Genomic DNA, 46,837 nt, shown 5'->3' on the forward strand with positions numbered 1-46,837 from the left:
TGCAGGACCGCCACACCAGGCGCGATTAGCTCAGCGGGAGAGCACTACCTTGACACGGTAGGGGTCACTGGTTCAATCCCAGTATCGCGCACAGTAACGGCCGGGGCCGCGATCCGTGAGGGTCGCGGCCCCGGCCGTTTGTCGTACCGTCCGTGCTGGTGCGGACGGGCATGCGCGGGTTCGTCCGCCCTGGTCCGCGCCCGTCCGGGTCCGTGCGGGTCCGTAAGAGTCCGTGTGGGTCCGTGTGGGTCCGTGCGGGCTTCCGGGAACGGGAAGAGCCGCGTACGGACGCCCTCACCGACGTCCGCACGCGGCATCTCCGCCTGCCGGGGCGCTCTGCGCGCCGCTCTCTCGCCCGTCCGCGTGTCATCACGGCCGCGGCCTCCCCGGCGGCACCGTTCCCCGTCCCCAGGGGATCGGTGCCCGTCTGTGTCCGGCCTCGGGGGCCGGTGTCCTCCTTCTCCCGCTCAGCGGGTGATCAGATCGGCGACGGCCCGGGCCTGGCTCGCCATCTGGTCCCACCCGCCGAAGAGCAGCACCAGGAGCACGGCGCACGGCAGGGCCATGGCCAGCGCCACGGCGGGGTGCCGGGTGGGCTGCTCGGCGGACCGGGACTGGACGAAGGCCGGCCGACGGCGGCGGGGGGTTCCCGTGAGCTGCGGTGGCATGGTCCCTGCTCCTGATCCGGTCGAGTTGGCGCGGTGGACGGCTTACCTCGGGGGACGAGCTCCCCGTCCACCGCTGAGCACAACGCTATTGGCCGGGGAGTCCTCCGGTCGTCATGCCGTCGTACTGTTCCTCGGACGTCCCGGAGGATGACGATCGGACTTGAGGCCTACTACCGCAGGGGGACGGAAGTCTCATCCGACCCCCGAGGGAACCCTGAGGGGCAACCCCGAGGGGGCCCTCGGCGGCCCCGTGACCTGGAGGTCAGCGCAAGATCGGACAATCGCACGGTGGCTACGGGTGTTGCGTATCAGCACACCGCAGCGGGCAGTCCGTAAGCTGTGCCAGACAGGAACTGACGATGGCCCAACCGACGGGGCCTCACCCACCGGCTGACGGGGAACGAGACATGGCGATGATGCGGCTGAGGCGTGAGGACCCCCGCATCGTCGGGCCGTACCGCCTGCACCGACGACTGGGCGCCGGCGGCATGGGCGTGGTCTACCTCGGGTCCGACCGCCGCGGGCAGCGCGTCGCCCTCAAGCTGATCCGCGCCGAGCTCGCCGAGGACCAGGAGTTCCGCACCCGCTTCGCGCGCGAGATCGCCGCCGCCTCGCGGATCCGGGGCGGCTGCACGGCCCGCGTCGTCGGCTCGGACATCGAGACCGAACGGCCCTGGCTGGCCACCGCGTACGTCCCCGGGCCCTCGCTCTACAAGCGGGTCGGCGACGAGGGGCCGCTGAACTGGCCCGAGGCGGCCCGGATCGGCGCCGCGCTGGCCGACGGGCTGGTCAAGGTGCACGAGGCGGGGGTGGTCCACCGGGACCTCAAGCCGTCCAACATCCTGCTCTCGCCGCGGGGCCCGCGGATCATCGACTTCGGCATCGCGTGGTCGCGCGGCGCCAGCACGCTCACCCACGTCGGCACCGCGGTCGGCTCCCCCGGCTTCCTCGCGCCCGAGCAGGTGCGCGGGGCCGCCGTCACCCCGGCCACCGACGTCTTCGCCTTCGGGGCCACCCTCGCGTACGCGCTCACGGGGGACACCCCGTTCGGGTCCGGGGCGTCCTCCGAAGTGATGCTGTACCGGGTCGTCCACGAGGAGCCCGACCTCTCCGCCGTCCCCCCGCAGCTCGCGCCGCTGATCCGGGCCTGCCTCGCCAAGGAGCCGGCCGAACGGCCCGGGGCCGCCGCACTGCACGAGCGGCTCAGCGAGCTGGCGGCGCGCGGGGCGGCGGGGGCCCCCGGCGGGGGGCGCGGGGCGCGGCCGGGACGGAACGCCGGTGCGGCGGCTGCGGCCCCGGGTCCGGCCCAGGGGTCGGGGCCGGGTGCGGCTTCCGCTGCGGCTGCGGCTGCGGCGCCGCAGGGGAACGGTCGTCAGGGCGGCGTGCCGGGCCCGGGGCGCCCGGCCGAGCCGCACCCCGCGGGACGGGCCCGGGCGGCGGCGGGCCGGGCCGGTGCGCAGGGCGCCGGGTCCGCCGGGCGCCGCCCCCAGGGGGCGGCCGCGCCGCTGCCCCGGCCCGAGTCGGCGCAGGCGACCCGGCCGCTGCGGGAACGTCCCGACCGTCCGCAGACCCCGCCGCCGGGGCGCCCGGGGGGCCGCGACCCCCGAGACGCCCGAGACGCCCGAGACCCGCGCGACCGGGCGCGTCCCCGGGACCGTCAGCACACCCCCGCTCCTGGCGGGCGGCCCGGCACCGCGCGGCAGCGGCTGCTCCGGCAGCGGCTGGTGGTCTTCGTCACCGTGACCATCGGGGTGGCGCTGGCCATCGCGGCGGCGCAGGGGTGCGAGAACCGGGACAACCGGAGCGTGCGGCCGCCGACGGCGGTGGTGACCAACACGGCCTCCGGCGGCGAGCGCTCCGTACCGGGCACCTCGGCGGACGTCGTACCGCCGACCTCGACCGTGCCGCTCCCGGCGGCGGCCCGCCAGAGCGCCGACGGCGGGCTGACGCCCCCGCAGGCACCGGTGCCGGCCGTGGACTGGCCCAACCGCAGCTACCCCGACGGGGCCGGGCCGGCCGTCAACCTGCAGAACGGGCACTCGGTCGGAGCCGGACCGCAGGTCGCGCTGAGCGCGGTGCTGCCGGCCCGCTACAAGGGCGTGCCGGCCGCGGTGGTCGTGCTGCGGCGGACGGAGGGGTCGGCGCCGGTGGACCTCGTCCAGCTCTACACCTTCGCCGGGGACGCCCCGGTCGTCGCCACCTCCCGTACCTCGGTGGCGGACCCGCAGGCGACGGCCACCTGGCGGCTGGAGGGCAGCACCGTCGTCCGCGAGGAGCGCGCGGCCGCCACCGGCGCGGTCACCTCGACGCGCTACACCGTCCGCTCCGACGGCACCCTCGACGAGTCCTGGCCCGGCGCCACCACCCCGCCCCCCGCCGCGGCCCCGGCCCTCCCCACCTCCCCCATCGGCTGAACCACGCGGGCCGTCCCCTCCCCCGGCGGGGCGGCCTCAGCAGGGGATGCCTGGAAGCCCCGCACCGCGGATGCCCGACGGGTCCGCGGGCAACACAGCGCACCGCAGCACCGCAGAGCTGCCACCCACCTCGGCAACGCCGGTGCGCGCGAGAAGTCGGGCCCGCCGACTTCCCACGCAGAGCGCGATCAGGGCGTAGGGGGGCCAGGCGCCCGACGGGGAGGCCTCGGCACCACGCGGGGGGCGCAGAAAGTCGGGCCTACCGACTTCTCGCGTCGCGGGATGGGCCGGGGGCAGCTGTCCGGACTGCTTCGCAGCGCGGACACTGGAAGCGGCATCGGGCCACGCCGGGCCGCCGCAGAGCCGATGAACTGCCGCCTCGGCAGTGCCAGTGCGCGTGAGAAGTCGGAACCATCGACTTCTCACGCAGAGCGCGCTCACGCCACAGGCTCAGGCCCCCAGCGCGGCCTTCAGCGCAGGAAGTCGGACCTACCGACTTCTGGCGTCGCGGCAGGGCAGGGGCGGAGGCCTGCGAGGCGGGGAGAGCCCGAGCACTCGGTGAAACCGACGTGCGCACGAAGTCGAGCAGGCCGACTTCTCATGCAGGGCACGCCCGAGCCGGACCAGCGGCTCAGCACGGCTGGCGCACGTGGAAAGTTGGGCCCGCCGACTTCCCACGCACAGCGCGACCGGGCCGCGCGGCGGCGAGGCGCCCAGCAGGGAGACCCCAGCACCACCCGAGGACGCAGAGAAGTCGGACCTACCGACTTCTCTCGTCGCGGGATGGGCCAGGGGCGGCTGTCCGCAGGGCCGTGTCGAAGGGCCGCATTGCCGATGAGCTGCCACCTCGGCAATGCCAGTGCGCGCGAGAAGTCGGACCCATCGACCTCTCAGGCAAAGCGCGCTCGCGCCACACAGTGCTCAGGCCCCGGCGGGGCAGACTCGGCACAGTCCTGCGTGCGCAGGAAGTCGGGCCCACCGACTTCTCGCGTCGCGCCAGGGCAGGGGCGGAGGCCTGCGAGGCGGGGAGAACCCCGGGCACTCGGTGAAACCGGCGTGCATGGGAAGTCGAGCGGGCCGACTTCCCATGCAGGGCACGCCTGGGTCCGGGCGGCGACCGGCGGCTCAGCACGGCTGGCGCACGTGGAGAATCGGGCAGGCCGGCCGACTTCCGACAGATAGCGCGACCGGACCGCATGGCGGCCAGGGCCCCATGGTGAGGCCTCGGCGCCATCTATGGGCACAGGGAGTCGGGCCCACCGACTTCTCGCGTCGCGCCAGGGCAGGGGCGGAGGCCTGCGAGGCGGGGAGAACCCCGGGCACTCGGTGAAACCGACGTGCGCGAGAAGTCGAGCGGGCCGACTTCCCATGCAGGGCACGCCCGGGTCCGGGCGGCGACCAGCGGCTCAGCACGGCTGGCGCACGTGGGAAGTCGGGTAGGCCGACTTCCGACGCAGAGCGCGTCCGGCCGCGCGGCGGCGAGGCCTGGCACCACCTGAGGACGCAGACTTCTCGCGTCGAGGGATGGGGTCGGGGCGGATGCCTGTGGGGCGGGGAGGACGCGGGCGCTTGGTGGAAGCGGCGTGCGGGGGAAGTCGGGCCCGCCGACTTCTGGCGTTGCGGGGAGGGTCCGGGCGCTTGGTGGAAGCGGTGGGGCGGGGATCAGGGGGTGGTGACGGCGTAGAAGGCTACGGCGGCGGCGGCGCCGACGTTGAGGGAGTCGATGCCGTGGGCCATCGGGATGCGGACGGGGTGGTGGGCGGCGGCGATGGCGCGGGCGGTCAGGCCGTCGCCCTCGGCACCGAGCATCAGGGCGGCCTTGGGGAGGCTGTGCGGGGCGAGGGTGTGGAGGTCCGCGGCGGTGTCGGCGGGGGTCAGGGCGAGCAGGGTGAAGCCCGCCGCCCGGACGGTGTCGAGGGCGGCCGGCCAGGGGTCCAGCCGGGCGTACGGGACGGCGAAGACCGCGCCCATGGAGACCTTGACGGCGCGCCGGTAGAGCGGGTCCGCGCAGTCGGGCGAGAGCAGGACGGCGTCCATGCCGAGGGCGGCGGCGCTGCGGAAGATGGCGCCGAGGTTGGTGTGGTCGACCAGCCCCTCCAGCACGGCGACCCGGCGGGCCCCGGCGAGCACCTCGGCGGCGTCCGGGAGCGGCTTGCGCTCCATCGAGGCGAGGGCCCCGCGGTGCACGTGGTAGCCGGTGACGGCTTCGGCGAGCGCGGGCTCGACCACGTGGACGGGCGCGTCGGCCTCGGCGATGACGTCGCCCATCACCTCCAGCCACTTGGCGGTGAGCAGCATCGACCGCATCCGGTAGCCCGCGGCGAGGGCGCGGCGGATGACCTTCTCCCCCTCCGCGATGAAGAGGCCCTCTGCGGGTTCGCGGCGGCGGCGCAGCTCCACGTCGGTGAGGCCGGTGTAGTCGGCGAGGCGCGGGTCGGACGGATCGGTGACGGTGCTGGGTTCGGACACCCTGCGATCTTGCCAAGCAGGGGCGGGGATGGCCAAACGGCGGAGGGGGCGGGGTGGTCGCGCGCTGGCCGTAGTGCAAATATGACCGTATGGCCCGAAATCCGGGCCGATCCTGGGCTCCGTCGGCCTCTGGCGCCACTGGCTCCGCCGGCTCCCCCGGTGGGCGCCCACACGGTCGGCCGCAGCTGCCGCGCGTGACGCCCCGGTGGTCGGTGTGGCACCGGTCGGTGGCGGGGCAGGTGTTCGCGCTCCAGGTCGTGGTCGTGCTGCTCCTGGTGGTGGCGGCCGCGGTGGCGCTGGTGGTGCAGTCGCACAACGACGCCGACCACGAGGCGCGCAACCGCTCGGTGGCGGTGGCGCAGACCTTCGCCAGCGCGCCGGGCATCGTCGAGGCGCTGCGCTCCCCCGACCCGACGGCCGTCCTCCAGCCGAGGGCGCAGTCCGCGCGGGCCTCCGCGGGGGTGGACTTCATCGTCGTGCTGAACGACCAGGGCATCCGCTACACCCACCCGAACCCGGCGCGGATCGGCCGGAAGTTCGTCGGCACCTACGAGCCCGCCCTGCACGGGCAGGTGGTGACCGAACACCTCTCGGGCACGCTCGGCCCGCTGGTGCAGGCGGTGGTCCCGGTGTACGCGCCGGACGGCTCGGTGGTCGGGCTGGTCTCGGCGGGCGTCACGTTGAAGAACGTCAGCAGCGCCAGCGAGCGCCAGCTGCCGGTGGTGCTGGGCGCGGCGGCGGCCGCGGTGGGGCTGGCCACCCTCGGGACGGCGCTGATCAGCCGCCGGCTGCGGCGCCAGACGCACGGACTGGGCCCGGTCGAGATGACCAGGATGTACGAGCACCACGCGGCGGTGCTGCACGCGGTGCGCGAGGGCGTGCTGATCCTCGGCGGCGACGGCCGGCTGCTGCTCTGCAACGACGAGGCACGCCGGCTGCTGGACCTGCCGCCGGACGCGGAGGGCCGCCCGGTGGACGGGCTGGGCCTGGAGCGGGCGCCGCTGGACCTGCTGACCGCCGGGCGCCCGGTGACCGACGAGGTGGTGCTGTCCGGGGAGCGGCTGCTGGCGGTGAACGTCCGGCTGATCGACCAGCCGGGCGGGCAGCCCGGGCGCGTCGCCACGCTGCGCGACTCCACCGAGCTGGCGGCGCTGTCCGGCCGGGCCGAGCGGGCGCAGCGGCGGCTGCGGCTGCTGTACGACGCCGGGGTGACGGTGGGCAGCACGCTGGACGTGACGCGGACGGCGGAGGAGCTGGCCCAGGTCGCGGTGCCGCGGTTCGCGGACTTCGTCACGGTGGACCTGGCCGACCAGGTACTGGCCGGTGAGGAGCCGCCGCCGAGCACCTCGCTGGGGCGGATGCGCCGGGTCGCGGTGACGGGCGTGCGGGAGGACGCCCCGTTCTACCCGGTCGGTACGGAGCTGGACGTGGTGCCCGCGACCCCGCTGGCCGGGACGCTGCACAGCGGGGAGCCGGCCATCGAGCCGGACCTGGCGCGGGCCGAGGGCTGGCGGGCGCAGGACCCGGAGCGGTCGGCGCAGGTGCTGGCGTACGGGGTGCACTCGCTGGCGCGGGTGCCGCTGCGGGCGCGCGGGGCGCTGCTGGGCGTCGCCCGGTTCTGGCGGGCGCAGCGGGCGGAGCCGTTCGAGGCGGAGGACCTGGCGCTGGCCGAGGAGCTGGTGGCGCACGCGGCGGTGTGCATCGACAACGCCCGCCGCTACACCCGGGAGCACACCATGGCGGTGACGCTCCAGCACAGCCTGCTGCCGCGCAGGCTGCCGGAGCAGACGGCGCTGGACGTGGCGCACCGCTACCTGCCGGCCCGGGCGGGGGTGGGCGGGGACTGGTTCGACGTGATCCCGCTGCCGGGCGCCCGGGTGGCGCTGGTGGTCGGGGACGTGGTGGGGCACGGGCTGCACGCGGCGGCGACGATGGGCCGGCTGCGCACGGCGATCCACAACTTCTCGACCCTGGACCTGCCGCCGGACGAGCTGCTGGGGCACCTGGACGAGCTGGTGAACCGGATCGACCAGGACGAGGCGGCCGGCGGCGAGCGCGCCGAGCTGGCCGGGGCGACCTGCCTGTACGCGGTCTACGACCCGGTGTCGCGGCGCTGCACGCTGGCCACCGCCGGGCACCCGCCGCCGGCCGTGGTGGACCCGCAGGGCCGGGTGGTGTTCCCGGAGCTGCCGACCGGGCCGCCGTTGGGGCTGGCGGTGCTGCCGTTCGAGACCGCCGAGCTGGAGCTGGCCGAGGGCAGCCGGCTGGTGCTGTACACGGACGGGCTGGTGGAGGACCGGCAGCGGGACATCGACGAGGGGCTGGAGCTGCTCCGGGCGGCGCTGTCGGGCCCGCCGCGCACGCCCGAGCAGACCTGCGCGGACGTGCTCGGGGCGCTGCTGCCGGAGCACCCGCAGGACGACATCGCGCTGCTGGTGGCGCGGACCAGGGTGCTGGCGCCGGACCGGGTGGCGCAGTGGGACGTGCCCGCCGATCCGGCGGCGGTGCGCGAGGTCCGGGCCGCGGTGGCGGAGCGGCTGACGGCCTGGGGCCTGGCGGAGGCCGCGTTCGTCACCGAGCTGATCCTGAGCGAGCTGGTGACCAACGCGATCCGGTACGGCTCCGCGCCGATCCGGGTGCGGCTGCTGCGGGACCGCTCGCTGATCTGCGAGGTGTCGGACGGCAGCAGCACCTCGCCGCACCTGCGGTACGCGGCGACCGAGGACGAGGGCGGGCGCGGGCTGTTCCTGGTCGCGCAGTTCGCGGAGCGCTGGGGGACGCGCTACACGGCGACCGGGAAGGTCATCTGGACGGAGCAGCCGCTGGAGTAGGAAGTCGGCCGGGCCGACTTCCCGCTCCGGCGGCCCTCCCGGACGACGGGCTAGGCCGGGAAGGCCGCGGCCAGCACGTGGACGACGTCGCCGACGACGATGACCGCCGGGGGCTTGACCCCCTCGGCCTCGACCACCGCGGCGACGGTCCCGAGGGTGGCGTCCACCCGGCGCTGGGCGGCGGTGGTGCCCTCCTGGACGACCGCGACCGGGGTGTCCGCCGGCCGGCCGTACTCGACCAGCCGGGCGGCGATCGCACCGATCTTGTCCACGGCCATCAGCAGCACCAGGGTGCCGCTCATCCTCGCGGCGGCCTCCCAGTTGGTGAGCGAGCGCTCGTCGTCCGGGCCGACGTGGCCGGAGATCACGGTGAACTCGTGGGTCATGCCGCGGTGGGTGACCGGGACGCCGGCCGCCGCGGGGACGCTGATCGAGCTGGAGATGCCGGGCACCACGGTGACCGGCAGGCCGGCCTCCGCGCAGGCCAGCAGCTCCTCTCCGCCGCGGCCGAAGACGTACGGGTCGCCGCCCTTGAGCCGGACCACGAACTTGCCGGCCTTGGCGTGCTCGACCAGGGTGCGGTTGATCGCCTCCTGGGCCATGAACCGGCCGTACGGGATCTTGGAGGCGTCGATCACCTCGACGTGCTCGGGCAGTTCGGCGAGCAGCTCGCGCGGGGCGAGGCGGTCGGTGACGACCACGTCGGCGTCGGCGAGCAGCCGCCGGCCGCGCACGGTGATCAGGTCCGGGTCGCCGGGGCCGCCGCCGACCAGGGCCACGCCGGCCCCGTGCGCACGGTACTGGCGGGCGGCCAGCGAGCCGTCCCGCAGGCCGTCCACGATGGCGTCGCGCAGGGCGGCGGAGTGGCGGGGGTCGCCGGTGAGGACGGCGACGGTGGCGCCCGCGTCGCGGCCACTGGCCGGGGTCCAGGCGGTGGCCGCGGCGGCGTCGTCGCTGCGGGAGCAGAACACCCGCTCGCGCTCGGCCTCGGCGCTGACCGCCGCGTTGACGGCCGGGTCGTCGGTGGCGACCAGGGCGTACCAGGTGTCGGCCAGGTCGCCCTCCCGGTACGGGCGGGCGTGCCAGGTGAGCTCGCCGGCGTCGGCCATGGCCTGGACGGCCGGGGTGGTCGCCGGGGATATCAGGTGCAGGTCGGCACCGGAGGCGATCAGGGCGGGCAGCCGCCGCTGGGCGACCTGGCCGCCGCCGACCACCACGACGCGGCGGCCGGCCAGCAGCAGGCCCACCGGGTAGGGGGTACGGCCCTCGGTGCTCGGGTGCGGGGTGGGCGCGGTCATCGGCGGTGCTCCTGATCGGGGTGGTGAGGGTGGGGGGACGGTACGCACGGCACCGCTCCGCGGTCCGGCGCGCCCTCGGGCCGGACTGCGGAGCGGTGACGGGGTGCGTCAGGCCTTCTCGGTGACCCCGGCGGAGTCGAAGGTGGCTACATCGTGCATCGCCCGGGCCGCGCTCTGCACCAGCGGCAGGGCCAGCAGGGCACCGGTGCCCTCGCCGAGCCGCAGGTCCAGGTCGATCAGCGGGCGCAGGCCGAGCTTCGCCAGCGCGGCCTGGTGGCCCGGCTCGGCGGAGCGGTGGCCGGCGATGCAGGCGGCCAGCACCTCGGGGGCGATGGCCTTGGCGGCCAGCGCGGCCGAGCCGGCGATGACGCCGTCCAGGACCACCGGGGTGCGCAGCGAGGCGGCGCCCAGCAGGAAGCCCGCCAGGGCGGCGTGCTCCAGGCCGCCGACCGCGGCGAGGACGCCGATCGGGTCGCTCGGGTCGGGCTGGTGCAGGGCCAGCGCGGCGCGGATGACCTCGATCTTGCGGGCGTGGGTCTCGTCGTCGATGCCGGTGCCGCGGCCGGTGACCTCGGCCGGGTCGAGGCCGGTGAACACCGAGATCAGGGCCGCCGAGGCGGTGGTGTTGGCGATCCCCATGTCACCGGTGACCAGCGCCTTGTTGCCCGCCGCGACCAGGTCGCGGGCGGTCTCGATGCCGACCTCGACGGCCTTGAGGGCCTCCTCGCGGGTCATCGCCGGGCCCTGGGTCATGTCGGCGGTGCCGGGGCGGACCTTGCGGGGCAGCAGGCCGGTCGCGCGGCCCTGCTGGACGGCCTGCGGCAGGTCGGCGGCGACGCCGACGTCGACCACGCAGACCTCGGTGCCGATCTGCTTGGCGAAGGAGTTGATCACCGCTCCCCCGGCCAGGAAGTTGCCGACCATCTGGGCGGTCACCTCCTGCGGCCAGGGGCTGACGCCCTGGGCGTGCACGCCGTGGTCCCCGGCGAAGACCGCCACGCAGGCGGGCTCCGGGATCGGCGGCGGGCACTTGCGGGACAGGCCGCACAGCTGGGCCGAGATGATCTCCAGCATGCCGAGCGAGCCGGCCGGCTTGGTCATCCGCTTCTGCCGGTCCCAGGCCTCGCCGAGCGCCTTGGCGTCCAGCGGGCGGATGCCGCGCAGGGTCTCGGCGAGCAGGCTCTGCGGCTCCTCGCCGGGCAGCGCGCGGTTGCCGTACTGCTCCTCGTGGACGACCCAGGACAGCGGGCGCTTCTTCGCCCAGCCCTGCTGCTCCAGCTCGGGCTCGTCCGGGAACTCGTCGACGTAGCCGACGCACAGGTAGGCGACGACCTCCAGGTGCTCGGGCAGGCCGAGCTCGCGGACCAGCTCCTCGTCGTCGAAGAAGCTCACCCAGCCGACGCCCAGGCCCTCGGCGCGGGCGGCCAGCCAGAGGTTCTCGACGGCCAGCGCGGCCGAGTACGGGGCCATCTGCGGCTGGGTGTGCCGGCCCAGGGTGTGCCGGCCGCCGCGGGTGCGGTCGGCGGTCACCACGATGTTGACCGGGGTGTCGAGGATCGCCTCGATCTTGATTTCCTTGAACTGCTTGGCCCGGCCCTTGGGCAGCGAGTCCGCGTACGCCTCGCGCTGGCGCTCGGCCAGGGCGTGCATCCGCTTGCGGGTCTTGCCCGAGCGGATCACCACGAAGTCCCAGGGCTGCGAGTAGCCGACGCTGGGCGCGGTGTGGGCGGCCTCCAGGACGCGGATCAGCACCTCGTGCGGGATCGGGTCCGGGCGGAAGCCGTTGCGGATGTCGCGGCGCTCGCGGATCACCTGGTGGACGGCCTCGCGGCCGGCCTCGTCGTAGCCGGGGGCGGCCGGGCCGCGCGGCTCGGCGGGCTCCTCGGGCTGCGGCTCCGGCTGCGCCTCCTCGACGGCGGGCTGCTCCCCGGGGGTCTGCGCGGCCTCGGGGGCCAGGGCGGCCTCGGCGTCCTGCGGCGCGTCGGGGGCCTCGGCGGCTACGGCGGCCTCGGGGGCCTCCGGGGTCGCCGCGGGCTCGACGGGCTCGGGGGCAGCGGCGCCTTCGGGGGTCCCGGCGGCGGGCTGCTCGACGGCGGCCGGGGCCTCGGCGCCCGGCTCCCGGACGGGCTCGGCCTCGACGGCGGGCTCGGCCTCGACGGCGCCCTCGGCGGGCGGGGCGGGCTCGGCGGCGGCCCCGGCCTGGGCCTCGGCCGCCTCCGCGGCGGTGCCGGGCTGCTCGACGGCGCCCTCAGTGCCCTCGGCGGGCTCCGCGGCCTCGGCGGGCTGCGCCTCCGGCTCGGGGGCCGTTCCGGGGGCGGTCTCGGCGGCGACGGCGGCGAGGGGCGCCTCCACGGCCTGGTCCGCGACCGGCTCGGCGGGAGTCTCGGGCGTGGCCTCGGCCTGCGGCTGCTCCCCTTCGGCGACGGGCTTGGCAGCGGGCTCGGCGGCGGGCTCGGTGACAGCCTGGCCGGAGGGCATCTCACCGGTGCCCGCGGCGGTCTCCGCGACCGGCTCGGCGGCCGGCTCGGCGACCGGCTCCGCGACGGCCTGCGGCGCCGCCTCGGCGGCTTCGACGACCTGCGCGGCTTCGACGACCGGCGCGGCCTCGACGACCGGCGCCGCCTCGACGGGCTGAGCGGCCTCGACCGCGGCGGCGGGCTGGACGGCCTCGGCGACCGGGACGGCCTGCGGCGCGTCGGGGGCCGCTATCGGCGCGGGCTGCTGCGGGGCGGCCTCCTCGACGGCCGGGGCCGGCGCGGCGGCCCCGACCTTGGGCAGGCCGTGCGGGGTGGGCGCGGCCAGGAAGGCGGAGATCCGGCGCGGCTGCCCGGCCGGGGCCGCGGCCCCGGGCTGCTCGGCGGGCGCGGCGGCGCCCTCGGCGGCGGCCGGAGCAGCGAGGGCCTCGGCGACGGGAGCGCCGACCGCCTCGGCCTCCGGCGGGGCGGGCGCGACCTCGACGGCCTGCGGGGCCGCCTCGACGGACTCCACCGCGGCCTCGACGCCCTGCGGCGCCACCTCGGGCACGGTCTGGACGGGGGCGGCCTGGACGGCCTCCGGGGTCTCGACCACCTCGACCACCTCGATGGCCCCGACCGTCTCGACGGCCGGCCCGGCCTCGACCGGCGGCACGCCCAACGGCACCTGCTGGGCCTGCTGGAAGTCGTGCGCCTGCGGCTGCTGCCCGTCCACGACCGGAACGGCCGGCACCGGCGGCTGGACCTGCGGCACCGCGGCCGGGGCCGGCGCGGCGGCCTCGGCCATCGGCGGACGGCCGACCACCGGGATGCCGTGCGCGGGCGTGCCGCCCTGCGAGGGGCCGCGGTCGGCGAGCGAACGGACCGGCACCTGGCCGGTCATCAGCGACGGGTCCGGGATCGGCGGCCCGGCGTGCAGCGGCCGGCGCGGCTGCTGGGCCTGGGCCGTCGGCTGCTGCGGCGGCACCGGGGCGGCCTGCTGCGGGACGGCGTGCTCGGCGCCGAGCACCGGCGGGTCCACCGGCGGCCAGGACGGCTCGACCGGCGTGCCGTCCGGCTGCGGCGCGAGCGGCGGCTGCTCGGCCGGGACGGTCGCCAGGGGCTCGCCCCAGGAGCCCTGCGGCCCGGGCATCAGCAGCACGTCGTCATCGTCGTCCAGGCCGTCGGGCGTGTCGGGCTGGTCGAGGAAGTGGAAGGCCGGGCGCGGGGCGCCCTGGTCGACCGCCCAGCCGTCGCCGGGGTGGCCGGAGTGGGGCCCGCCGGGGACGCCGTAGCCGTGCTGCCCCTGTGGCGGGATGACGCCCGCGCCCGGGGGTACCGCGCCGGGGACACCGCCGAGCGGAGCCGCCGGACCGGGGATCGCACCGCCGGCCGTCGCGACGCCCTGGAGGGGTGCAACGCCCGCGACGCCCTCCGGTCCGCCGAGCGCGTCCGGCCCGGCGTGCAGGTGCTCCGGCTGTCCCTCGCCCGGGACGTGGCCGCCATCGGTCATTGTCAAAGCTCCTTCCAGGCCGCTGCCGCGCCCTCGGCGACACGATCACCGATCGCAGCGCCCATCCGCACGGGCCGAACCAGCACCGACCCGCCCCTAACCACACGCGGCCGCCGCGCCGTGGCGCTGCGGCCCAAGTCCATCCGGCGCGCTGCGGCACCCCGGTCCGGCGCACCGCCCGCACGGGGCGGCACATCGTCTGAAACAACGACAACCCAGAGCAACCGGCACGACCGCCCCGGACCCTACGTCATTCTCCAGGTCCGGCACGAGGCCCGTCGAATTGCCCACACTTCGAGCGGAATCGGATTGCACCGCGTCAAAAAGGCGACAAACCGACCGAATCGGGTGGGCCGCCGACCGGTTCGGCCGTCCAGACGTCACACTACCGGCAGCGCGCGGTCACCTCTCGAATCGGTGTCCGGATGCGACCTGGATCACCGTCGGCGCCACCGGACGGCCCCGGCCCGCGCCCACGGCCTTCACACGATCTGCTCACCCCAGAGCACCAGCACGCCGGTCGCGCCCGCCCCCGGCGCCAGCCCCCCGCCCTCGCCGACCGGCCGCAGCGGCGTCGCCTGGAGCAGCGCGCCGTCCGCGCGGTAGCCGGCCCCGGCGATCGCCCGGTGGACGTCCTCCGCCTCGGCGAGGGTCCCGGGCAGGGCGACGAAGCGCTCGGGCCGCCGGGCCAGCACCGCGCGCACCACGTCGAGGCCGCCGGACTCCACCACCGCGGCGTCCGGCTCCGGCAGGCCGCCCAGCACCTCGGGGCCGCTGCCGTACACGGCCTCCACCTCGACGCCGTAGCGGCGGGCGTTGACGGCCAGTCGGGCGCAGGCCGAGCGGGAGCCCTCGACGGCGACCACGGCGGCGCCGAACCGGGCCGCCTCCACGGCGAGGGCGCCGCTGCCGGCGCCGACCGACCAGACCAGGTCCCCGGGGCGTGCGCCCAGCCGGGCCAGTACCAGGGCGCGTACGTGGGCGGGGAGCACGTCGGGCGCGCCCGGTTCGTCTTCCGTGCGCCCGGCGCCCGTGTACGCGTCGCCGGGGAGCGCCCAGCCGCGGTCCGCGCCGGGGTAGCCGACCGGGCGCCCGGCGAGCCAGCCGGCCGCCTCGTCCACCGCCGCGGACCGGGCGCCGCCGCCGATCACCAGCACCACGTTGGGGTCGCGCCAGACGTGGTCGGCGATCCGGTCGGAGGTCAGGACGGTGACGTCCTCGTCGGGGGTGCCGAGGGCCTCGCAGACCACGAAGGTCCGGTGCACCCCGCGCAGCATCAGGGCGAGTTCGGAGGGCCCGGCGCCCGGCGCGGTGAGCACCGCGACCTTGGGGTGGGCCCGGCAGATGTTGGCCGCGCGGCGCAGCCGTCCGCCGTGCGCGCTGACCACCTGGGCGTCCTCCCAGGGCATGCCGGCCCGGGCGAAGGCGGTGGCCACCGAGGAGACGGCGGGCAGCACCTCCAGTTCGAGGCCGTACTCGGGGCGGCGCAGGGTGCGCACCACCCCGAAGAACCCCGGGTCGCCCTCGGCGACCACGACGGCCGCGCCGCGGTGCTCGGCGATCCGGCGGGCGGCCTGCCGGACGTTGCCGAGGGTGATCCGCTCGGCGGACTCCGGCACCGGGAGGGCGCTCAGTTGGTAGGGGGCGCCGGCCACCAGGGTCGCCGCGGCCAGGGCCGCGCCGGCGGCCTCGGTCAGCGGTGTGCCGTCCCACCCGATGACCGTGATCCGGTCAGCCATCTGCGGCCGTTCTCCCTCGACTCGGTGCGCCACTCGATCCGCCGCCGCGCGGCGCCGGTCCAGAGGCTACCGGGTGCGGTCCTCCGGAACCCGACATCTCGCACACATGTCCGCGCCGGGTGAACGGACGGCGCGGCGAGCGGCGGCCCGCTCCCCCGCGGGCGGCCCCGCGGCCGGGGCGCGGCTCAGTCGCGCAGCACGCGGCGGTGGCCGCCGGACCGGCCGACGGGCTGCGGCTCGGGCGCCTCCAGGTCCTCCGGGAGCAGGCTCCACAGGAGGAGGTCGCTGCGGCTCTCCTCCCCGGCCCGGTGGCCGCGGGGCGCCCCCACGACGTGCTCCGCGGACTCCCCGCGCACTATCCAGGCGCTGCGCAGCACGCCCTCGCTGATGGCGCCGATCTTCTGGGCGACCTGCTGGGCGGCGGTGTTCCCGGCGGCGGTGCGCAGCTCCAGGCGCAGGAAGCCGCGGTCCTCGAACAGCCACTGGGCGACGCCGAGGACGGCCTCCGGGGCGTAGCCCTCGCCGCGCGCCCAGACGGCGGTGACGTAGGAGACCTCGGTGCTGCGCAGCCGCCAGTCGGTGTTGCGCAGCTCGACCAGGCCGACCAGGCGCTGGGTCAGGTGCTCGGTGACGGCGAAGACGATGCCGCGCCCGGCGGCCCGGTGGGCGGGGGCGACGGTGCGGACGAGCTCGGCCGCGTACTCCTCGGTGAAGGGGTGCGGCAGGTCCGTCCAGGCCCGGACGAGGTCGTCGGCCATCATCGTGGCCAGGCCGGGGGCGTCGTCCTCCGCCAGGGGGCGCAGCAGCAGCCGTTCGGTGCTGATGGCGGTCTCGGGGAAGCTCGCTGCCATGCCGTCTCTCCTCGCCGGGTCGTGAACACAACACCGTACGCCTCCGGCGTGCCCCGGACGCCACCCGGTGCGCCGCCCGCACGACGGTACGTCAGGAGGCGGCCGGTCGGAGTGTCCCTGCTGCATACTGCCCGACCGGGCCCCCGCCGAGGTGCGGCGGGGGCCCGGTCGGGATCGGGACGTCGGCGGGCCCGGCTCAGAAGGCCGGGATGACCGAGCCCTGGAAGGTGTCGTCGATGTACTTCTTGACCTCGGCGGAGTGCAGCAGCTCGGCGAGCTTCTTGACCCGCGGGTCGTCCTCCTTGCCCTTCTTGACGGCCAGGATGTTGGCGTACGGGTTGCCCTCGGCCTTCTCCAGCACCAGGGAGTCGGTGGCCGGCTTCAGGCCGGAGTCCAGCGCGTAGTTGCCGTTGATCACGGCGGCGTCGAGGTCGGCGACGGAGCGGGGCAGCTGGGCGGCCTCCAACTCCTTCCACTTGAAGTTCTTCGGGTTGCCGGTCACGTCCGCCGGGGTGGCGGTGGTGGTGACGCCGTCCTTGAGGGTGATCAGCTTGTTGTCGGCGAGCAGCTTGAGCGCGCGGCCCTCGTTGGTGGCGTCGTTCGGCAGGCCGATGGTGGCGCCCTCGGGCAGGTCCGCGATCGCCTTGACCTTCTTGGAGTAGAGGCCCAGCGGCTCCAGGTGCACGGGCTCGACCGACACGATGTTCGTGCCGTGCTTCTTGTTGAAGTCCTCCAGGTACGGGACGTGCTGGAAGTAGTTGGCGTCGGCCGAACCGTCCTGCACCGCCGTGTTGGGGGTCACGTAGTCGGTGACCTCCTTGATGTCGAGCTTGAGGCCCGCCTTCTCCGCGAGGTTGTCCTTGACGTACTTCAGGATCTGACCGTGTGGGGTGGGGCTGGCCACGACCTTGAGCGGCGCGTCGGCGCTCGAGGAGGACGAGCCCGAGCTGCCGCACGCGGCGAGCGAGAGGGCGACGCCGGCGGTGGCGAGGATGCTGGTGAACTTCAGGGCGTTGCGCACGAAAAGTGCCTTTCTGCGTGGAACGGGGAGCCGCGTCCGGGGTCGGACGGGGGAGGTCCGGGGCGCGTCCTAGGAGGCGACGGGGTCCTGGTCGGCAGCCGCCGGGGCGCGGCCGAACAGCCGCGTCCGGCCGCCGCCGCGGCCGCTGTGGGACAGTCGCCGGACGGCGAGGTCGCCGAGCAGCTGGACGGCGGTGACGATGATCACCAGCTCGACCACGATGACCCACATGAAGGCGGTCTCGAAGCGCTGGTAGCCGTAGTTGACCGCGAGGGTGCCGAGTCCGCCGCCGCCGACGGTGCCGGCCATCGCGGAGTAGCTGACCAGGGTGATGACCGTGGTGGTGACGGAGGCCACGATGCCGGGCAGGGCCTCGGGCAGCAGGGTCTTGCGGACGATCGTCCAGGTGCTGCCGCCCATCGACTGGACCGCCTCGACCAGGCCCCGGTCGACCTCGCGGACGGAGGTCTCGACCAGGCGGGCGAAGAACGGGATGGCGCCGATGGTCAGCGGGACGGTCGCCGCCTGCCAGCCGATGGAGGTGCCGACGAGCCAGCGGGTGAAGGAGATCAGCGCGATCATCAGGATGATGAACGGCACCGAGCGGGCGATGTTCACGACGAAGCCGATGGCCTTGTTGACCGCCCGGTTGGCCAGCAGGCCGCCCTTGTCGGTGAGCACCAGCAGCACGCCCAGCGGCAGGCCGAGCAGCACGGTGACGAGCGCCGACACCCCGACCATCTGGAAAGTCTCCCGGGTGGCGGGCCCCATCAGCTCCTGCATCTGGTCCCAGGTCATGCCACCGCTCCGTTCGCCGCACCGATCACGTCCACCTGGAGGCCCTGCTCGCGCAGGTAGCCGATCGGCACCACGTTGTCCTGGTGGCCGCCGGGCAGTTCCACCCGCATCCGGCCGACCATCCGGCCGGCGATGGTCTCCACCGCGGCGCCGAGGATGTTGATGTCGATCTGGTACGTGCGGGCGAGCTGGGAGACGAACGGCTGGGCCGAGCTGTCGCCCTGGAAGGTGATCTCCAGCACGGTGGAGCCGGCGTGGCCGGTGCCGAACTCGCTGAGCGGGAACAGCTCGCGGGCCAGCTCGGAGCCGGGCTTGGCCAGCAGGTCGGTGAGCTCGCCGGACTCGACCACCCGGCCGCCGCGCATCAGGGCGGCGGAGTCGCAGACGGACTTGATGACGTCCATCTCGTGGGTGATCAGCAGGACGGTGAGGCCGAGCTGCTGGTTGAGGTCGCGCAGCAGCTTGAGGATCGACCGGGTGGTCTCCGGGTCGAGCGCCGAGGTGGCCTCGTCGGAGAGCAGCACCTTGGGCTCGCCGGCCAGCGCCCGGGCGATGCCGACCCGCTGCTTCTGGCCGCCGGAGAGCTGGTGGGGGTAGCTGCGGGCCTTGTCGCCGAGGCCGACCAGGTCGAGCAGCTCGGCGGCCTTGCGGCGGCGCGCGGTGCGGTCCAGGCCGATGATCTCCAGCGGGAGCTCGACGTTCTGCTGCACGGTCCGCGAGGAGAGCAGGTTGAAGTGCTGGAAGACCATGCCGATCCGGCGGCGGGCCTCGCGCAGCTCCCGGCCGGCGCGGTTCTCCCCGCCGGCCAGGGCGGTGAGCTCGACCCCGTCCACGGTGACGGTGCCGGAGGTCGGCCGCTCCAGCATGTTCACGCAGCGGATGAGGGTGGACTTGCCCGCACCGCTGGTGCCGACGACTCCGTAGACCTCGCCCGGGCGGACGTGCAGGTCGACGCCGGCGAGGGCGGCCACCTCGCGGCCTCGGGAACGGTAGACCTTCGTGAGGTCCGTGGTGGTGATCACAGCGGCTTTCCGTGGGTCGGGGGTGGGCGGCGTGGGGCGGCCGGCCGGCCGCCTGAGCGGTCGGCGGCGGCGTCGCGGCACCGCGCCAGGGGGCCGGGCCCGGCTTCCCTTGATCGTGACCGCCGGATGCCGGGGCCGCGCGACGGCGTGGCCCCAACGAGTCACGGCGCCGCGGGGTGCGGGCACGACGGAGGGGAGGGATCCGGAAGGGGGGCGCGCTCGCACGGGGCGGGAGCGGCGCCGGAGTCTCGCTTCGGGGCGCGAGGGGGTGGCGCCCTCAGCAGGGCGCCGGGGGCGGTGGCCCTCAGCGGTGACACATTCGACGACACATGGCACGCTCACCTGCCGGCAGGGTGCCGGTGGGGGTCCAGTTCGTCGTCGCAGTCATGTGAGCCAGTAAAACAGATGGGTCGATTTCCGCCCAATTATTTGGCAGACCTGTCCGCAATGCGGACATGCGCCGCTGTGACCTGCGCGGATGCCGTTCGGCGCCGCCGCCGGGGTCCGGATGGCGGCGGCGCCGGGTACCGTGCGCGGGGCCGGCTCAGGCCGTCGCGGCGAGCGGGGCCGCGGCCGGCTTCTCCAGGTGGACGAAGCTCAGCCGGCTGTTGACCTGCTCGACCCCGGTCTGACGGTACCCCTGGCGGGCGTACAGCCGCAGGTTGCCGAGGCTGCGGTGGCCGGTGGACAGCCGGTAGGCGCGTACCGGGCCGTCCTGGGCCATCCGGCGCTCCAGCGCGTCCAGCAGCCGGCCGCCGAGGCCGTGGCGCTGCATCCGCGGATGGACGACCAGGCTCCCTATCCGGGCGACGCCGTCCTCGCCGACGCGGCCGCGGACGGTGCCGACCACCTCGTCGCCCAACCGGGCGACCAGGACGTGCTGCTCGGACAGTTCGGCGCGCAGGCTCTCCAGGCTCTGCGTCAGGGGCCCGATGGCCCAGTCGCCGTACAGCTCGGCCTCGGGCTGGTAGCCGAGGTACTGGAGCTTGAGGATCTGCTCCGCGTCCTCGGCCTCCGCGGCCGAGATGATCACGCTCATGCCCATGTGGAGGGGCCTCCCCAGTCGTCGTGCCCGGCGCGCAGAGGGTGGCGCGCGCTCACGCTCAGTATCCGAGTGATCGCGCCACCGTCAAGAGCTGCGTTCGCCAGCGCTCTACCCGGGTGTCAGCTGCGCTCAACCTTCGCGGCGCCCGACGTGAGGAGGGTCACCCCCGCCGCGGCCGGGTTCCGGCCGGCCGGGCCCTCAGGGATAGCGCTCCGCGTGGAGCAGCGTGCGCAGGCAGGCCAGGCAGCGGGAGCGGGTGGGGCCGATCGAGCCGCGCGGCATCCCGAGCCGCTCGGAGAGCTCGCGGTAGGTGGGCGGCGGGTCCTCGGCGAGCGCGGCGATCAGCTGCGGACAGCGGCCGGGCAGCGCGGCGACGGTCTCGCGGACCGCGCGGCGGCGGCATTCGGCGAGGTAGACGTCCTCGGCTGAGGGGACGGACGGGAGGGCGGTGCACACACCGTGCATGACGGCCCGGGGCGGGAGCGGTTACGCCCGGGACGAGGCGCGGACGCGGGAGGGGCGCGACGGTCGGACCGCCGCGCCCCTCCCGCGCCGCACCGGGGGTCGGCCCCCGGTGCCCCGGGGTCGGCCCCGGCGGCGGTCAGCCCCGCACCCACTCCTGCTGCCGCGCCAGGTCCGCCTTCACCTCGGCGAGCTGGACCGCGACCGCCGAGGGGGCGGTGCCGCCGCGCCCGTCACGGGCGGCGACGGCCCCGTGGACGCTGAGCACCGAGCGCACCTCGGGCGTCAGGTGCGCGGAGATGTCGGCGAACTGCTCGTCCGTCAGGTCGGACAGCTCGATGCCCTCGGCCTCGCAGACCTTGACGCAGGCGCCGGCCACCTCGTGCGCGACCCGGAACGGCACGCCCTGCTTGACCAGCCACTCGGCGATGTCGGTGGCGAGCGAGAAGCCGGCCGGGGCGAGCTCCTCCAGCCGCTCCCGGTGCACCGTCAGGGTGGCCATCATCCCGGTGAAGGCGGGCAGCAGCACCTCCAGGGTGTCGCAGGAGTCGAAGACCGGCTCCTTGTCCTCCTGGAGGTCCCGGTTGTACGCGAGCGGCAGCGCCTTGAGGGTGGCCAGCAGGCCGGTGAGGTTGCCGATCAGCCGGCCGGACTTGCCGCGGGCGAGCTCGGCGATGTCGGGGTTCTTCTTCTGCGGCATGATCGAGGAGCCGGTGGAGAAGGCGTCGTGCAGCGTGATGAAGCCGAACTCCCTGGTGTTCCAAATGATCACCTCCTCCGCGATCCGGGAGAGGTTGACGCCGATCATCGCGGTGACGAAGGCGAACTCGGCGACGAAGTCGCGCGAGGCGGTGCCGTCGATGGAGTTGCCGACCGAGCCGCCCTCGAAGCCGAGCTCGGCGGCGACGGCCTGCGGGTCGAGGCCGAGCGAGGAGCCGGCCAGCGCACCGGAGCCGTACGGGGAGACGGCGGTGCGGGCGTCCCACTGGCGCAGCCGCTCGGCGTCCCGGCCGAGGGCCTGCACGTGCGCGAGGACGTGGTGGGCGAAGAGCACCGGCTGGGCGTGCTGGAGGTGGGTGCGGCCCGGCATCGCGGTGTCCGGGTGCGCCTCGGCGAGGCCGACCAGGGCGTGCTGGAGGTCGAGCAGCAGGCCGCCGATGGTCTTCGCGTGGTCCCGCAGGTACATCCGGAACAGGGTGGCGATCTGGTCGTTGCGCGAGCGCCCGGCCCGCAGCTTGCCGCCCAGGTCGGGGCCGAGGCGCTCCAGCAGGCCGCGCTCCAGGGCGGTGTGCACGTCCTCGTCGGCGACGGTGCCGGTGAAGGTGCCCGCCTCGACGTCGGCGAGCAGCCGGTCCAGGCCGTCCAGCATGCCGGCCAGTTCCTCGTCGGAGAGCAGCCCGGCCTTGTGCAGGACCCGGGCGTGGGCCTTGGAGCCGGCGATGTCGTACGGCGCGAGGCGCCAGTCGAAGTGGACCGAGGCCGAGAGCCGGGCGAGCGCCTCGGACGGGCCGTCGGCGAAGCGCGCGCCCCAGAGGCGGACGTCGGAGGACTGCTCTGCGGTCATCGCGGTGGCTCCTTCATGCTTGTGCAGTGGATGGCATAAGTATGCACGATGCCGTATGAAACACAAAACCCCGGCCGGACGGTCTCCGTCGGGCCGGGGTTCGTGCGTTCGGGGTATCCAGGCCAGGCCCTACTGCGCCTTCGCCTGGGCGAGTTGCATCAGGTGGTCGGCGAGCGCCTGGCCGCCGGCCGGGTCCCGGCTGATCAGCAGCACGGTGTCGTCGCCGGCGATGGTGCCGATGATCTCGAACACCTCGGCCTGGTCGATCGCCGAGGCCAGGAACTGGGCCGCGCCCGGCGGGGTGCGCAGCACCACCAGGTTGCCGGAGGCCGTCGCGGAGACCATCAGCTCGCCGGCCAGCCGGGCCATCCGGCCCTCGCTGGCCGACTCCCCCATCGGCGCGCGCGGCGTGCGGTCGCCGCCCTCGGCCGGGACGGCGTAGATCAGCGCGCCGTCCCGGTTGCGGATCTTGACCGCTCCCAGCTCGTCCAGGTCCCGGGAGAGCGTGGCCTGGGTCACCACGAGGCCGTCGTCGGCGAGCAGCTTGGCGAGCTGGCTCTGCGAACGCACGGGCTGGCGGGTGAGCAGGTCCACGATCCGCCGGTGGCGCGCGGTGCGGGTCTGCGGGACCTGCGGCGTCGGGCCGGCGGCGGAGGGGCCGGAGTGGGAAGCGGTCATGTGGTCATTCTCCCGGACGACGGTCAGCTCGCATCGGCCGGGGCGCTTTCGCGCACCGTCCGGAGGATGCCCGGCAGCGCGGCCAGGAAGGCGTCCGCCTCCTGCTCGGTCAGCACCAGCGGCGGGGCCAGCCGGACGGCGTCCGGGACGGCCGCGTTGACCAGGAAGCCCGCCTCCTGCGCGGCGGCCTGGACCTCGGCCGAGACCGGCTCGGTGAGCACGATGCCGAGCAGCAGGCCGGCCCCGCGCACGTGCGAGACCAGCGGGTCGCCGAGCGCCTCGACGCCGTGCCGCAGCCGTTCGCCGAGCTTGCGGGCGTGCTCCAGCAGGCCCTCGGACTCGATGGTGTCCAGCACCGCGAGCCCGGCCGCGGCGGCCACCGGGTTGCCGCCGAAGGTGGTGCCGTGCTGGCCCGGGGTGAGCAGTTCGGCGGCCGGCCCGAAGGCCAGCACCGCACCCATCGGCAGGCCGCCGCCGAGCGCCTTGGCCAGCGTGACGACGTCCGGCTCCACACCCTCGTGCGCCTGGTGGGCGTACCAGTGGCCGGTGCGGCCGACGCCGGTCTGGATCTCGTCCAGGACCAGCAGGGTGCCGGTGGCCCGGGTGATCTCACGGGCCGCCCTCAGGTAGCCCTCGGGCAGCGGGACCGCGCCGTTCTCGCCCTGGACCGGCTCCAGGAAGACGGCGGCCGTCTCGGTGGTCACGGCCGCGCGCAGCGCCTCGACGTCGCCGAACGGGACGTGGGTGACGTCGCCGGGCAGCGGGCGGAAGGGGTCCTGCTTGGCGGGCTGGCCGGTGAGCGCGAGGGCGCCCATGGTGCGGCCGTGGAACGCGCCCTGGAGGGCGACCAGGTGGGTGCGGCCGGTCCGCCGGCTGATCTTGAAGGCGGCCTCGTTGGCCTCGGCGCCGGAGTTGCAGAAGAAGACCCGGCCGCCCGGGCGGCCATCCAGCCGCAGCAGCCGCTCGGCGAGGGCGATGGTGGGCTCGGCCATGAAGAGGTTGGAGACGTGGCCCAGGGTGGCGATCTGCCGGCTCACCGCCTCGACGACGGCCGGGTGGGCGGTGCCCAGCGCGTTGACGGCGATGCCGCCGAGCAGGTCGGTGTACTCCTTGCCGTCGGCGTCCCAGAGCTTGCTGCCCTCGCCGCGGACCAGCGGGATGCGGGGGGTGCCGTAGTTGTCGGTGAAGGCGTGCTGCCACCGCTCGGTGAGCTGCTCGTTGTGCGCCACGGCGGTCGTGCCGGTCGTGCCGGTGCCGCCGCTCGTGCCGGTCGTGCCCGTCATGCCAGTCCCCCATTCACGGTCGGTTCGTCGTCCGGCACGACCATCGTGCCGATGCCCTCGTCGGTGAAGATCTCCAGCAGCAGGCTGTGCTGGACGCGGCCGTCCAGCACGCGGGCGGTGCCCACGCCCGAGCGGACGGCCCGCAGGCAGCCCTCCATCTTGGGGAGCATGCCGGTGGCCAGGCCGGGCAGCAGTTCCTCCAGCTCGCTCGCGCTGAGCTGGCTGATCACGTCGTCGGAGTTCGGCCAGTCCTTGTAGAGGCCCTCGACGTCGGTGAGGACGACGAGCATCTCCGCGCCGAGCGCGACCGCGAGGGCGGCGGCGGCGGTGTCGGCGTTGATGTTGTAGACGTGGTTGTCGGCGCTGCGGGCGATCGAGGAGATGACCGGGATGCGGCCGTCGGCGATCATCGCTTTCACCGCGCCGGCCTCGATGTTGACGATGTCGCCGACCAGGCCGATGTCCACCTGCTCGCCGTCCACCACGGCGTAGCGCTTGACCGCCGTCATGGTGTGGGCGTCCTCGCCGGTCATGCCGACCGCGAACGGGCCGTGCTCGTTGAGCAGGCCGACCAGTTCGCGCTGCACCTGGCCGGCCAGCACCATCCGGACCACGTCCATGGTCTCCGGGGTGGTGACCCGCAGGCCGTTGGTGAAGCTCGACTCCAGGCCCAGCTTCTCCAGTTGGGCGCTGATCTGGGGGCCGCCGCCGTGGACCACGACGGGGTGCAGGCCGGCGTAGCGCAGGAAGACGACGTCCTGGGCGAAGGCCGCCTTGAGGCCGTCGTCGACCATGGCGTTGCCGCCGAACTTGATCACGACGGTCTTGCCGTGGAAGCGCTCCAGCCACGGCAGCGCCTCGATCAGCGTCATGGCCTTGGGCAACGCGGTGTTGTTGCGGGCCTGTTCGCCCTTGGGTGCGATCTGCACAGGTTTCCCTCGTCGATGGGGGTCCTCCCGGCCGGAGGCCGGGCAGGACGTCGCGGACCGGGCGTCGCGGCCGGGGTGGCGCGGCGCGGGCTGTCGCGGCTCAGGGTGGCGCGGACGAAGTGACGCGGATCAGGTCGAGTAGGCGCTGTTCTCGTGAACGTAGTCGGCCGTCAGGTCGTTGGTCCACAGCGTGGCGCCCGCCGTACCGGCGTTGAGGTGCGCCGTGATGACGACCTCGCGGCCCTTCATGTCGACCAGCTCGCGGTCCTCCCCCACGCCGCCGGCCCTGCAGACCCAGACGCCGTTGATGGCGACGTCCAGCTCGTTCGGGTCGAAGGCGGCGGAGGTGGTGCCGATCGCCGCCAGCACCCGGCCCCAGTTGGGGTCCTCGCCGTGGATGGCGCACTTGAGCAGGTTGTTGCGGCTGATCGTCCGGGCGACCTCGACCGCCTCGTCCTCGGTGGCGGCACCGGTGACGTCGATCCGGATCTCCTTGCTCGCGCCCTCGGCGTCGCCGATGAGCTGACGGGCGAGGTCGGCACTGACGGTGCGGACGGCCTCGGCGAACTCGGCCGGCTCCGGGGCGACGCCGGAGGCGGCGGAGGCGAGCAGCAGCACGGTGTCGTTGGTCGACATGCAGCCGTCGGAGTCGATCCGGTCGAAGGTGGTGCGGGTGGCGCCGCGCAGCGCGGCGTCCAGGGCGGGGCCGTCCACGTCGGCGTCGGTGGTGAGGACGACCAGCATGGTGGCGAGGCTCGGGGCGAGCATGCCCGCGCCCTTGGCCATGCCGCCGACCGTCCAGCCGGCCGGGCTGGTGTACTGGGCGGTCTTGTGCACCGTGTCGGTGGTCTTGATGGCGATCGCGGCGGCCTCGCCGCCGTCCTCGGCGAGCGCCCCGGCGGCCAGGGCGACCCCGGGGAGCAGGAGGTCCATCGGCAGCCGGACGCCGATCAGGCCGGTGGAGGCGACGGCGACCTCGCCGGCGTTCAGGCCCAGCTCGGCGGCGGTCCGCTCCGCGGTGGCGTGGGTGTCCTGGAAGCCGAGCGGGCCGGTGCAGGCGTTGGCGCCACCGGAGTTGAGGACGACGGCGGAGACCCGGCCGCCCTTGAGGACCTGCTCGGACCAGAGCACCGGCGCGGCCTTGACCCGGTTGGCGGTGAAGACGCCGGCGGCGGCGAGCGAGGGCCCGTCGTTGACCACCAGGGCGAGGTCGGGGGTGCCGGAGGCCTTGATGCCGGCCGTCACCCCGGCCGCCCGGAAGCCCTTGGCGGCGGTCACTCCGACGTTGGTGCTGCTGCTCACGGTGCCACTCCGTTCACGGGAAGTCCGAGTTCCTCGGGCAGTCCCAGGGCGATGTTCATGCTCTGCACCGCGCCGCCGGCGGTGCCCTTGACGAGGTTGTCGATCGCGCTGATCGCGATGATCCGCCCGGCGGCGGCGTCCAGGGCGACCTGGACGAGGGCGGTGTTGGCGCCGTAGACGCTGCTGGTCTGCGGCCACTGCCCCTCCGGCAGCAGGTGGACGAAGGGCTCGTCGGCGAACGCCTCGGTGTAGGCGGCCCGCAGGCTCCGCGCCGTCACCCCGGGCCTGGCCTTGGCCGAGCAGGTGGCGAGGATGCCGCGCGGCATCGGGACGAGGGTGGGGGTGAAGGAGACGGTGACCGGCTCGCCCGCGAGCGGGGTGAGGTTCTGGACCATCTCCGGGGTGTGCCGGTGGACGCCGCCGACGCCGTACGGGCTGACGCTGCCCATGACCTCGCTGCCCAGCAGGTGCGGCTTGGCGGCCTTGCCGGCGCCGGAGGTGCCGGAGGCGGCGACCACCACGGCCTCCGGCTCGGCGAGCCGGGCGGCGTAGGCGGGGAAGAGCGCGAGCGAGACGGCCGTCGGGTAGCAGCCGGGCACGGCGATCCGGTTGCTGCCCTTCAGGGCCTCGCGGTGGCCGGGGAGTTCGGGCAGGCCGTAGGGCCAGGTGCCGGCGTGCGCGGAGCCGTAGAACTGCTCCCAGTCGGCGGCGGCCCGGAGCCGGAAGTCGGCGCCGCAGTCGATCACCAGGACGTTGGGGCCGAGCTCCTCGGCGACGGCGGCGGACTGACCGTGCGGCAGCGCCAGGAACACCACGTCGTGGTCGGCGAGCACCTCGGGGGTGGTGGCCTCCAGGACGCGGTCGGCGAGCGGGAGGAGGTGCGGCTGGAGCAGGCCCAGGCGGGTCCCCGCGTTCGAGCCGCCGGTCAGCGCCCCGATCTCCAGCTCCGGGTGGCCGAGCAGCAGGCGCAGGACCTCGCCGCCCGCGTAACCGCTCGCGCCGGCGACGGCGACTCGCAATGCCATGGCGTTCCTCCTTAGTCTTGGCATGAATATACGCGTGACGGAAAATTCATGCAAGGAGTCGCCGACGGCCCGCCGGCCGGGGCGCGCCGGGCACCCCGTTCAGCGCTTGACGGCCCGCAGCACCACGAACTTGGGGTTCCCCGCAACGAGCCGGCAGTTGCCGAAGAGGCGGCGCAGCTTGACGTGGTAACCGAGGTGGCGGTTGCCGACCACCCAGAGTTCGCCGCCGGGGCGCAGGGCCCGCTTGGCGCCGGTGAACATCCGCCAGGCCGTGGCGTCGGTGGTCGCCTGGTGGGAGTGGAACGGCGGGTTGTTGAGCACCAGGTCCACCGAGCCGGCGGCGGCCACCTCCGGGGAGAGGGCGTCGGCGGCCAGGAAGCGGGCCGGGGCGTCCGGGCCGAGGTTGGTACGGAAGGTCTCCTCGGCGGAGGCCACCGCCTGGTACGACTCGTCCACGAACAGCAGTTCCGCACCGGGGCCGGCCAGCGCGGCGGCCGTGCCGACCACGCCGTTGCCGCAGCCGAGGTCCACCACCCGGGCGCCGGGCGCGGGGACGGGCAGGTGGGCGAGGAGGAAGCGGGTGCCGATGTCGAGCCGTTCGGCGCAGAAGGTGCCCGCGTGGTTGACCACGGTCCGGCCGGAGGCGGGGCCGATGTCCGGCGGCAGCGCGTAGCGGTGCGGCCACGGGCTGGGGCCGGCGTCCCCGGCGCCGGCCGGGGTGCAGAGGATCAGCCGGGCCTTGCGGACCGCCAGCGAGGTGCGGGTCGGGCCGAGGATCCGCTCGAACAGCCGGAGCGTGGAGGTGTGGATCTCCGTCACCATGCCGGTGCCGACGACCACGGTGCCCTCGTGGACGGCGGGGGCGAGCCGGTGCAGCTGGTCCTCCAGCAGGGCCAGGCTCTTGGGCACGCGCACCAGCAGCACGTCGATCCGCTCCGGCGGGGCGTCGCGGGTGGTGAGCAGCCGGGCCTCGTCGACGGCGGCACCGGCCCGGGACAGGTTGGCCAGGGTGGCCTGCCGGCCGAGGTGGGAGTCGGTGATCTGGAACGGCCGGTGGCCGGCGAGCGCGGTGGCCAGCGCGCCCCAGCGGTCGCCGAGGACGGCGACCGTACGGCCGGCCAGCTCGACGGCCGCGCCGCCCGCACTGTCGGCCTCGCCCGCGAGGTGACGCAGCAGGTACTCGTCGGCGGCGTCCCAGGCCCGCAGCCGCTCGCGCGGATCCGCGGGGAAGCGGGTGAGTTCGAAGGTGCCCCACGGGGTGGCCATGGAGGTGTCCGGCAGGGGCGCGGCGGGCGTGGTCTGGGGATTCATCGTGTTCTCAGGCTATCCGACAGCCCCCGTCGGCGATTACGGACGGATACTGGAAGAGCCCGACCGAGAGGGGTGAGGGCGATGGAGTGGAAGCTCGAAGTCGTGGTGGTCCCGGTGTCCGACGTGGACCGCTCGAAGCTCTTCTACGAGGAGCAGGCCGGGTTCACCGTCGACCACGACACCGTGCTGCGGGACGGGGTCCGGGTGGTCCAGCTGACGCCGCCGGGATCGCCCTGCTCCATCGTGGTGGGCAAGGGGTTGATCGACGCTCCGCCCGGATCGGTCAAGGGCCTCCAGCTGGTGGTGCCGGACATCGAGCGGGCGCACGCCGACCTGGTGGCGCGGGGCGTGGAGGTCAGCCCGGTCCAGCACTTCGTGGCGGGCGGCCGGGTGGACGGGCACGGCGAGGCGTGGAACAGCTTCGTGTTCTTCAACGACCCGGACGGGAACGGCTGGGCGGTCCAGGAGGCGCCCCGTGAGGCGCGGCGTGAGGCGCTGCGCGAGGCACGGCGTGAGGCGCCGCGCGCCGCGTGAGGCCCCGCTTGGATAGGCTCGCGGGATGGCTGAACACGAGGGAAGCGTGCGGGTGGACAGCTGGATCTGGGCGGTCCGGCTGGTCAAGACGCGGGCACTGGCGGCCGCCGCCTGCCGGGCCGGGCACGTCAGGGTGAACGGCGAGCGGGCCAAGCCCGCCCAGGCGCTGAAGCCCGGGGACGAGGTGCGGGTCCGCGAGGAGGGTCACGAACGGGTCGTGGTGGTGCGCAAGCTGATCCGCAAGCGGGTCGGCGCCGCCGTCGCCGCGGAGTGCCTGGTCGACAACAGCCCGCCGCGGCCGCCGCGCGAGTTCGTCGCGGCGGCCGGGACGCGGGACCGCGGGACGGGCCGGCCCACCAAGCGGGAGCGCCGCGAGCTGGACCAGCTGCGCGGCCACTGAGGGTCCGCGGGCCGTTACGCGTCCGCGGTGGCGAGCACCTTGGCCAGGAACTCGTCGAGGTTCCGCACCGTGCGCTCGATCTGGACCTCCACCGGCAGCGACTCGTTGGGCCGGGTGACCAGCGTGGACTTCTTCAGCCCGCGCAGGTACAGCGAGCAGGCGAGGTCGGCGCAGATGTACGCGCCGACCGTGTTGCCCTCGCGCCCGGCCGCCCCGGCCCGGCGGGCGGCGAGCAGCGCGACGCCCGACCCCGCGTGCGCGGTGATGCACAGCGAGCACACGTTGGTCTTGGTCAGGCTGCGCCGGACCATCGGCGAGCGCAGCGTCACGCCGACCGGCTCGCCCCCGTACGGCGCCACCAGGTACGCCCGGTCGGGGGCGCCCTGGTCCCGCCAGCCGAGGAAGTCCAGATTCTCCCAGGGCAGTTCGGCCAGGCCCCGGGGCAGGTTGAGCCGGCGGGCCTCGCCCTTGGAGCAGTTGACGAAGGACGCGCGGATCTCGTTCTCACTCAGGGGTTCCATGCCCCGGAAGCTAACACCGGGCCGCCCGCCGTGTCGCGTGGATTTCACCCGGTCCGCGCCGAATGGGCGCCTTGGAGGGCGAGCCGGCCCGGGGCGTCCTCGGCGATCCGGGTGAGCAGGTCGTCCGGGGCGAGGAAGGCCTCCCAGCGCTCCCGGCCGCCGGCGGCGAGGCGCTCGACCACCGGGTCCTCCAGGCTCCGGACCCGTCTGTTCTTCCACGCCTTGTCGGCCAGGCTGACCGGCAGTGACTCGGTGGTGACGCCCGGTTCGCGCCGGCTCGCGTGGGTGCGGCCGAAGGCGGCGAGGCGCTCGGGGACGCCGCGGGCGCGCAGCAGGGCGTACCCGGCGGCCTCGTGCCGGGAGCCGGGGGCGGAGCGCTCCTCGACGTGGACCGTCCTGCCGATGTCGTGGGTGGCCGCGCCGTAGCGGACGGCCTCGCGCTCGAAGACGAGGCCCTCGCGGGCGCAGAACCCGGCGATCTCCTCGGCCACGGCGTGCACCAGGGCGAGGTGGGCGACCAGCCCGGGCGGGGCGTCCAGCTCCCGGAGCAGGACGGCGACGTCGGCGGGCAGCGGTGGCAGGCCGTGGGTGGTCACGCCGCAGGGCAGCGGCGGCGGTGAGGGGCTGTCAGTGGGGCTGCGTAGGCTGCGGCCGTCCGGTCCCGGCGCAGGAGGGAGGCGCCGGGACCGGTCCGGACCGACGGGAGGCTACTTCTTGAACCCGACGCCGGCGTACGCCGAGACGTCCTGCCAGCCCTCGGGGAGCTCGGAGGTGGGCACGTGGCCGGCGGTCGGGCGCCAGAGCGGCAGCTGGACGAGCCCGGGGCCGACGAACTCGAAGTCGCCGAAGAAGGGTTCGACGCCGGAGCGCGGGCGCAGCACGAGCGGGGCGCTGGCGCTGCGGTAGACGCGGGTGCCCTCGGCGGCGCTCTCGCGGGAGGCGAAGTCGGGGCTGCCGTGGGAGAGGATCAGCGCGCTGCCGGGCGCGAGCGCCTCGCGCAGGGTGCGGACGATCCGCTGCGCGCCCTCCTCGTCGCGGATGAAGTGCAGGACGGCGACCAGCATCAGCGCGACCGGCCGGGAGAGGTCGACGGCGGCGGCCAGCGCGGGGTGGCCGAGGATCGCCTCCGGGTCGCGCAGGTCCGCCTCGATGACCGAGGTGTGCCCGGTGGGGTGGCCGGCCAGCAGGGCGCGGGCGTGGGCGGCGACGATCGGGTCGTTGTCCACGTACACCACCCGGGCGTCCGGGGCGACCCTCCGGGCGACCTCGCTGGTGGAGCCGACGGCCGGGATGCCGGTGCCGATGTCGACGAACTGGCGCACGCCGCGGCCGGCGACGTACTCCACGGCACGGCCGAGGAACTGCCGGTTGGTGCGGGCCAGCAGCGGCAGCGCGGGGTAGGCGGCTATCGCGGCCTGCGCGGCCTTGCGGTCGGCCTCGAAGTTGTCCTTGCCGCCCAGGTAGTAGTCGTACATCCGGGCGGTGTGCGGGACGCCGGTGTCCAGCTCGCTCGGCGGCTGCCAGTCGTCGGCTCTCGCCCAGCCCCAGTCGGTGTCCGTGCTCCGGCCGGTCGCCGCGCCGTCCTCGTACATCCTGTCCGCCCCCTGTAGGCACTGCCGGAAGAAGTTCGGCCACCGCCCGTCCGTGCGCGGTGCGCGGTGATCGTATCCAAGGACACGCGGTGGAAACAGCGGGAGTTCAGGTTTACGCAACACCCGGTGACGGAGTGTGTGCACGTCAAGGCGGGTCGGGTCGGGTCGGGCCGGGCCGGCGTGCGGCGGGTCGGGTCGCGTCGGCCAGCGTCGGGTCGCGTCGCGTCGGGTCGGCCTGCGGCGGGCCGCGGCGGCCCGCTCGCCCGGATCGCCCGCGGGAGCCGTCCTCTCTATGCTGGCTGCCGATGACTGCCGACCGCCGCGCCGTGCTGCGCGCCACCGCCCGACTCGCCGCCCTCGCCGCCACCGGGGGCCTCCTCACCGCCTGCGGGACCGGAACGCGCCGCCGGGCCGACCCCGGCGCGCTCGCCGCGCATCCCGGCACCGTGGACCCGCAGCACACCACCGACCCGGCCTGGAACGGCGGCGAGGGGCCGACCTCCGCCACGCCCGCCGCCCCGGCGGAGCCCCGGCCCGAGGACGGCCCCAGCGCTGCCGCGGCCACCGCCCAGCCCTCCGCCCCGCCGACCCCGCCCGTAGTGCCGCCGCTCGCACCCGGCACCCCGGCCGAGGTCGCGTACGGGCCGCGCACCGGCAGGAACGTGGCGCTCACCTTCCACGGCAGCGGCGACCCGAAGCTGGCCACCGCCCTGCTGGAGATCGCCGAGCAGCGCGGCGCCAGGCTGACCGTGATGGTCGTCGGCAGCTGGCTCGACCAGCAGCCGCAGATGGCCCGGCGGATCCTGGACGGCGGCCACGAGCTGGGCAACCACACCCAGAACCACCTCAACATCTCCGCCATGACACCCGACCAGGCCCGCGCCGAGATCGCCCAGTGCGCGGAGCGCCTGCAACGGCTCACCGGCTCGATCGGCCGCTGGTTCCGCCCCTCCGCCGCGCAGTACGCCACCCCGATGGTGCGCGAGCAGGCGAAGGCGGTCGGGTACGAGCACGTGCTGTCCTTCGACGTCGACCCGCGCGACTACAACGATCCCTCGGCGGCCGAGTTGCAGCGCCGGGTGCTGACCTCGGTGCGCGGCGGCTCGGTGGTGGCGCTGCACATGGGCCACCAGTGCACGGTGGACGCGCTGCCCGCCGTCCTGGAGGGCCTGGCGAAGGCGGGGCTCAGGCCGGTGACCGCCAGCCAGCTCTGCGCCTGAGGCCGCAGGCGGCTCCCGCCCCGGGCCCGTCGGCGGCATTCTGTCGGCCACCGCGCGGAGCCGGCCACCGGCCGCACGTTGGCCGGGGTCGTCGCATCACTCGTTCGGGCGACTTCCGACCGTGGCACCCTGCCGGGGAGGGGGTGACCTACCGGCCGGTACGGAGTAGTAACGTCGTCGGGGCGGTGACCGGTGCACCCGTTTCCGGCACACCGGCCCGTGTCCAGCAACTCGCTGGGCCACCCGAAGCTGGGCGACCCCCAGCACCGTCGAAGGGCAACTGAGTGAGTGACATCGCGCGCGTCGGAGTGATCGGCTGCGGCCTGATGGGGTCGGGCATCGCCGAGGTCTTCGCCCGGGCCGGGCTGGACGTCCTGGTGTCGGAGGCGAGCGGCGAGGCGCTGGAGTTCGGCCGCACCCGGCTGACCAACTCCCTGGAGACGGCGGTCAAGCGGGGCAAGCTGAGCCCCGAGGCGCGGGACGAGGCGCTGGCCCGGCTCTCCTTCACCACCGAGCTGTCCGACTTCGCGGACCGCGACCTGGTGGTCGAGGCGGTCGCCGAGCGCGAGGACGTCAAGGTCGCGATCTTCGAGACCCTGGACCGGGTGGTCGAGCGCCGCGACGCGATCCTCGCCTCCAACACCTCCTCCATCCCGATCGTGAAGCTGGCCGCCGCCACCACGCGCCCGGAGCAGGTGATCGGCCTGCACTTCTTCAACCCGGCGCCGGTGCAGAAGCTGGTCGAGGTCATCCCGACGCTGACCACCTCCGCGACCACCACCGAGCGGGCCGAGGCCTTCGCCACCCAGGTGCTCGGCAAGGAGCCGATCCGCGCCCGCGACCGGGCCGGCTTCGTGGTCAACGCGCTGCTGGTGCCGTACCTGCTGTCCGCGGTGCGGATGTTCGAGTCCGGCGTGGCCACCGCCTCCGACATCGACAAGGGCATGGAGGCCGGCTGCGCCCACCCGATGGGCCCGCTGCGGCTGTGCGACCTGATCGGCCTGGACACCATCGTCTCGATCGCCGAGTCCATGTACGACGAGTACAAGGAGCCGCTGTACGCCGCTCCCCCGCTGCTCTCCCGGATGGTCGACGCCGGCCTGCTGGGCCGCAAGTCCGGCCGGGGCTTCTACGACTACACCGCGAGCGCCTGACGCCCGCGGCGCCCGGACGCGCAGGGGGCCCGGCGGCCGTGGAACCGGCCGCCGGGCCCCCGCGCCTGTCGGGGCGTCAGCTGTTGATGCTGTAGCTGTCGCCGTAGACCTTCCACTTCAGCGGCGGGTTGAGGTCGAAGTTCTTGGCGTTCAGGAAGACCAGCTGCTCGGTGTCGACCCGGCTGGTGTCCGAGTGCGCCTCCTCCTTCTTCATGACCACCTTGCGGGCGTCCAGGAAGGCCTTGAGGTAGGTGGCCTCGTCGCCGCCCTGGGCGGGGGTCTTGGCCTTCTTCATGGCGGCGGCGCGGATGCCGTCGAAGCTGTCCGAGCTGTTGCCCGGGCCGTGCATGACGATGGCGTCGTAGTAGGCGAACTGGCCGAGGGCGCGCAGGCCGTCGCTCTTGGCCCGGTTGACGGCGGGGTTGAAGTACACCCGGTCGCGCTCGTCGTTCTGGGCCTGCTGGAAGACGCTGTCCTTGGCGGCGGTGGCCCAGTCCTTCTCGAACGCGGAGCCGAGGCCGGCGTGCGAGTCCGTGCCGTTGACCTTCTTCAGGGCCGGCAGGTACTTGGCCAGGATGTTGCCGGGCTTGAGGTCGGTGTAGTGCTGGACCAGCTCCAGCATGTCACCGGTGCCGGAACAGAAGCCGATGATGCCGGCGGTGTAGCCGCGGCCGTCCTTGATGTCCTCGATGTACTTGTACTGGGCCTTCCAGTCCAGCGACGAGTTCTCCGCGCTGGACACCAGCTGCATGGCGATGTCCTTCTTGTGCGGGTCGTCCAGCCCGACCCCCTTGAGCTGGACGGCGGCCGACGACGGGGCGGCCTGGGCCGCCGAGGTGGCCGCGACGGTCAGGGGCGCGGCCACCAGGGCGGCGGCGAGGGCGATGCGGAGGGCACGACGGGGCTGAGGGCGCATGGGACGCTCCGATTCCTCGATGGGTTAGGAAACTTTCCTAACAAGAAGAGGAAAAGGCCTGGGACCGCACTCCCGCAAGGGTTTTGACGGAACCTCTTCAAGAGATCTTGGGAGCCCCAGGTCAGGCCGCCCGGGGGTGCACCCGCCAGGGGGCCGCCTCGGCCGGGCGCGGAGGAGACGGCCCGTCAGCCCCGGGGGAAACGCGAAGGGCCCCGCCGCCGGACTCGTGGTCCGGCGGCGGGGCCCTCCGAAGGCGCTACCGGGCTCAGGCGCCGCGCAGCACCGCGCCCGTCCGGGCGACGGCCTCGGCCACGGCCGCCTCACGGGCGGCGCTGGCCTCGTCGGCGGTCAGGGTGCGGTCGACCGCGCGGAAGCGCAGCGCGTACGCCAGCGACTTCTTGCCCTCGCCGACCTGCTCGCCGGTGAAGACGTCGAACAGCCGGATGGCCTCCAGCAGTTCGCCCGCGCCGGCCCGCAGCGCGGCCTCGACCTCGGCCGCCGGGACGGCGGTGTCGACGATCAGCGCGACGTCCTGGGTCGCCACCGGGAAGCCGGAGACGGTCGGGCCGCTGACCCGCTCGGCGCCGTCGGCGGTGAGCAGGTCGACGTCGATCTCCATCGCGGCGGTGCGGGCCGGCAGCCCGAGCGCCTTGACCACCCGCGGGTGCAGCTCGCCGGCGTGGCCGACCACCCGGCCGGTGCCGGCCACCAGCAGCTCGGCGCAGCGGCCCGGGTGCCACGGGGCCAGCTGCCCCTGGCGGACGGTCAGCTCGACGCCGGCCGCACGGGCCACCGTGCGGGCCGCCTCGACGGCGTCCGCCCAGGAGGCCTGGGCGCCCTTGCCCCACCAGCCCGACGGCAGCCGCTCGCCCGCGAGGGCGACGGCGATCCGGCGCGGCTGGTCCGGCAGCGCGGCGTCCAGCGCGGCCAGCTCCTCGTCGCTGGGCCGGTGGTCGACCGCCGGACGCGGGGCCACGCGCAGCTCGTCCTTGGGCAGGAAGACCGTGCCGGTCTCGAAGACCGCCAGGTCGGTGTTGCCCCGGCCGACGTTGCGGCGCAGCGCGCCGAGCAGGCCCGGCAGCAGCGTGGTGCGCAGCGCCGGCTCCTCGTCGTTCAGCGGGTTGACCAGCTTCACCGTGCGGCGGCGCCGGTCGTCCGCCTCCAGGCCGAGCGCGTCGAAGGCGGGCTCGCCGAGGAACGGGTAGTTGTTGACCTCGACGTAGCCGGCCGCGGCCAGCGCGACGCCGGTCCGGCGGTGCACCCGCTGGGCCTCGGTCAGGCCCTTGCCCGGGGGCACGTCGGGCATCCGGGCGGGGACGTTGTCGTAGCCCTCCAGCCGGATGACCTCCTCCGCGAGGTCGTACGGGTCGGTGAGGTCGGGGCGCCAGGTCGGCGGGGTGACCTCCAGCACGTCCGCGCCGGAGACCGAGCAGCCGATCTCCTGGAGGCGCCGGGTGACGGTCTCGCGGCCGTACGCGGTGCCGGCCACCCGGTCGGGCAGGTCGGCGGCGATGGTGATGGTGCGCAGCGGGTGCGGCGCGGCGATGTCGGTGACCCCGGCCTCGGCGGTACCGCCGGCGATCAGGACCAGCAGGTCCACGGCGCGCTGCGCGGCGGCGCGGGTGGCCTCCGGGTCGACGCCGCGCTCGAAGCGCTTGGACGCCTCGGAGGGCAGCTTGTGCCGCTTGGCCGTGCGGGCGATGGTGACGGTGTCGAAGTGCGCCGCCTCGATGATCACCTCGGTGGTGCCCGGGCCGGCGGCCGGGTCGAGGATCTCGGTGGAGGCGCCGCCCATCACGCCGGCCAGGCCGATCGGGCCGCTGTTGTCGCAGATCAGCAGGTCCTCGGCGGCGAGCTTGCGCTCGACCCCGTCCAGGGTCGTGAGGGTCTCGCCCGGCTCCGCCCGGCGGACGACGATCGGGCCGTCGACGCGCTGCTTGTCGTAGGCGTGCAGCGGCTGGCCGACCTCCAGCATCACGTAGTTGGTGATGTCGACGGTCAGCGAGATCGGGCGGATGCCCGACTTCTGGAGCCGGCGCTGGAGCCAGATCGGGGAGGCGGCGTTCGGGTCGAGGCCGACGACCGTACGGGCCACGAAGCGGTCGCAGCCGACCTGGTCGTTGACCTTCACCAGGTAGCCGAAGGAGTTCGCCGGCGGCACGTCGAGCAGCGCCGGGTCGGCCAGCGGCAGCCCGTACGCGGCGGCGGCCTCGCGGGCCACGCCGCGCATGGACAGGCAGTAGCCGCGGTCCGGGGTGACGGCGATGTCGAGCACCTCGTCGACGAGCTGCAGCAGCTCGATGGCGTCGGTGCCGGGCTCGTACTCCGGCGGGAGCACGATGATGCCGTTGTGGTCGTCGCCCATGCCCAGCTCGCGGGCGGAGCAGATCATGCCGGCCGAGGTGTGGCCGTAGGTCTTGCGGGCGGAGATCGGGAACGGGCCGGGCAGCACCGCGCCCGGGAGCACGACCACGACCTTGTCGCCGACGGCGAAGTTGGTCGCGCCGCAGACGATCTCCTGCGGCTCGCCGGTGCCGTTGGCGTCGCCGACGTTGACGAAGCAGTGCCGGATCGGCTTCTTGAAGCCGGACAGCTCCTCGATCGAGAGCACCTCGCCGACGACCAGCGGGCCCTTGAGGTCGGCGCCGAGCTGCTCGACGGTCTCGACCTCCAGGCCGGCCCGGACCAGGCGCTCCGCGACGTCACGGCCGGTCTCGCCGGCCGGCAGGTCGACGTACTCGCGCAGCCAGGAAAGCGGGACGCGCATCAGATCTCCATCCCGAACGGAAGGGTGAAGCGGACGTCGCCCTCCACCATGTCCCGCATGTCGGCGACGTTGTGACGGTTCATCAGGATCCGCTCCAGGCCCAGGCCGAAGGCGAACCCGCTGTAGCGGTCGGGGTCGACGCCGCAGGCGACCAGCACGCGCGGGTTGACCACGCCGCAGCCGCCGAGCTCGATCCAGCCCTCGGAGGAGCAGGTCCGGCACGGGCGGTCCGGGTTGCCGACGCTCTCGCCCCGGCAGACGAAGCACTGGAGGTCGATCTCCGCGCTCGGCTCGGTGAACGGGAAGTACGACGGGCGCCAGCGCAGCTCCAGGCCGCCGCCGATCAGCTTCTCGACCAGCACCTCGATGGTGCCCTTGAGGTCGGCGAAGGTGATGCCCTCGTCCACCGCGAGGCCCTCGACCTGGCGGAAGACCGGGGTGTGGGTGGCGTCCAGCTCGTCCGTCCGGTAGACCCGGCCCGGGCAGACCACGTAGATGGGGGGCTCGCGGTCGAGCATGGTGCGCGCCTGGACCGGGGAGGTCTGGGTGCGCAGCACCACGCCGGAGTCGGCGGAGCCGTCCGGGGCCTGGACGAAGAAGGTGTCCTGCATCGAGCGGGCCGGGTGGTCCGGGCCCAGGTTGAGGGCGTCGAAGTTGAGCCACTCGGCCTCGACCTCGGGGCCCTCGGCGACCTGGTAGCCCATCGCGACGAAGGTGTCCTCGATGCGCTCGGCCATGGTGGTCAGCGGGTGCCGGGCGCCGCGCGGGGCGCGGTCGTACGGCAGCGTGACGTCCACCGCCTCCTCGACCAGCACGCGGGCGTCCCGCTCCGCCTCCAGCTCGGCCTGCCGCTGGGCGAGGGCCTGGTTGACGGCCCCGCGGGCCTGGCCGATCAGCTTCCCGGCGGCCGCCTTGGCGTGCGGGGGCAGGGCGCCGATCTCGCGGTTGGCGAGCGAGAGCGCGGAGCGGTCGCCGGTGTGGGCGACCTTGGCCTGCTTCAGCTCGTCCAGGGAGCCGGCGGCGGCGAACGCGGCGATCGCCTCGTCCCGCGCCTGCTCCACCACCTCGGGCTTGAGGGCCTCGACCTCGACCGGGTCGTACGACTTGTTGGGTGCCGACATCTCTATCTTTCCCGTGCTCCTGCTCGTCCGTGCTCAAGGTCTGTGGGCCATCGCCGAAGGTCGAGTGTAGTCGCAGCGTGTAGCGCCGCTCGGCGCCGCTGCTCCGCCGCCCGCCCCGGGCGGCCGCCCCGGGCCCGCCGTGCCGGGGCCTAGAGCATGAAGTCCGGCACCCCGGCGGGCAGGATGAACCGGAAGCGGGCGCCGCCGCCGGGTGCCCGGTCGACCCGGATCGAGCCGCCGTGGGCCTCCACGATGCCCTTGACGATGTACAGGCCCAGGCCCGTGCCGCCGCGCTTGGAGCCGCGCCAGAAGCGGGTGAAGACGCGCGGCATCGACTCCTCGGGGATGCCGCTGCCCTCGTCGCTCACGGTGACCGCTGTCCCTTCCACGATGCGGGGCGGGGTGCCGCTGCGCTCCCACAGGGGCGCCTCGACGACCTCCTTGGCCGGGGCCACCTCGATCGTGACAGTTCCCTCGCCGTGCCGCACCGCGTTTTCCAGCAGGTTGGCCAGCACCTGGTCGACCTTGTCCGGGTCGGCCCACAGCACGGTGAGCGGCTCGCTGAGCCGGATGTCGAAGCGGTCCTCGGGGATGCCGGTGGCCACCGTCCGCTCCACGTGCCGGCGCACCGCCGCGGCCAGGTCCACCACCTGCTTGCGCAGCTCCAGCCGCCCGGCGTCGATCCGGGAGATGTCCAGCAGCTCGGCGATCAGCCGGGTGACCCGGTCGGCGTCGGCGTCCACCGTCTCCAGCATCAGCCGCTTCTGCCCGTCGGTGAACCGCTCCCACTTGGCCAGCAGCGTCGCCGTGAAGCCCTTGACACTGGTCAGCGGGGAGCGCAGCTCGTGCGCCACGGTGGCGATCAGCTCGGCGTGGCTGCGCTCGGTGCGGCGCCGGGCCTCGGTGCCGCGCAGCGCGATCACCAGGCGCTCCAGCGGCCCGCCCGGCGCACTGCGCACGTACCGGGCGGAGACCAGCACCTCGCGCCCCCCGGGCAGCAGCAGGTTGCGCTCCGGCTGGCGGGTGCGGATGGCCAGGCCGCCGTACGGGTCGGTCAGCTGCCACCAGCGGCGGCCGTCCAGGTCCTCCAGCGGGAGGACGTCCTCCAGGCCGCTGCCGAGCGCGGCCTGCGGGAGCACGCCGGTGAGCCGGGCCGCGGCCCGGTTGAAGCAGACCACCCGGCCCAGCGCGTCGGCGACCACCAGGCCGTCCGGCAGGTCGTCCGGGTCGAGCTCGGGCCCGCTGCCGACCATGGGTTGCCTCCCCGATTACCCACCGTGCCGTTCCCCCCACCGAGGCAGACCCTAGCGCCTCCCAGGCCCGCGCAGTAGGGCTTGCAGCGGGTGATCCGGACGCGCCCCCGGAGGCGTCAGGCGTTCGAGCGGCAGCCGCCGGGCGAACGCTGCGCCCGGGCCGAGGCGTACAGGCAGACGGCCGCGGCCGTGGCCAGGTTGAGGCTCTCCGCGTGGCCGTGGATCGGGACGCGGACGACCTCGTCGGTGAGCGCGCGGGTCTCCTCCGGGAGCCCCCACGCCTCGTTGCCGAACACCCATGCGCCGGGCGCGCCCAGGGTGCCCTCGTCCAGCTCCTGGTCGAGGTCGCGCTCCCCCGCACCGTCCGCGGCGAGCACCCGGACCCCGGCCTCGCGCAGCCTGCCGACGGCCTCCTCGACCGGCACGCCGACCGCCACCGGCAGGTGGAACAGGCTGCCCACGGAGGCCCGGACGGCCTTCGGGTTGTAGAGGTCCACCGAGGCGTCGGTGAGCACCACGGCGTCCGCGCCGGCCGCGTCGGCGGTGCGCAGCACGGTGCCGGCGTTCCCGGGGTCGCGCACGTGGGCGAGGACCGCGACCAGCTTGGGGCGGGCCTTGAGCACCTCGGCGAACGGCGTGTCGATGAAGCGGCAGAGCGCCACGATGCCCTGCGGGGTCACCGTGTCGCAGATCCCGGCGATCACCTCGTCGGTGGCGGTCAGCACCGGCAGCCCCTCGGCCAGGGCGGCCTCGACGATGCCGGCGTGCCGCTCGGCGGCCTCCCCGGTCGCGTAGACCTCGACCACGGCGTGCTCACCGCTGCCCGGCAGCCTGCCGAAGGCGACGGCCTCCCGGACGGCCTGCGGGCCCTCGACCAGGAACCGGCGCTCCTTGGTGCGCTGGTTGCGCTTGGCCAGCCGGCGGGCGGCGACGACGCGCGGCGAGCGCAGGGAGGTCAGCAGGGGGGTGTCGGTGCTCGGCATGGTCTCGTTCTCTGGAGGCGCTGAAGGAGGGGGAAAGCAGGACCGGACCCGCAGGCGAGCCTGCGGGTCCGGTCAGAGCTCGACCGATCTCGGAAGATCAGGCGGCGTCGGCGGCGGCCTTCGGGGCGTTCACGTCGGCCGGCAGCGCCTTCTGGGCGACCTCGACCAGGGCGGCGAACGCACCCGGGTCGTTGACGGCCAGGTCGGCCAGCATCTTGCGGTCGATCTCGACGCTGGCGGCCTTCAGGCCCTGCACGAAGCGGTTGTAGGTGATGCCGTTGGCACGGGCCGCAGCGTTGATGCGCTGGATCCACAGCTGACGGAAGTCGCCCTTGCGCTTCTTGCGGTCGTTGAAGTTGTAGACCAGCGAGTGGGTGACCTGCTCCTTGGCCTTGCGGTACAGGCGCGAACGCTGGCCACGGTAGCCGCTGGCGCGCTCCAGGATGACCCGGCGCTTCTTGTGGGCGTTGACTGCCCGCTTGACGCGTGCCACTTGATTACTCCTTGGGTTGGACCACGGACTGCTTCACGTGGTCCGTCATTCGAATGGGTCGGGAAGGATCAGCTGTCCCGCTCGCGGCTCGCGCCGGGCGGAAGGGCGATCACTTGCCGAGAAGCTTCTTGATCTTCTTGGCGTCAGCGGGGGCCATCTCGACGGTCCCGGCCAGCTTGCGGGTCAGCGTCGAGGGCTTGTGCTCCAGGAGGTGGCGGCGGCCGGCGCGCTCGCGCAGCACCTTGCCAGAGCCACTGATCTTGAAGCGCTTGCTGGCGCCACTGTGCGTCTTCTGCTTCGGCATTTCGCCGTATCTCCTCGTCGGTCCCGTCCACGCCCGCGCGGCGGCTGCCACGCGGGCGCGAACTGGATGGATCTGCGGTGACCGGGCGGGACGCCCCGTCACCCTGTGGGCCGGTCTCCCGGGCCCTCCTGGCCGGTGAAGGCTCAGGCGCCCTGGGAGGCGGCCGGCTGCTCGACCGGAGCGTCGGCCTCGGCGGCCGGCGCCTCGGCCGGGGCGTCCTGCGCCTCGGTCACGGCATCCTCGGTGTCCTCGGCCTCGTCCGCGGCGGCGTCGGAGCCGGCGGTGCGGCCCTGACGCTCGGCCTTGCGGGCGTCCGCGAGGGCGCGGGCCTCGGCCATCGCCTCGGTCTTCTTCTTGTGCGGGCCAAGGACCATGATCATGTTACGGCCGTCCTGCTTCGGCGAGGACTCCACGAAGCCCAGGTCCTGGACGTCGTCGGCGAGCCGCTGGAGCAGACGGAAGCCCAGCTCGGGGCGGGACTGCTCACGACCGCGGAACATGATCGTGATCTTGACCTTGTCGCCCTGCTTGAGGAACCGGACGACGTGACCCTTCTTGGTGTCATAGTCGTGCGGGTCGATCTTCGGCCGGAGCTTCATCTCCTTGATGACCGTGTGCGCCTGGTTCTTGCGCGCCTCACGGGCCTTCATGGCCGACTCGTACTTGAACTTGCCGTAGTCCATGAGCTTGCACACCGGCGGCCGGGCGGTCGCCGCGACCTCGACCAGGTCGAGGTCGTACTCCTGCGCGAGCTCCAGCGCCTTGGCAAGCGGCACGATGCCGACCTGCTCGCCGCTGGGACCGACGAGTCGCACCTCGGGGACGCGAATCCGGTCGTTGATGCGGGGCTCGGTGCTGATGGGGCCTCCTCGGTTGCACCTTCTGCGATGCGGCCGTCGGACGGCGGTCGCACGTAGTGGACTCGACCACTGGGCGGGGCTTCATTCGTGCTGCGCTGTCCGGTACGTACACCGCCACACGAAAAAAGCCCCGCTCGGTACAAGCGGGGCTCCACACAACCGGGGGCTGCGCCCGGTGAGGGGCGCTGCGGCGACTCGGCGCCAGGGGCGCCCGTCGCGGACCGGGACCCGTCGACCGCGAGGCCGATCGGGTGGGAGACTTTCGCGGTTGCCCTCTCGGGCCTCCTCAGTGGAGCCTCCACTTGCTGGCCGAGCGCCCATACGGGATCCCGGCCGGTCAGTCTCGAAGCTTACAGCGTCGCGGGGCCGAACGCTATTCCGCCCCTCCGCGCGGCCCCTTGTACGCTCCACGTGTACCCACACGGCACAACGGAACGAGCCACCCTTGAGCAGCGAGCCCACCCAGAACCCCGGCGCCGACGACGCCGCGATCGGCTTCGACGACCTCACCCGCGACATCGCGGAGGTCCCGGCCGTCGAGGTGATCACCACCGTCGCCGTGCACCTGATGAGCGCCGCCGCCGTCAAGTGCGGTCTCGCCGAGGGCGGCGAGAAGGACAAGGACCTGGACGAGGCCCGCAAGCTGATCACCGCGCTGGCCGGGCTGGTCACCGCCGGCGCCCCGGAGATCAGCAACTTCCACGCCGCGCCGCTGCGGGACGGGCTGCGCTCGCTCCAGCTCGCCTTCCGCGAGGCCTCCGTCGTGCCGGACGCCCCGGGCGCCGGCCCGGGCGAGAAGTTCACCGGGCCCGTCTACTCCTGAGACCGTCCGCGGGACCACCCCTGGGGCCGTCCACGGCGGGCCCGGCACACGTGTGCCGGGCCTGCCGCTCGTTCAGCGCCGGTAGAGCGGCTCGCCCGGCAGCTCCGCGCCCGCCGGCAGCACCGCGAGGTCCAGTCCCCGGTCCAGCCGCACCCGCAGCACCGGATCGCCGGCCACCGCCCGGCCGACTCGCTGCGCGGCCGCCTGGAGCCCGGCCTGGTCCAGCGCCGCGTCGAACACCACCGCGAGCACCCCGTCCGACTCCTCCGAGGCCGCCAGCAGCCCGCTGACCACCTGGGGCTCGGCCGCCAGCAGCCCGCGCACCGCCTCGCGCACCTCCGGGTCCCGCACCGGCGGCAGGAACGGGCGGTTCTCCGCGAGCGCCCGCAGCCGGGCCCCGCTCAGCTGGAACGGCACCGGCCCGGCCGGGTCGACCAGCAGGGTGTCGGCGCGCTCCGAGTAGGCGACCATCGCGGCCTGCGGGGCCGCCGTCGGCGCCGGGCGGGCGTCGGCGCGCCAGCGGGCGAGCGCGTCCAGCGAGGTGAAGGCGGGCAGCGCTCGGCGCCCGTCCGGCGCCTCCAGCACCGGCACGGCCATGTCGCTGGTCTTCTCGTGCCGGTGCCCGTCCGGACCGACCTCGACCTCGCCGAGGATCGCGACGATCGGGACCATCAGCCGGGTGGGGGTCAGCGCGGCCAGCACCTCCGGCTCCGCGGCGCGGTCCTGCGACCAGCGGGCCAGGGCCGCGGCGAGCGCCGGGTCGGCGGTGCCGTCGTCCTCGGAGAAGCCGGGGTTCGGGATGCTCTTGCCGACGAACGCCGGGTTGGAGAAGTCTTTGCGGTCCACCCGCCCGACCCTATGCCACCGCGCGCGAGCGGCCCCATTTCCCTGCACGCTCCCCGCGCGCGGGGCCTACCCACCGGTAGTGCGGTGTGGCACCCTGCGCCCATGGTGATCCTCGCCCCGCCCGCGACCGCGCCCGCCCCGGTCTCCGACCGCCTCCGGTACGACCGCGCCACCGCCCACCTGGACGGGCCGGTGGCCGTCGTGGACCTCGCCGCCTTCGACGCGAACGCCGCCGACCTGGTCCGCCGGGCGGGCGGAAAGCCGATCCGGCTCGCCAGCAAGTCGATCCGCTGCCGGGCGCTGCTGGAGCGCGCGCTCGCCGTGGACGGCTTCCTCGGGGTGATGAGCTTCACCCTGGACGAGTCGCTCTGGCTGGCCCGCACCGGGATCCGGGACATCCTGCTCGCCTACCCCTCCGCCGACCGGGCCGGCTTCGCCGAGCTGACCGCCGACCCGGACGCCGCCCGCGAGATCACCGTCGTCCTGGACGACCCGGCCCAGCTGGACCTGATCGACGGGGCCCGCGGCGGCGACGCCGAGGTGCGGGTCTGCCTGGAGCTGGACACCTCGCTGCACCTGCTCGGCGGGCGGGTCCGGGTGGGCGCCCGCCGCTCGCCGCTGCGCACCCCCGAGGACCTCGGCGCCTTCGCCGAACTCGTCCAGCGCCGCCGGGGCTTCCGGGTGGTCGGGCTGATGGCGTACGAGGGGCACGTCGCGGGGGTCGGCGACCGGGTGCCCGGACGGCCGGTGCGCTCGCAGCTGATCCGGCTGATGCAGGCCAGGGCCAGGACCGAGCTGGCCGAGCGGCGCGCGGCCGTGGTCCGGCGGCTGCGGCAGGTGGCCGACCTGGAGTTCGTCAACGGCGGCGGCACCGGCAGCGTGGAGTCCACGGTGGCCGAGCGCGCCGTCACCGAGGTGGCGGCCGGCTCCGGGCTGTACCTGCCGCAGCTGTTCGACAACTACCGCTCCTTCCGCGGCCGCCCCGCCGCGCTGTTCGGCCAGCCGGTGGTGCGCCGCCCCGGCCTCGGCGCGGTGACCGTGCTCGGCGGCGGCTACCCGGCCTCCGGCGCGGCCGGCCCCGACCGCTCGCCGGTGCCGTACCTGCCGGCCGGGCTGCGCTACGACCCGATGGAGGGCGCCGGGGAGGTGCAGACCCCGCTGCTCGGCCCGGCCGCGGACGACCTGCTGATCGGCGACCGCGTCTGGTTCCGGCACGCCAAGGCGGGCGAGCTGTGCGAGCGCTTCGCCGAACTGCACCTGGTCGAGGGCGACCGGATCGTGCGGACCGTGCCGACGTACCGGGGTGAGGGCAGGACGTTCCTCTGACGGCCCGTCGGTCCGTGCCCTACCGTGGTGCCGAGACCACGGCACGACGAGGGAGCAGCATGGACCCCGAACTCACGGACATCGCCACGAGGGGCGCGACCGCCCTGGCCGGCCTCATGGTCACCTCGGCCTGGGAGAGGGTCAAGCCGCGCATCGCCGCGATGTTCGGCCGCCGGGCGGAGGCGGTCTCCGAGGAACTGGACGAGACGCAGTCCGAGCTGGCCTCGGCGCCGGAGGAGGGCCGCGAGTCCGCGCTGCGGAGCGCCCAGGGCGAGTGGCAGCCGAAGCTGCGCCGGCTGCTCGCCGCCGATCCGGCCATGGCGGCCGAACTCCAGGCGATCCTGGACGAGTTCGCGCCGGCCCGGGAGGAGCAGGCGCCCGTCACGGTGCACAACGAGATCAGCGGGAACTCGACCGTCAACAGCGATCTGGTGATCCAGGCCGGCATCATCCACGGCCTGCGGACCTGACCTTTCCGGAGCCTTAACGGGGCCCGATGGAACGGCTAAGAAAGTGTTGGGTAAGTGATCAACTCCGTGGCGTGATGCACCGGCGGTGATCTTCGCGATCGGGGCATCCGAGAAGATCACTGTCATGTGTGTCTGCTCGTGCAAGCGCTCGTATGACTCCTCGTTGACGGATGCTCAGTGGGCGGTGATCGAGCCGCTGCTGCCGGAGCGGGATCCGCGACGGCGTGGTCGTCCGTTGAAGTTCCCTCGCCGGCTGGTCGTGGACACCGTGTTGTATGTGCTGGTCAGCGGATGTGCGTGGCGGCTGGTGCCGCACGATCTGGCACCGTGGGACGCGGCCTACCGGTGGTTCCGGGCCTGGACTGCGGACGGCACCTGGGATCGGGTCCACGACACGCTGCGCGATCGGGTCCGGGTGGCCGACGGCCGGGATCCGCAGCCCTCGGCGGCGGTGCTGGACTCGCAGTCGACCCGGAGTCATCAGGGCGGCGAAGCGATCGGTTACGACGCGGGCAAGCGTGTGCGGGGCCGTAAGCGGCACCTGCTCGTGGACACCTGCGGGCTCGTGCTGCGGGCGG

At 74.6% G+C, this 46,837-nt stretch carries 39 protein-coding genes, 1 tRNA gene and 1 pseudogene; 11 read left to right on the plus strand and 30 right to left on the minus strand.

What is annotated here, in order from left to right:
- Nucleotides 1-19 precede the first annotated feature (19 nt).
- Nucleotides 20-91 (plus strand) — tRNA-Val (locus tag ACH5AR_RS18470).
- Nucleotides 92-467: 376 nt separating this feature from the next.
- Here ACH5AR_RS18470 and ACH5AR_RS18475 read toward each other — a convergent pair.
- Nucleotides 468-668, minus strand: coding sequence for a hypothetical protein (locus ACH5AR_RS18475; RefSeq protein WP_396302470.1), 201 nt, complete (start codon nt 666-668; stop codon nt 468-470).
- A gap of 407 nt (nt 669-1,075) precedes the next feature.
- On the opposite strand from ACH5AR_RS18475, the pseudogene ACH5AR_RS18480 reads away from it, so the two are divergent.
- Nucleotides 1,076-2,455, plus strand: a pseudogene (locus ACH5AR_RS18480) (serine/threonine-protein kinase); the annotation flags it as partial.
- Between the two features lie 2,289 nt (nt 2,456-4,744).
- Here ACH5AR_RS18480 and ACH5AR_RS18485 read toward each other — a convergent pair.
- Nucleotides 4,745-5,551 (minus strand): TrmH family RNA methyltransferase, encoded by an 807-nt coding sequence (locus ACH5AR_RS18485; protein WP_396302471.1) that lies wholly within the window; start codon nt 5,549-5,551, stop codon nt 4,745-4,747.
- Nucleotides 5,552-5,640: 89 nt separating this feature from the next.
- On the opposite strand from ACH5AR_RS18485, the gene ACH5AR_RS18490 reads away from it, so the two are divergent.
- Nucleotides 5,641-8,382, plus strand: coding sequence for a SpoIIE family protein phosphatase (locus ACH5AR_RS18490; protein ID WP_396302472.1), 2,742 nt, complete (start codon nt 5,641-5,643; stop codon nt 8,380-8,382).
- A gap of 50 nt (nt 8,383-8,432) precedes the next feature.
- Here the strand turns inward: ACH5AR_RS18490 and cobA are convergent, their stop codons facing one another.
- From cobA to ACH5AR_RS18570, 16 genes are all read right to left on the minus strand, one after another.
- Nucleotides 8,433-9,680 carry a uroporphyrinogen-III C-methyltransferase gene (cobA, locus tag ACH5AR_RS18495; RefSeq protein WP_396302473.1) on the minus strand — a complete coding sequence of 416 codons (1,248 nt, stop codon included), beginning with the start codon at nt 9,678-9,680 and terminating at the stop codon, nt 8,433-8,435.
- Nucleotides 9,681-9,788: 108 nt separating this feature from the next.
- Nucleotides 9,789-13,646: a nicotinate-nucleotide--dimethylbenzimidazole phosphoribosyltransferase gene (cobT, locus tag ACH5AR_RS18500; RefSeq protein ID WP_396302474.1), complete on the minus strand. Its 3,858-nt coding sequence runs from the start codon at nt 13,644-13,646 to the stop codon at nt 9,789-9,791.
- Nucleotides 13,647-14,128: 482 nt separating this feature from the next.
- Entirely contained in the window at nt 14,129-15,385 is a 1,257-nt protein-coding gene (gene cbiE, locus ACH5AR_RS18505; protein ID WP_396302475.1) for a precorrin-6y C5,15-methyltransferase (decarboxylating) subunit CbiE, read from the minus strand.
- A 185-nt stretch (nt 15,386-15,570) separates the two neighbouring features.
- Complete coding sequence (locus tag ACH5AR_RS18510) at nt 15,571-16,236, minus strand: GNAT family N-acetyltransferase (protein WP_396302476.1); 666 nt, start codon at nt 16,234-16,236, stop codon at nt 15,571-15,573.
- A gap of 196 nt (nt 16,237-16,432) precedes the next feature.
- Complete coding sequence (locus tag ACH5AR_RS18515; protein ID WP_396302477.1) at nt 16,433-17,257, minus strand: MetQ/NlpA family ABC transporter substrate-binding protein; 825 nt, start codon at nt 17,255-17,257, stop codon at nt 16,433-16,435.
- A 69-nt stretch (nt 17,258-17,326) separates the two neighbouring features.
- Nucleotides 17,327-18,055, minus strand: a complete 729-nt coding sequence (locus tag ACH5AR_RS18520; RefSeq protein WP_396302478.1) for a methionine ABC transporter permease — start codon at nt 18,053-18,055, stop codon at nt 17,327-17,329.
- A complete protein-coding gene (locus tag ACH5AR_RS18525; RefSeq protein ID WP_396302479.1) occupies nt 18,052-19,077 on the minus strand; it encodes a methionine ABC transporter ATP-binding protein in 1,026 nt (341 codons plus the stop codon). The genes ACH5AR_RS18520 and ACH5AR_RS18525 overlap by 4 nt, the downstream gene beginning before the upstream one ends.
- 544 nt (nt 19,078-19,621) lie before the next feature.
- Nucleotides 19,622-20,122, minus strand: coding sequence for a GNAT family N-acetyltransferase (locus ACH5AR_RS18530; RefSeq protein ID WP_396302480.1), 501 nt, complete (start codon nt 20,120-20,122; stop codon nt 19,622-19,624).
- Between the two features lie 198 nt (nt 20,123-20,320).
- A complete protein-coding gene (locus tag ACH5AR_RS18535; protein ID WP_396302481.1) occupies nt 20,321-20,578 on the minus strand; it encodes a hypothetical protein in 258 nt (85 codons plus the stop codon).
- A gap of 145 nt (nt 20,579-20,723) precedes the next feature.
- A complete protein-coding gene (gene argH / locus ACH5AR_RS18540; RefSeq protein ID WP_396302482.1) occupies nt 20,724-22,148 on the minus strand; it encodes an argininosuccinate lyase in 1,425 nt (474 codons plus the stop codon).
- Nucleotides 22,149-22,277: 129 nt separating this feature from the next.
- A complete protein-coding gene (locus ACH5AR_RS18545; RefSeq protein ID WP_049652068.1) occupies nt 22,278-22,826 on the minus strand; it encodes an arginine repressor in 549 nt (182 codons plus the stop codon).
- A 23-nt stretch (nt 22,827-22,849) separates the two neighbouring features.
- A complete protein-coding gene (locus tag ACH5AR_RS18550) occupies nt 22,850-24,109 on the minus strand; it encodes an acetylornithine transaminase (protein WP_396302483.1) in 1,260 nt (419 codons plus the stop codon).
- Entirely contained in the window at nt 24,106-24,981 is an 876-nt protein-coding gene (gene argB, locus ACH5AR_RS18555) for an acetylglutamate kinase (protein WP_396302511.1), read from the minus strand. The genes ACH5AR_RS18550 and argB overlap by 4 nt, the downstream gene beginning before the upstream one ends.
- Nucleotides 24,982-25,167: 186 nt before the next feature.
- A complete protein-coding gene (argJ, locus tag ACH5AR_RS18560) occupies nt 25,168-26,340 on the minus strand; it encodes a bifunctional glutamate N-acetyltransferase/amino-acid acetyltransferase ArgJ (protein ID WP_396302484.1) in 1,173 nt (390 codons plus the stop codon).
- The gene (gene argC / locus ACH5AR_RS18565; protein WP_396302485.1) at nt 26,337-27,365 is read right to left on the minus strand and encodes an N-acetyl-gamma-glutamyl-phosphate reductase; all 1,029 of its coding nucleotides are present in this window, start codon (nt 27,363-27,365) and stop codon (nt 26,337-26,339) included. The genes argJ and argC overlap by 4 nt, the downstream gene beginning before the upstream one ends.
- Nucleotides 27,366-27,464: 99 nt before the next feature.
- Nucleotides 27,465-28,631 (minus strand): methyltransferase, encoded by a 1,167-nt coding sequence (locus tag ACH5AR_RS18570; RefSeq protein ID WP_396302512.1) that lies wholly within the window; start codon nt 28,629-28,631, stop codon nt 27,465-27,467.
- Nucleotides 28,632-28,757: 126 nt separating this feature from the next.
- On the opposite strand from ACH5AR_RS18570, the gene ACH5AR_RS18575 reads away from it, so the two are divergent.
- Together ACH5AR_RS18575 and ACH5AR_RS18580 are read left to right on the plus strand one after the other, a co-directional pair.
- A complete protein-coding gene (locus tag ACH5AR_RS18575) occupies nt 28,758-29,210 on the plus strand; it encodes a VOC family protein (RefSeq protein ID WP_396302486.1) in 453 nt (150 codons plus the stop codon).
- Nucleotides 29,211-29,235: 25 nt separating this feature from the next.
- Nucleotides 29,236-29,610, plus strand: a complete 375-nt coding sequence (locus ACH5AR_RS18580; RefSeq protein ID WP_396302487.1) for an RNA-binding S4 domain-containing protein — start codon at nt 29,236-29,238, stop codon at nt 29,608-29,610.
- Between the two features lie 14 nt (nt 29,611-29,624).
- On the opposite strand, the gene ACH5AR_RS18585 is transcribed toward ACH5AR_RS18580, so the two are convergent.
- From ACH5AR_RS18585 to ACH5AR_RS18595, 3 genes are all read right to left on the minus strand, one after another.
- Nucleotides 29,625-30,131 carry an FBP domain-containing protein gene (locus tag ACH5AR_RS18585; RefSeq protein WP_396302488.1) on the minus strand — a complete coding sequence of 169 codons (507 nt, stop codon included), beginning with the start codon at nt 30,129-30,131 and terminating at the stop codon, nt 29,625-29,627.
- 44 nt (nt 30,132-30,175) lie between these two features.
- Complete coding sequence (locus tag ACH5AR_RS18590) at nt 30,176-30,727, minus strand: HDIG domain-containing metalloprotein (RefSeq protein WP_396302489.1); 552 nt, start codon at nt 30,725-30,727, stop codon at nt 30,176-30,178.
- 111 nt (nt 30,728-30,838) lie between these two features.
- Nucleotides 30,839-31,723, minus strand: a complete 885-nt coding sequence (locus ACH5AR_RS18595; protein WP_396302490.1) for an SAM-dependent methyltransferase — start codon at nt 31,721-31,723, stop codon at nt 30,839-30,841.
- A 305-nt stretch (nt 31,724-32,028) separates the two neighbouring features.
- Here ACH5AR_RS18595 and ACH5AR_RS18600 point away from each other — a divergent pair, with 305 nt between their 5' ends.
- On the plus strand, nt 32,029-32,943 hold the full coding sequence (locus ACH5AR_RS18600; protein ID WP_396302491.1) for a polysaccharide deacetylase family protein: 915 nt from the start codon (nt 32,029-32,031) through the stop codon (nt 32,941-32,943).
- A gap of 284 nt (nt 32,944-33,227) precedes the next feature.
- Nucleotides 33,228-34,097, plus strand: coding sequence for a 3-hydroxybutyryl-CoA dehydrogenase (locus ACH5AR_RS18605; RefSeq protein ID WP_396302492.1), 870 nt, complete (start codon nt 33,228-33,230; stop codon nt 34,095-34,097).
- 76 nt (nt 34,098-34,173) lie between these two features.
- On the opposite strand, the gene ACH5AR_RS18610 is transcribed toward ACH5AR_RS18605, so the two are convergent.
- The 8 genes from ACH5AR_RS18610 to infC all read right to left on the minus strand — a co-directional run bounded on the left by ACH5AR_RS18610 (nt 34,174) and on the right by infC (nt 42,794).
- On the minus strand, nt 34,174-35,013 hold the full coding sequence (locus tag ACH5AR_RS18610; RefSeq protein ID WP_396302493.1) for a chitosanase: 840 nt from the start codon (nt 35,011-35,013) through the stop codon (nt 34,174-34,176).
- A 265-nt stretch (nt 35,014-35,278) separates the two neighbouring features.
- Nucleotides 35,279-37,780: a phenylalanine--tRNA ligase subunit beta gene (gene pheT / locus ACH5AR_RS18615; RefSeq protein WP_396302494.1), complete on the minus strand. Its 2,502-nt coding sequence runs from the start codon at nt 37,778-37,780 to the stop codon at nt 35,279-35,281.
- A complete protein-coding gene (gene pheS / locus ACH5AR_RS18620; RefSeq protein WP_396302495.1) occupies nt 37,780-38,901 on the minus strand; it encodes a phenylalanine--tRNA ligase subunit alpha in 1,122 nt (373 codons plus the stop codon). Before pheS ends, pheT begins: the two co-directional genes overlap by 1 nt.
- A gap of 149 nt (nt 38,902-39,050) precedes the next feature.
- Nucleotides 39,051-40,154: an ATP-binding protein gene (locus tag ACH5AR_RS18625; protein WP_396302496.1), complete on the minus strand. Its 1,104-nt coding sequence runs from the start codon at nt 40,152-40,154 to the stop codon at nt 39,051-39,053.
- A gap of 116 nt (nt 40,155-40,270) precedes the next feature.
- Nucleotides 40,271-41,137 (minus strand): TrmH family RNA methyltransferase, encoded by an 867-nt coding sequence (locus ACH5AR_RS18630; protein WP_396302497.1) that lies wholly within the window; start codon nt 41,135-41,137, stop codon nt 40,271-40,273.
- 97 nt (nt 41,138-41,234) lie between these two features.
- On the minus strand, nt 41,235-41,630 hold the full coding sequence (gene rplT / locus ACH5AR_RS18635) for a 50S ribosomal protein L20 (protein ID WP_030395970.1): 396 nt from the start codon (nt 41,628-41,630) through the stop codon (nt 41,235-41,237).
- Between the two features lie 109 nt (nt 41,631-41,739).
- Entirely contained in the window at nt 41,740-41,934 is a 195-nt protein-coding gene (rpmI, locus tag ACH5AR_RS18640; protein ID WP_030286227.1) for a 50S ribosomal protein L35, read from the minus strand.
- A 143-nt stretch (nt 41,935-42,077) separates the two neighbouring features.
- Nucleotides 42,078-42,794 carry a translation initiation factor IF-3 gene (gene infC, locus ACH5AR_RS18645; RefSeq protein ID WP_396302513.1) on the minus strand — a complete coding sequence of 239 codons (717 nt, stop codon included), beginning with the start codon at nt 42,792-42,794 and terminating at the stop codon, nt 42,078-42,080.
- 445 nt (nt 42,795-43,239) lie between these two features.
- On the opposite strand from infC, the gene ACH5AR_RS18650 reads away from it, so the two are divergent.
- Nucleotides 43,240-43,617 (plus strand): DUF1844 domain-containing protein, encoded by a 378-nt coding sequence (locus ACH5AR_RS18650; protein WP_396302498.1) that lies wholly within the window; start codon nt 43,240-43,242, stop codon nt 43,615-43,617.
- A gap of 72 nt (nt 43,618-43,689) precedes the next feature.
- Here ACH5AR_RS18650 and ACH5AR_RS18655 read toward each other — a convergent pair whose 3' ends face one another.
- Nucleotides 43,690-44,463 (minus strand): SseB family protein, encoded by a 774-nt coding sequence (locus ACH5AR_RS18655; protein WP_396302499.1) that lies wholly within the window; start codon nt 44,461-44,463, stop codon nt 43,690-43,692.
- Between the two features lie 102 nt (nt 44,464-44,565).
- On the opposite strand from ACH5AR_RS18655, the gene ACH5AR_RS18660 reads away from it, so the two are divergent.
- From ACH5AR_RS18660 to ACH5AR_RS18670, 3 genes are all read left to right on the plus strand, one after another.
- Nucleotides 44,566-45,789, plus strand: a complete 1,224-nt coding sequence (locus ACH5AR_RS18660) for an amino acid deaminase/aldolase (RefSeq protein WP_396302500.1) — start codon at nt 44,566-44,568, stop codon at nt 45,787-45,789.
- Between the two features lie 59 nt (nt 45,790-45,848).
- Nucleotides 45,849-46,259 carry a hypothetical protein gene (locus ACH5AR_RS18665; protein WP_396302501.1) on the plus strand — a complete coding sequence of 137 codons (411 nt, stop codon included), beginning with the start codon at nt 45,849-45,851 and terminating at the stop codon, nt 46,257-46,259.
- Between the two features lie 124 nt (nt 46,260-46,383).
- On the plus strand, nt 46,384-46,837 hold a 454-nt coding region (locus tag ACH5AR_RS18670; RefSeq protein WP_396302514.1), incomplete at its 3' end, for an IS5 family transposase.

This window comes from Kitasatospora sp. NPDC018619 (genome assembly GCF_044391605.1).
Classification (GTDB): Bacteria; Actinomycetota; Actinomycetes; order Streptomycetales; family Streptomycetaceae; genus Kitasatospora.

What these genes read in the sequence shown, in the direction of transcription:
- pheS (WP_396302495.1), bottom strand. Translation starts at nt 38,901, where the DNA reads ATGTCGGCACCCAACAAGTCGTACGACCCGGTCGAGGTCGAGGCCCTC.
- ACH5AR_RS18595 (WP_396302490.1), bottom strand. Translation starts at nt 31,723, where the DNA reads ATGTACGAGGACGGCGCGGCGACCGGCCGGAGCACGGACACCGACTGG.
- ACH5AR_RS18490 (WP_396302472.1), top strand. Translation starts at nt 5,641, where the DNA reads ATGGCCCGAAATCCGGGCCGATCCTGGGCTCCGTCGGCCTCTGGCGCC.
- cobA (WP_396302473.1), bottom strand. Translation starts at nt 9,680, where the DNA reads ATGACCGCGCCCACCCCGCACCCGAGCACCGAGGGCCGTACCCCCTAC.
- ACH5AR_RS18550 (WP_396302483.1), bottom strand. Translation starts at nt 24,109, where the DNA reads ATGACGGGCACGACCGGCACGAGCGGCGGCACCGGCACGACCGGCACG.
- ACH5AR_RS18660 (WP_396302500.1), top strand. Translation starts at nt 44,566, where the DNA reads ATGGTGATCCTCGCCCCGCCCGCGACCGCGCCCGCCCCGGTCTCCGAC.
- argC (WP_396302485.1), bottom strand. Translation starts at nt 27,365, where the DNA reads ATGGCATTGCGAGTCGCCGTCGCCGGCGCGAGCGGTTACGCGGGCGGC.
- ACH5AR_RS18575 (WP_396302486.1), top strand. Translation starts at nt 28,758, where the DNA reads ATGGAGTGGAAGCTCGAAGTCGTGGTGGTCCCGGTGTCCGACGTGGAC.
- ACH5AR_RS18585 (WP_396302488.1), bottom strand. Translation starts at nt 30,131, where the DNA reads ATGGAACCCCTGAGTGAGAACGAGATCCGCGCGTCCTTCGTCAACTGC.
- argB (WP_396302511.1), bottom strand. Translation starts at nt 24,981, where the DNA reads ATGACGCTGATCGAGGCGCTGCCGTGGCTGGAGCGCTTCCACGGCAAG.
- ACH5AR_RS18510 (WP_396302476.1), bottom strand. Translation starts at nt 16,236, where the DNA reads ATGGCAGCGAGCTTCCCCGAGACCGCCATCAGCACCGAACGGCTGCTG.
- cbiE (WP_396302475.1), bottom strand. Translation starts at nt 15,385, where the DNA reads ATGGCTGACCGGATCACGGTCATCGGGTGGGACGGCACACCGCTGACC.
- ACH5AR_RS18600 (WP_396302491.1), top strand. Translation starts at nt 32,029, where the DNA reads ATGACTGCCGACCGCCGCGCCGTGCTGCGCGCCACCGCCCGACTCGCC.
- ACH5AR_RS18625 (WP_396302496.1), bottom strand. Translation starts at nt 40,154, where the DNA reads ATGGTCGGCAGCGGGCCCGAGCTCGACCCGGACGACCTGCCGGACGGC.
- ACH5AR_RS18580 (WP_396302487.1), top strand. Translation starts at nt 29,236, where the DNA reads ATGGCTGAACACGAGGGAAGCGTGCGGGTGGACAGCTGGATCTGGGCG.
- ACH5AR_RS18530 (WP_396302480.1), bottom strand. Translation starts at nt 20,122, where the DNA reads ATGGGCATGAGCGTGATCATCTCGGCCGCGGAGGCCGAGGACGCGGAG.
- pheT (WP_396302494.1), bottom strand. Translation starts at nt 37,780, where the DNA reads ATGCGCGTCCCGCTTTCCTGGCTGCGCGAGTACGTCGACCTGCCGGCC.
- ACH5AR_RS18545 (WP_049652068.1), bottom strand. Translation starts at nt 22,826, where the DNA reads ATGACCGCTTCCCACTCCGGCCCCTCCGCCGCCGGCCCGACGCCGCAG.
- rpmI (WP_030286227.1), bottom strand. Translation starts at nt 41,934, where the DNA reads ATGCCGAAGCAGAAGACGCACAGTGGCGCCAGCAAGCGCTTCAAGATC.
- argH (WP_396302482.1), bottom strand. Translation starts at nt 22,148, where the DNA reads ATGACCGCAGAGCAGTCCTCCGACGTCCGCCTCTGGGGCGCGCGCTTC.
- ACH5AR_RS18630 (WP_396302497.1), bottom strand. Translation starts at nt 41,137, where the DNA reads ATGCCGAGCACCGACACCCCCCTGCTGACCTCCCTGCGCTCGCCGCGC.
- ACH5AR_RS18610 (WP_396302493.1), bottom strand. Translation starts at nt 35,013, where the DNA reads ATGCGCCCTCAGCCCCGTCGTGCCCTCCGCATCGCCCTCGCCGCCGCC.
- ACH5AR_RS18570 (WP_396302512.1), bottom strand. Translation starts at nt 28,631, where the DNA reads ATGGCCACCCCGTGGGGCACCTTCGAACTCACCCGCTTCCCCGCGGAT.
- cobT (WP_396302474.1), bottom strand. Translation starts at nt 13,646, where the DNA reads ATGACCGATGGCGGCCACGTCCCGGGCGAGGGACAGCCGGAGCACCTG.
- ACH5AR_RS18665 (WP_396302501.1), top strand. Translation starts at nt 45,849, where the DNA reads ATGGACCCCGAACTCACGGACATCGCCACGAGGGGCGCGACCGCCCTG.
- ACH5AR_RS18520 (WP_396302478.1), bottom strand. Translation starts at nt 18,055, where the DNA reads ATGACCTGGGACCAGATGCAGGAGCTGATGGGGCCCGCCACCCGGGAG.
- ACH5AR_RS18475 (WP_396302470.1), bottom strand. Translation starts at nt 668, where the DNA reads ATGCCACCGCAGCTCACGGGAACCCCCCGCCGCCGTCGGCCGGCCTTC.